We start from the raw sequence: 57030 nt of genomic DNA on the forward strand, positions 1-57030 counted from the left end.
CGATCCGGTGGGCACCGCGGTGATGCACCGCTCGGTGGTCCGCGGTACCCCACTGGACGCCTTCGTGGTCCGCAAGGAGGCCAAGAAGCACGGCATGGGGCGTCGGGTCGAAGGACCGGATGTGGCCGGCCGCAAGGTCATCGCGGTGGAGGACACCTCGACGACCGGAGGTTCGGTGCTCACCGCGGTCGAGGCCCTGCAGGAGGCGGGCGCGCAGGTCGTCGCGGTGGTCGTGGTCATGGACCGCAACACCGGCGCCAAGGAACGCGTCGAGGCCCAGGGGATTCCCTACCTGTCGGCGCTGACGACCGCGGACCTCGGACTGGACTGAGTCCGGGGCGGGCCCAACAACACCAACGAAGGAACGGCTTTGCTTGAACTATCTGGTATCACGGTGAAATCCGGCCGGAAGACCTGGCTCGACGACGTCTCCCTGCAGGCGGCCCCCGGCCGCATCACCGGGGTTCTCGTGCGGCGCGGTTCGGGACGGACGGAACTGGCCCGCGCGATCATGGGCCTGCTCGACTTCGAGGGCACGATCAGCCTCGAGGGCACGGAACTGGGCTACGGCGATCGGCAGAACTTCGGTTATCTGCCCGGCGAGCGCGGCGGCTATCCGGATATGAAGGTGCTCGACCAGATCGTGTTCTTCGCCCGCCTGCACGGGATGACCCTGGGTGCGGCCGAACACAATGCGATCGCCCTGCTCTCGCGCCTCGAACTGTCCGACCGCGCCTACGCCCCGTTGCACCAGCTGACCGGGGCCGAGGCCGCACGCGTCGATGTGGCCGGCGCGCTGGCCGCCGATCCGGACGTGGTGGTGCTCGACGAGCCCTTCTCCGGGCTCGACGAGGAGAGCCTGGACCTGGTGTTCTCCCTGCTGCGCGATCATGCGGCCTCGGGCGTGCCCGTCATCTTCACCACGAGCGACGCCGCCGGCGCCGGCCGGGTCGCGGACGATCTGGTGGTGCTGTCGGCCGGCAAGGTGGTGGCCGCGGGCACGCTGGCCGAGCTGCAGGCCGAGCAGGCCGGGTACCGGGTGGAATTGAGCGCCGAGCGACAGGCGGAACGGGCCGTGACCCGTTTGGAGGGTGCGCGGGGGATCACCGAGGTCGCCGCGATCGGCGCCACGATCCAGTTCGCGGCGCAGACCGCAGAACAGGCGAGCGAGGCGGTCGCCGGGTTGCCGGGGCTACGCGCCTTCGGTCCCCACCGACCGGGAATGGACGAGATGTTCGGGGAGCTGATCTGAGTGAGTGAAAAAGACGATAAGGCGCCCGGCGCCGGAGCGAACGATCCCGAGGACCTGGGAGCTGCCGTGGGCGATGCGCCCCTGCAGACCTTCCCCGGCGAAGAGGTACCGGAGGAGCTGGCCGATCTGGTGCTCACCGGTGACGAACCCGCGACCGGTCTGGTCAGCGAGTTCCGCGAACTCAAACCGAGTCAGGCCGCCTGGCTGGTGGGCAACAGGGACACCCAGGCGGTGGCCAAGAGCCCACTGTTCATCGTCGCGGTGCTCGTCATCGCGCTGGGCGTGCTGGCGGCCCTGATCGTCGGCTTCAACCAGGCGAAGGCGTCATCCGGTGGTGGCGATGCGTCGGAGAAGACGCTGGCGATGATGGGCGTCAAGGGCCAGGAGCAGATGGCCGAGCAGCAGCTCGGCATGAAGGTGCTCGACGTCGAATCGGTCCAGGCCGCTCAGGACGCTGTGCGCGAGGGCAAGGCCGACGCCGCCTATATCCAGGACCAGACGACGGGGACCTCCTCGTTCATCGCCCTGGACCAGGAGCCCTCCGACATCATCGACAAGCTCTCGCCCAAGCCCAGTGTCACCCTGCTCAACGCCCCGGCCGTATCGCAGAAGCTGGCCACTCCGGTGCTGTGGGGCCTGGTGGCGCTGACGATCATCGCCTTCCTGAGCCTGGGCCAGGCGGTTTACCAGACTCTGCGGCTGGAGAAGCGCAGTCGGATCTCCGAGGTGATGGCCGCCGCAGTGCCCGTGCGCTCGATCGCGCGCGGCCGGGTCACCGGGGCACTCACCCCGGCCCTCATCTACATCCTGCTGGCCTATGTCATCCTGCTGTTGGGCATGTCGATCCTGGGTTATAGCCAGCCGGTGGTCAAGATGCTGCCGGGCCTTGGTTGGGGACTGACCGTCTACCTGGCCGCCGCCCTGGTGTTCCCCTCGCTGTATCTGTGGGCCGGCAGCCTGTCGGGCCGCCGCTCCACGAAGGTGTTCTACCTGGTCACGGGTGTACTGGTCGTGGTGGGTGCGTTCCTGCCGATGTTCTTCGCAGCGAACTCACTGGTTCTGAAGGTGCTGGGCTACATCCCGCTGACAGCGCCCGTGGCCATTCCCAAGCTGTACCTCAGCGGTCAGACCGACTGGTGGGTCGGCCTGGTGTCCCTGGTCATCGCGGTCGTGGTGGGGCTGGTGCTGCGCGCCATGGCCTCGGCGGCCTATGAGAAGAATCTGCTGGCAGGCACCGGCCGGTCCGGCAAGCTGGCCAGGGCCCGCAAGAGCAAGAAGCTCACGGCCACCGCCAAGGACCGCACGGGTGCGGCGGCCAAGGAGTCCGCGGCCGATGACGCAGCGGACGCCGCTGCCGAGGAGCCCGAGGCCAAGTGAGCGCGGACGCCGGGGCGACCCCGGTTCCGGGGCCCGGGGCCCCCGCCACGACGGCTCCGACCCCAGAGGTGCCCGGGGGCACGACACCGGAGGTCGGCCTCGGCCCCTGGGAGGGCCCCTGGCCCGACGACGAGCGCTACGATCCGGAACTGCTGCGCACGGGCGACCGCCGCAATGTGCTCGACGGCTACCGTTACTGGACGATGGACGCGATCATCGAGGACCTGGACACGCGGCGCCACGGCTTCCACGTGGCCGTCGAGAACTGGCAGCACGATCTGAACATCGGATCCGTGGTGCGCACCGCCAACGCCTTCAACGCGGCGGCTGTGCACATCGTGGGCAGGCGCCGTTGGAACCGGCGCGGGGCGATGGTGACCGATCGGTACCAACACGTGCACCACCATGGCAGCGTCGAGGAGTTCGCCGCCTGGTGTGAGGAGAACGGGCTGGCCCTGATCGGGATCGACAATTTCCCCGACTCCCAGCAGCTGGAGACCTATGAGCTGCCCGAGCGGTGCGTGCTGCTGTTCGGGCAGGAGGGTCCGGGGCTGACCCCCGAGGCCCATGCGGCATGCCGGGCCGTGCTGTCGATCGAGCAGTACGGGTCGACCCGGTCGATGAATGCGGCAGCGGCGGCCGCGATCGCGATGCACGCCTGGATCCGCAGGCACGAATTCGGCCAGCGGGTGAACTGACCCCGCAGCAACCCCATCGGGGGCCTCGCGAGTCGGGCGCCCTCGGGTAAGTGCCCGCGCCTTGCCGGTGGCTCCACAAAGGGGCCTGTGGCTCGATAAGTCGTGAGTTATCGAGCCACAGGTGCCAGTGTGGAGCCACTGCCGAAGGGGGTCAGTCGGCGACGTGGATGATCGTCTTGCCGAAGTTCTTGCCCTGCAGCATCCCAGCGAAGACTTCGGGGGTGTGCTCGAAGCCGTCCGTGATGTCCTCGTGGTACTTCACCCGGCCGCTTGCCACCCACTCGGTCATCTCGCGCAGGAAGTCCGCCTCCATCGATTCGACGAACTCACTCTGGATGAACCCGCGGAGGGTCAGACTGCGCGTGAGGACCGCGTTCATCAGCCGTTCCCCGGTGCCGGCCGGGGTGGGGTGGTCCACGCCGTTGTACTGTGCTGCCAGGCCGCACACGGGAACGCGCGCAAAGGTGTTCAAACGCGGCAGCACAGCATCCCACCAGACGGGGCCGGCGACGTTCTCGAAGTACACGTCGATGCCCTGGGGCGCGGCGGCCTTGAGCCGTCCCCGCAGATCGGGTTCCCGGTGGTCCAGGGCCGCATCGAAGCCGACCTGTTCCAACAGCGCGGTCTTCTTGGGCCCACCGGCGATGCCGATCGCCCTGGCGCCCTTGAGACGGGCGATCTGGCCCACCGTCAGGCCCACCGGGCCGGTGGCGGCGGCCACCGCCACGGTCTCACCGGGCTGCGGGCGGCCGATGGCCAGCAGGCCGGAGTAGGCGGTGAAACCGGGCATGCCCAGTACGCCCAGTGCCGTGGTCACAGGTGCCACGGAGGCATCGAGGACGCGCAGCGTGTCTGCGGGCTGTACGGAGAAGGTCTGCCAGCCGCCGTAGGCCAGCACGATGTCGCCGGCCCTGACCGCGGTGGATCGGGATTCGACGACCTCGGCGACGGTGGCGCCGACCATCGTCTGGCCGATCTCAACCGGTTTGGCATACGACCGGGCGTCGGACATGCGTCCGCGCATATACGGGTCCAGGCTCAGGTACAAGGTGCGCAGCAGGGCCTGGCCATCGCGGGGGACCGGGACCTCGGTCTCCTCCAAGTGGAGGTGTTCGCGGCCGGGCAGGCCCTGCGGGCGGGCCGCCAGGATGAAGCGTTGATTCTTGGTGCTCATGGTTCTCGATTCTCCTTTGCCGGGTGTGGTGGATGCGTCCGTGTGCCGATACGCCACTGGGGCCGAGGAATCAGCGTGATTCATCGGCCCCAGTGAGGTGTGCGGCCGGGGTACGGCGCAGCGGATGTTACAGATCGGCTGCTGCCGGCTCCACCAGGCCGCCCAGATCGGCCAGCTCCTGGTTGACCGTGCCCTGCTCGTCGAAGGTGCGCGGGATGACGGTCAGGCGCTTGGCGTAGTGTCCGATCGGGTACTCCATCGTCATGCCGATGCCGCCGTGTAGCTGGATCGACTCCTGCATGATGTGGCGCGAGGAGCTGTCGATGACGAGCTTGGCCGCCAGCACATCGCGGTGGCGTTCCTTGGAGGTGCCATCGGGGTCCTGGACGATCGCCAGCTTCGCGTACAGGGCCATCGACCTGGCGTCCTCGAGCAGGGCGTAGCACTCCGAGGCGCGGAACTGCAGCGACTGGAAGGTGCCGATCGCCACGCCGAACTGCTCGCGGGTCTTCAGATAGTCCGCGGTCATGGCCAATGCGGACTCCATCGCACCCACCGCTTCGGCGGCCAGTGCCGCATTGGCGGTGTCGATGACGTACTCCAGTGCGGCGCTCGGGTCGCCCGCGCCCAGCGGGGTGGCAGGGGCGTTCTCGAAGAGCACCGCTGCGCTGCCCAGGCCGTCGGCCTGGCGGCGCGGGTCCACGGTGACGCCCGCAGCAGCGGCATCGACGAGGAACAGGGACAGCACCCCGTCGTTGTTCGCCGAGACGATGAAGGTGTCGGCTGCGTCGCCGCCCCACACCGATACCTTCTCGCCGTTGAGCACACCGTCGGCGAAGGTGGTGGACGGGCTGGCCAGCTCGTAGCGGGCCAGCGGCTCATAGCCGGCGAACGCCAGCTTCTTCGCGCCCTCGGCCACGGCGGGGAGGATCTCCTCCTTCTGGGCGTCGGTGCCCAGCGCCTCGACCAGGCCGGCGCCCAGGATGACGGTGGGGACGTAGGGCTCGAGCACGAGCGCCTTGCCGAATTCCTCCATCACCACGGCGACCTCGCCGAAGCCCATGCCGGCTCCGCCGAATTCCTCGGGGATGGTCAGCGAGGTCAGGCCCAGTTCGGCGAACTGCTGCCAGATCTCCTCGCTGTAGCCCAGCTCGCCGGCCAGGATGGCCTCACGGGCGGACGCGTCGTACTTGTCCTTGAGCAGGCGGGCAACGGTCGCGCCCAGTTCCTGCTGGATGTCGGTGAGTTCAAGATCCATGAAATGTGTTCCTCCTCTTAACGTCGGGCCGTCACAGGCCCAGCAGGGCCTTCGAGATGATGCCGAGCTGTACCTCGGACGAGCCGCCGTAGATCGACACCTTGCGGTAGTTGAAGTACGTCTTGAGCGCATCGGCCGCGCCGTGGGGCAGGGTCGTGAACTTGGTGCGGACCTCGCGGGAGTCGACGAAGTCGAGTCCCTGCGGGCCGACGATGTCGGTGAGCAGTTCCGTGATGTCCTGCTGCAGGCGCGAACCGCGCAGCTTCAGAATCGAGGACCGGGGGTCGGGCTTGTCGGCACCGGCGACCTGGGTCGACAGGATGCGCAGCTGTGTGAACTCGAGGGCCTTGAGTTCGGCTTCGATTGTGGTGATGCGCGCGGAGAAGGCCGGGTCGTTCAGCAGGGAGCCCTTGGCGGTCTTGGTGGCGGCGGCATAGGCCTTGGCGCGGGCCAGCTTGACCTGGGACTCGCCCACCCGGGCGATGCCGGTGCGCTCATTGCCCAGCAGGAACTTGGCGTAGGTCCAGCCCTTGTTCTCCTCGCCCACCAGGTTCTCGACGGGTACCTCGACATTGTCGAAGAAGACCTCGTTGACCTCGTGGCCGCCGTCGATCAGCTGGATCGGGCGCACGGTCAGGCCCGGGGACTTCATGTCGATGAGCAGGAAGGAGATGCCGGCCTGCTTCTTGACGTTCGGGTCGGTGCGGACCAGGGTGAAGATCCAGTCGCCGTACTGGCCCAGCGTGGTCCAGGTCTTCTGGCCGTTGACGATGTACTTATCGCCCTGCTTGACAGCCGAGGTCTTCAGCGAGGCCAGGTCGGAACCCGCATTGGGCTCCGAGAAGCCCTGCGACCACCAGATGTCGATGTTCGCCGTCGCTGGCAGGAAACGGTCCTTGATCTCCTGCGAGCCGAAGGTGTCGATGACCGGGCCGACCATGGAGGCGTTGAAGGCCAGGGGCTGGGGCACGCAGGCCAGCTGCATCTCGTTGAGCCAGATGTGGCGCTGGACCGGGGTCCAGTCCTGACCGCCGGAGGCGACGGACCAGTTGGGCACGGCGTATCCGTGCTTGTTGAGGATCCGCTGCGTGGCGACCACATCGTCGTGGGTGCCCTCTTCGCTGCCGATGGCCTGGCGGTACCGGATGTCCTCTGGGATTTCGGTGCGATAGAACTCGCGCATGTGCTCTGCGAATTCGAGTTCTTCCTTGTTCAGGAGATTATCCATGGAACTTCCTCGATCGTTCGTTCAGTTTAGACATCTCCGAGTCTAAGCCGCTTATGCTCTCGAAGGCAACGGGAGCTTCAGGCCCCTAATTCGCACCGCAGGGGCAGATCGGCGCCGGCGCGCCCGACCGTGACCGAGGCCGCGGCCAGCGCCCGCTGCAGGGCCGGCAGGCAGTCGGCCGGATCGAGCCGGCGCCGCGTGCGCTCGGGGCCCCACGGACCCAGGGCGCCTGCATCGGCCAGGCCCGAGAGCAATCCCGCCATGAAGGAATCGCCCGCGCCGACCGTGTCGACGACCGCGGTGGGGGAGGCGGGCAGTTCGACGACCCGACCGCCGGTGCAGGCTAGGGCCCCGGCACCGCCACGGGTGATGACCACCAGGGCCGGGCCCAGCCCGGCCCAGTCGCGCATGACCCGTGTCAGTGGCACCCCGGGGTAGAGGAAGGCCAGGTCCTCATCGCTGGCCTTGACGACATCGGCCAGCGCGCAGATCTCCTCGGTCCGGGCCCTGGCCTCCTCCCGCGATCCCACCAGGGTGGGCCGGATGTTCGGATCGAAGCTGATGCTGGGGTGCGTGCCGTGGGCGGCGGCAATCCCGTCGGATCCTGTGCGCAGCCCGCGCAGGTAGTCCACCAGGGCGGTGGCGCCGGGCTCCAGGAAGGTCGCGATGGAACCCGTGTGGACGTGGCCGGTGGGCGCTGGGTGGGCGGCGGGGTCGAACTCCCAGGCCAGGTCGAAGCGGTACTGTGCGGATCCCGCCTCGTCCAGGGTGGCCAGCGCGGTGGGCGTGCGCGCCAGCCGATGGGATCCCGCGTCGATGTTCACTCCGGATGCCTCCAGCCTTTCGGCGATCCGGCGGGCGTGCCGATCGGGGCCGGTCCCCGCAACCGCGCCCAGCGCGGTGGCCAAGCGGACCCGGTGGCCCAGCCGGGCCAGGCCCAGGGCGACATTGGCCGGGGAACCGCCCACGTGTTCCACATCGTGGGAGCCGTCGGGATGGTGGGCCGGGCGGACGATGTCGATGACGGCCTCGCCGATGATGAGGAAGTCGGCGCCGGTCGAGTCGGTGTCTGTCATGGTCTTATTCTGGGCCCTCTCGACAACCCATGCGCACTCGTGGGGATCGGCGCGCAGACCGTGTGCCCGATTGCACAGGGAAGCAGGCTCGAAAACCACCGGAAACCCCTTCACAGACCGCCCCGGCGGGGTGGAGAATTGATTCATCGGTCCAATCGGACCACCTCCCGCAATGCTGCAGACCCTGCCACGAGTGCGCCCCGGCGCGTTCCCAGGGTCTATCCGTGTTGCCCGGAGTGCACAGTCATCCGCACAGTCATCACAGATCTCGGATCCCGACCGCCACCGGCCCAGAAGGAGCGCTTTGGCCATTTCCACTTCCACCGACCGCCGCCTGGTGCTGGCGCTGACCGCCCTGGCCCTGGGTGGCTTCGGCATCGGCACCACCGAATTCGCCACCATGGGCGTGCTGCCCCTGCTGGCCGACGATCTGGGCGCGAGCATCCCGCAGGCGGGCCGTGCCGTCACCGCATACGCCCTTGGCGTTGTGGTGGGCGCACCTCTACTGGCCTCGCTGACCACCCGGCTGCCGCGCAAACCGCTGTTGTTGGCGCTCATCGGCCTGTTCGCCGCGGGCAATGTGGTGGCACTGCTGGCGCCGAACATGGAGGTGCTGTTGGGTGCCCGCTTCCTTTCCGGGCTGCCCCACGGCGGCTACCTGGGCACTGCCGCGGTCGTCGCTGCCTCGCTGGTCGAACCGCAACGGCGCGGCCGGGCGATGGCCCGGGTGGGGATGGGCATGACCGTGGCGAACATCGTGGGCGTGCCGATCGCGGCCTGGCTGGGGGCGAACCTGGGCTGGCGGGCGGCCTACGGACTGGTCGTCGTGGTCGCAGTGTTCACCCTGGTGGCGCTCAAGGCCTGCCTGCCCGAACACATCGCCTACACCCCGGCAGGGGTGCGCCGCGAGTTCGCGACCCTGAAACGGCCCGCCGTCTGGCTGGCCCTGGTGGCCGGCTCGATCGGGAACATGGGACAGTTCGCCGTCTACACCTACGTCTCGCCCATTGTGACCGATGTCGCGGGCCTGCCGCCTGCCGTCCTGCCCTGGGTCCTGGCGCTCTACGGCGTCGGCATGACCTGTGGTGCCTTCGTGGCGGGCCCCCTGATCGACAAGTCGATCGACCGGGCGGCCTTCTGGGCGCTCGGTGGCCTGGCCCTCGTGCTGGTGTGTCTGGGACTGTTCATGGGCCACGCCGTCGTGGTGCTGCCCGGGCTGTTCCTGCTGGCCGCCGGCGGCAATCTGTTCGCCACCTCGCTGCAGGCCCGGCTGTTCCGCGACGCCTATGACGCCCCCAGCCTGTCGGCGGCGCTGAACCACTCGGCATTCAACATGTCCAACGCCCTGGGCGCCTTCCTGGGCGGGGTGCTGATCTCGGCGGGTCTGGGCTACCGCGCGCCGGCCCTGCTGGGCGTGGTCTTCATCTGCCTGGGCGTGGCCGTCCTGCTGGTGGCGCGCAAGCTGTCCGGGGCCTCGCCCTCGCGCCAGGTGCTCGATCTGGACGGGTCCGAGGTCGTGCGCGTGCGCAAGCGCGACCGGCTGCGGGCTGCGGGCTCCCGGATCGCGCACACCCCGGGGCGGGTCGCCCACGCCGGTTCGCGGGCGGTTCACGCGGCGGCCGATCGGCTCCGCTGAGCGGATCGCAGGGGCCGGTGGCGTGACATGGTGGGGCTCATTTGAAAAGATGGGGAGCAGTATCCGGCCCCACCGAACTAAGGAGAACCCATGCCCGTCGCAAGTCCCGACGAATACGCGGCAATGATCGATCGAGCCAAGGAGGGCGGTTTCGCCTACCCGGCCATCAACGTGACCTCCTCGCAGACGGTCACCGCAGCCCTGCGCGGTTTCGCCGAGGCGGAATCCGACGGCATCCTCCAGCTGTCCTTCGGCGGTGCGGAGTACGCCTCCGGCTCGACCATCAAGGACCGCATTACCGGTTCGGTCGCCCTGGCCGAGTATGCCGCGACCGTTGCCAAGAACTACCCCGTGAAGGTGGCGCTGCACACCGACCACTGCCAGAAGGACAAGGTCGACACCTGGGTCAAGCCGCTCATCGCGATCTCCCAGGAGCGGGTCGACCGCGGCCAGGACCCGCTGTTCCAGTCGCACATGTGGGACGGCTCGGCGATCGAGGTCCCGGAGAACCTCGACATCGCAGCCGACCTGCTGAAACTGACCCATGCAGCCCACCAGATCCTGGAGATCGAGGTGGGTGCCGTGGGCGGCGAAGAGGACGGCGTGACCGGTGAGATCAACGAGAAGCTCTACACCACCGCCGCCGACGGTCTGGCGACGATCGAGAAGCTGGGCCTGGGGGAGAAGGGCCGCTATCTGACCGCCCTGACCTTCGGCAATGTGCACGGGTCCTATAAGCCCGGCCACGTCAAGCTGCGCCCGGAGATCCTGAAAGACATCCAGGCCGAGCTGGGTGCGAAGTTCGGTGTGGACCGGCCCTTCGACCTGGTGTTCCACGGTGGTTCTGGCTCCTCGGCCGAGGAGATCGCGGCGGCCGTGTCCTACGGTGTGGTGAAGATGAACATCGACACCGACACCCAGTACGCCTTCACGCGTCCCGTGGCCGACTTCATCCTGAAGAACTACGACGGCGTGCTCAAGATCGACGGCGAGGTCGGGAACAAGAAGGCCTACGACCCGCGTGCCTGGGGCAAGGCGGGCGAGGCCGGTATGGCCGCGCGCATCACCCTGGCCGCCGGCCAACTGGGTTCGGCCGGCAACGCCATGAAGTGACCTACGGCCGGTGTCGCCGGGGTGGGGCGGCTTCCGTCCCACCCCGGTTGCGCCGGACTAGAGGCGCAGGATCGTCCGGAGCGCGTCGTGGATCTCATCCGCGGCGCGCTCCGCCTCGTTCCAGCCCAGCCGGTAGGGATCGGCCACATCGTCGGAGGAGTCGCCGTTGACCCCGGCCGCGAGGTCCGCCGGTGGATTCCAGGCCGTGGCCTGGCCTGCGGCGACCGCCCTGGCATAGGGCTTGAGCATCACGGTGCGCTCGGCCGCACCCGGCAGGGACTCGACGATGAAGCGCCGGTGTTCGCGGGTCAGCGCCACGATCAGATCGGCCGCGGCGGCATTGGCCGCGCTGAGCTGGGTGCCGCTGAAACCGGTGTCGTCACCGCCCAGGCGACGTAACTGGGCCGCCATATCCGCATCGATCGACGGGAAGATCGCATAGGTTCCGGTGGAGACGAAGCGGGTGTCGGGATCGAGCAGGGCGGCCAGGCGCTCGGCCACGGGGGAACGGCAGGTGTTGCCGGTGCACACGAACATCACGGTGGGTAACATGCCCCCACCCTAACGGTTCAGACCGGCCAACGGCTCAGCCCAGCCAGCCGCGCTCGACCAGGTCGTCGACCACCCTGGCGGCCGCGTGGCCGTCGTCGTGGACGATGAAGCGCTCCCGCCAGGCGGCGGCCCGTTCGGCGTAATCGCGCACCCAGCCGGCATCGGATCCCTGGGCGCTCAGCGCCTCGACCAGGCCGATGAGTGCTTCCCGGTCGGTCAGAACCGGTCCGGGGGCTGCGGCGTCGAAGTCGAAGGTGAAGCCGCGCTCCCCGTCGTACCTGTCCTTGTCAGGGGCGAAGAAGAGCATTGGCACGCCCGTGATCGCCGCATCGAACATGACCGAGGAGTAATCCGTGATGAGCAGATCGGCGGCCAGGAACAGATCTGCGACATCCGGGTGGGCGGAGGCGTCGATGACCTCGGCGACGGTGGCCGCCGGCGCCGGCCCGGCCGGTTCGAGCTCGGCCGATTCGGAATCGACCTCGCGCAGGGTGGAACGGGCGGTGGCACCGCCGGCGGCCCTGGTGTGCCCGCGCACCACGATCGTCCAGTCGGCGCCCAGGCGTTCGGCCAGCCACTGCGGATCCAGCAGCTCCACCGGCCGGGTCCCCTCGTAACGCCAGGTCGGCACGTAGACCAGGATGCGGGTCTCCGGATCCGCGCCGAGCACGCGGGCCGCAGCACTGCGCGCCTGCCAGGTGGGCCGGCCCGTTTCGTCCAGGGCGTGTACCAACCGGTCGTCGCGCGGATAACCGGTCTCCAGGATCGGACCGCGGTAGGCATAACAGCGGCGGAATTCGGCGGTCGAATGCGGGTTCTGGCTCAACAACAGGTCCCAGCGGCCCGACTCCCTGGCGGCTGCGAATTTCGAACGCAGGGTGGCGTCCGGCTTGGCGATCGCCAGTTTCTTCAACATCGTGCCGTGCCAGGTCTGCAGCACGTGCTGGCCGCGGCGGGCCCGGAAGCCGTAGCGCAGCCAGTCGTTGACCACCAGCAGGCGTGAGCGCCGACGGGCGGCGAACCATTCGGGGCTGCCCACCAGGACGGCCTGTGCCCCCTGGGGCACCTGTTCGTCCTCGTCGGTGACCGACCAGTACCGGGGCAGGGCCGGGAACCGGCGGGCCACCTCGGCGTCGATGGCCAGGGGATTGTCCGAGACCTGGCGGCCGTAGAAGCTCTCGAAGAACACGCCGCCGGATTCCACCAGCTGTGACTCCGGCAGCCGGTCATGGCGGATCTGGCGCAGCACCCGGGCCGCCGAGGCTCCCTTGGGGAAGCTGTGGAACCGATAGGACAGGTCCACGGCGGCGGCGTGGGCGAACCGGCCGGCGGTGGATCCGGAGCTGAGCGCCTGTTCCAGATAGTTCAGCGTGGTGCCCCAGGTGTGGAACACCGAGCCGTCGGGGCCCACCGTGTCCTCCAGGGGCTCGTAGAGCCCGCGGGTCGCGGCGTAGACCTCGAGGTCGGGGGCGAACCAGATGATCGGCCGGCCCAGCACCGAGTAGTCGATCGCGATCGAGGAGTAGTCGGTGATGAGCGCGTCGAAGGCGCCCAGATCGCCGGTCACCTCGGGCATCAGGTCCGAGCCCAACAGGTGGATGCGCCCGGAGGCGACCCGTTCATAGGGGCCGAAGCCCAGGCGGTGCGGCCGGATCGCCAGATGCCCGTCGATGCGCTCGAGCACCGCGCGCAGTTCGGCGACCTCGGCATCGGTGGGCACCGCCGGGTCCTCATCGCCGTTGCGCCAGGTGGGCGCGTAGATCACCAGCGGGCCCGAGGTCTCCGCCGGCAGGCCCAGCACCTTGAGGATCCGCGCGCGGGCAGCGGCTGCCTTGGCCGGACTCTCCGCCTGGGCGGCCAGTTCGTCCACGCGCGGATCGCCCAGCACGCGGACCCTCCCGGGATCCAGTCGGAAGGCCGAGCGCAGGCGCCTGGCGGTCTCCGGGGCGCCGGCGACGAACAGGGAGATCTGCTGATCGCCATAGGAGTACATCCGTGCCAGGATCTTCTGCGCGGGTCCCAGCAGGTGGGCCAGGCGCCCCGCGGCGCCCGGCAGACTGGTCACGGAGGGGGAGTCCAGGTGTAGCAGTTTCAGGGGCACGCCATGCCACAGTTGGACGACGTAGCCGCCGAAGACTCCGTAGCGGTTGGCGTCGCCGAAGCCGTGGGTGATGACGATCTGGCCGGCGCGCAGCGTGGCCCAGTACCCGGCGGCCGACTTCCGGCGCACGGGGGCGAAGCCCTCTGCCGCAGCGGCGCGGTCCTGGTCGGCATCGGCGGTCAGCCAGCTGATCTGCACGTGCGCGTCCTCGCGCTTGAGGCGCCGGGCGACGACCAGGGCGCCCTCGCCCACGCCGATGCCCGAGCCGAACACCCAACGGTCGCTCTTGCGCGGGACGAACTTCGAGAGCAGAAAGGAACCCGCGTATTTGGGGATGGCGAGCAGTTTGGAGACATTGCCGCCGGTGAACGTGAAGACAGGCTTCTTCATTCCAAGCAGTCTAGTCCACCGGCTAGGGTGGGCCGTATGGCAGCACGCGTCGATCCGGAATCGAACTCCGAGCAGAACGATTCGTCCCCGAACACGGTGGTGGTGGGCGCGGGTGCCGCCGGCACCGCACTGGCCCGCGCTTGGGCTGCGGCCGGCCCCCGGACGGGACATCTGACCCTCATCGACTCACGGGCGGACCCCGTGGAGCTCCCTCCCCTGTCGAAATCCCTGTTCGACCCCGAGGCGGAGCCCGCCCGACTGTGGCCCGCTGACCGGCCGGGGGGCTTGGCCGACGGAGCGCAGGACGGCGCGCCCCGCGTGCGCCGACGCACCGGCACGGTGACCCGGATCGACGAGTCCGTGCCCGAACCGGCCCTGCCAGGTGCGGCTCCGGACAGACCAGCGGCCGGCGCCATCCACCTGGACGACGGCACCACCGTGACCTATGACGTCCTGGTCCTGGCCACCGGGATGCGCCCGCGCCCGGTACCGGCGGCGCTGGATGGCGTGCGGGCACTGCGGATCTTCGACGCGGACTCCGCGCTCGCCGCCCGCGCCGCCCTGGGGCTGGGGCCGGGCCACGTGGCGCCCGTGCGCGATATCGGCGTCCTCGGCTCGGGCTATCTGGCTCTGGAAATGGCCAGGGCCGCCGCCGAGGCCGGTGCGCACCCCACTGTCCACCTGCGCGGGCAGCTGCCCGTGACGAGCCTGAGCACCCCCATGCGCCTGGCCCTGTGCGAGCTGCACAGTGCCGCCGGTGTCGCCTTCGCCGCACACGATCCGGCCCCCGCGGCCGGCGCCCACGCGCTGTGGCTGGTCGCCACCGGGGCCGTGCCCGCCCTGCCCCCTGGCCTGCCCGACGAATGGCAGCGCACGCCTCAGGGGCACCTGTTGGTCGACCGGCGGCTGCGCGTGGCCGGGGCCGGCGGCGAGGTCTATGCGATCGGTGATATCGCCCGGCTCATCGACGACGCCGAGCCCGCATACGGTTCGGAGTCGCTGGCCAACGGTCAGGGCGCCTGGCTGGGCACACGCCTGGCAGAACGTGCGCAGCCCGCGGGCACGGCGGCCGTCTGGTGCGAGCTCGGCTGGCATTGGAGCTTCCAGGGCCCACTGCGGCTCTTCACGGTGGGGGAGCCGGGCGGCACGGCGGAAACCGCCGCCGTGCCGATCGTCCTGGGCGACCTCGGCTCCGGTGACGGCCAGGTGCTGCTGTTCGGCGGTGCGGACCCGCACGCGCCTCTGACCGGGGTCGAGACCCTGGGAGCGCCGGCGGCGCACAATGCCGCCAAGAAGGCCCTGGCGCTCGCCGGCGATGAGCGGATCACCCGGGCCGAAGCAGCTGCCGACGGCTTCGAGTTGAAGAAGGCGCTCAAAGCGCGCAAGTCCGACCGAATGCGCAAGCCCGGTCTTTCCGAAGGAACCCACATTCGGCCCACAGACCACGTTGAGCAACGCCACAATCCAGGGGCTTAGGCCAAAACCGTGGGTCTGACTACACTAAGAGGGTTATCTTTGCCGAAGGAAGTGTGCAGCTGCCTATGACGACCAGTGCTGAACTGGCGGCCCAGTACGGGCTCTCGCGTGTCGGTGCGCGTCCGAACCTCTTCGCGTATTTGCGCGAGGTGTGGAAGCGCCGTGACTTCACACTCTCGCTCGCCAAGTACCGGATCAAGAGCGAGAACGAGCGCAACCGTTTGGGAATGGCGTGGGTACTGCTGCGCCCCATCCTCTCGGCCATCATGTACGGCTGCATCTTCGGATTGATCCTGGGCGGCTCGAGGCCCCCGAACTTCGTGCCCTATGTGGTCGTCGGAGTGTTCATGTTGGAGTTCTTCAACTCCTCGATGACCGGCGGCTCGAAGTCGATCATCAAGAACACCTCCCTGGTCCAGACCCTGCCCTTCCCCCGCATGGTGCTGGTGATCGCACAGGTGGCGCAGAACCTGCTGAACTTCATCCCGACCCTGCTGCTCATGGTCATCGTCGCGATGATCTTCGGGGCCAGGCCCAGCTGGTCCTGGTTCGCCATGATCGGGTTGATCGTCCTGTTCACGATGTTCAACATGGGCGTGGCGCTCATCTTCGCCCGCCTGACAGTGCACTTCCACGATCTGAGCCAGGTCACCCCCTTCATCTCCCGGATGATCTTCTACACCTCCGGCGTGTTCTTCGACCCGCAGCGGATCGTCGCGGGCCACCCCGTGTTGGAGGCGATCTACCCCTGGCATCCACTCAACGAGGTGCTGTCGATCGCCCGCGGCCTCCTGCTGCCGGCCGACCATCCCTACGACCCCTCGATGTGGTGGATGCTGGCCATCTGGTCCGTCGTCATGCTGGTCGTCGGCACCGTGTACTTCTGGAAGGCCGAGGAGCGATATGGGCGCGAATGACGATTGGGAAGAGGACTGGGAGTACATCCTGACGGGTGTCCGCCCGGCCGACCGCCCGGTTCCCGTGCCGGCGGGGGCCGAGGACGCGCAGAGTGAGCTGCCGCGGCCCCGTTCCGCACGGGTCGCCGCGATTCGGGCGGACGAGGCGTGGCAGGCGCAGGCCCTGGAGGCCGCGCGCGCCCGCAACCCGGAGCCGGCCGCTCAGCCCACGCCCGTTCCTGTACAGGTCAAGGAGCGCCCGTTCCGCGAACCGCGCCCCACCACCGGCAGCCTCGGTGTGATCACCGCACAGCCGGAGAAGGACCAACCGATCGTCATCTGCGACGATCTGCACATCGAGTTCAAGACCCTGGCCACCGGCAAACGGGTCGCGGGCAACGACCTGGCCGGCATGCTCAAGCGCAGTGGCGGCCGCTCGATGAAGACCGTGCACGCGCTCAAGGGCATCTCCTTCGTCGCGCACGCGAACGAATCGATCGGCGTCATCGGCTCCAACGGTTCGGGCAAGTCGACCCTGATGCGCACCCTGACCGGGCTGATCCCGCCCACCCGCGGTGCCGTCTACGCCAACAGCAGGCCCAACCTGCTGGGCGTCGGCGCGGCGCTGATCCGGGACCTGTCGGGCTCCCAGAACGTCATCCTGGGCGGCCTGGCGATGGGCATGAGCCGGGAGGACATCGAATCGAAGTACGACGACATCGTGAAGTTCGCCGGGCTGGAGAAGTTCATCGACCTGCCGATGCGCACCTATTCCTCCGGTATGACCGCGCGCCTGAAATTCGCGATTGCCACGGCCAGGGACTACGAGATCCTGATCGTCGACGAGGCCCTGTCCGTGGGTGACAAGCAGTTCCAGCAGCGCTCCGAGAAACGCATCCGCGATATCCGCGAGAATGCCGGAACCGTCTTCCTGGTGTCGCATTCGATGCGATCGATCCGCGATACCTGTAACCGCACCATCTGGATCGAGAAGGGCGATCTGCGCGCCGATGGGCCCACCGCAGACGTCGTGAAGGAATACGAGAAGCACAAGTGACACATTCCCCGGTCGGCGCGCTGGCGCCCCAGGCCCTGCCCGAACTGCCGGCCCATCCCGGCGTGTCCTTCATCATGCCGGTGCTCAACGAGGCCCAGACCATCGCGGCGGCGATCGCGACGATCCTGGCCCAGGACTACGACGACGAGATCGAGATCGTGGTGGCGCTGGGGCCCTCAACAGACGATACGACGGAGATCGTCACCGATATCGCGGCGACCGATCGACGGGTGAAGATCGTGCACAATCTCGCCGGTGACACCCCGACCAGTCTGAACCTGGCCGTCGCCCAGACCAGCATGCCCGTCATCATCCGGGTCGATGCGCACTCGGAACTGACCCCCGACTACGCCCGCCGCGGGGTCGAGGTGCTGCGGTCCACCGGCGCCGCCAACTGCGGCGGCCTGATGCTCGCCCGCGGCACCGGGGCGTTCCAGCGGGCGGTGGCCAGGGCGTATATGAGCCCGCTGGGTCTGGGCGGGCCGGCCTATCACGCCGGGGACGAGGCACAGGACGCGGAAAGCGCCTATCTGGGCATTTTCCGCCGCGAGGTCTTCGAGGTGTTGGGCGGCTTCGACGAGGAGCTGCGGCGCGGCCAGGACTGGGAACTCAATCTGCGCATCCGCGCCGCCGGCGGGCGGATCCGGTTCGCTCCCGAGCTGCAGGTCGTATACCGGCCACGCACCTCGTACAAGCGGATCGCCCAGCAGTTCTACGCCACCGGCATCTGGCGTGCGGAGATCACCCGGCGCTATCCGCGCAGGACGTCCCTACGCTATTTCGCCCCGCCCCTGCTGGTGCTGGGGGTCTCGGCCGCGCTGCTCGAAGCGCTGTTGCAGGTCTGCGGGATCACCGGCCACTGGCCGAAACCGCTGCGCCGGTTCACCTCCCTGGTGCACGTGCCCAGCCTGGCCTATGCCGGCCTGGTACTGCGCGCGGGCCTGCGGGCCGAGGACGCCGGAGCGTTGGAGCGGGCGTGGTTCATGCTCATCCTGCCGACCATGCACATCACCTGGGGCGCGGGATTCCTGCGCGGCCTGGTCACCGGGGCGACCGGAGTGACCGATCGCAGCCGTGGCACCCTGTTGACCGCCACTGAGACGGCCGGGGACGAAGCACGATGAGCGCGCGGAAGAAGAAATCCGCAGCGTCCGGGTCCGTTCGGCCCGGCAAGCAGGGGAAGCAGGCCCCGGACGCAGCGGCACTGGAGCGCGCGGCCAAGGACGCCAAGCGCCAGGCCCGGATCGATCGGCTGGAGACCGGGGAGCGCAAGAAGTTCAATGCCCCGCTGGTCGCCGGGGCCATCGTCGTGCTCGCGGTGATCGTGCTGGTGGCCTACAGTGTGCTCAAACCGGGCAAGGTCCTCACCGTGGACGCGCTGAACTCCCCGGCGGTGGCGGCGCTTGGCGCAGGCGATGCGCTCTACGCCCCGAATTCCAAGGAGGCGCTGACGGAGAACGCCCGCTTCGGATATCTGCCGGCACCCCAGGTGGCGCTGACCGCCGATAAGGACGTGGTGGTGGCCGATGCGGCGACGGCGCAGAAGCGGATGGGCCTGGCCCAGCCGGTCGCCCGGACCGGCACCAAGGACTTCCTGGCGGCGAAGATCGCACCATTCGACGGTGCGCAGAACGCCAAACAGGGCACTCCGCTGACCTGGCACCAGGCCCTGGACGAGTTGGGCAAGGCCACGGTCTTCAACGTGCAGATCGACTCCGTGGACGTGGTCGAACCGTTCCTGGCCGATGTCGATTCGGCCGGTCGCGCCGATGGACTCATCGTGCGCTCGAACAGCCTGCAGGTGCTGCGGGCCGTTTCCCAGGGGTCCAAGGGCGCGATCGCCACTCTCTACGAACAGCCCGCCGCCCATGCGCAGGCGGCGCCGGACGCTGCGGTGAAGAAGGCCGCCGAGCTGGCCGAGCTCGACGGGCGGGACGCGTCGGCCGCAGCGGGCGACGGTGCACAGACACCGGAGGATCTCAAGCGGGCCGGGGTGACGATGGTCGCGGTGCCCGCGGGAGCGGATGACCTGAAGTCCTGGACCGATGCGGGGTTGAAGGTCTGGGTCACGGGCGTGCCCGATAAGAACCGTTTGGACTCCCTGGCCGGCGCGGGCGTGTTCGGCGCGCTGGCGCACAATCCCTTCGCCATCCAGCCCTCGGCGGTCAAGACCGACTGAGCTCTGGGCGGCGGGACCGCACCGGTGCGGTCCCGCCGTTACCCGCCTTACCTGCCCAAGCCGTGGAAGGTGAAGCCGGCGGCCTCCCACTCATCCCGGTCGAGCGCATTGCGCCCATCGATCACCACGGGCGCCGGGGCCATGAGCCCGGCGGCGCGGGACGCGGCCAGGTGGCCGGGGCGGTAGTCCTGCCATTCGGTCAGCAGCAGCACGACCCGGGCCCCGGCCAGGGCCTCGTCGAGATCGTCGACGGCCCGCAGATCGGGAAACCGGCGCCGCACATTGGCAAGGGCCTGCGGATCGTGGACCGTCACGTCATAGCCGGCCGCCCGGAGGCGGCAGGCGATGTCCAGGGCGGGGGAGTCCCTGACATCGTCGCTATTGGGTTTGAAGGCCGCCCCCAGCACGGTCACGGCCGGTGCCGCTCCCGCAGCGCCGGGCAGGGCCTCGGCGACGAGGTCGATGACCCGCTGGCGGCGGCCCAGGTTGATCGCGTCGACCTGCTCGAGCAGCCCGACGGCGCCGGTTGCGCCCAATTCGGCGGACCGGGCGGAGAAGGCGCGGATGTCCTTGGGCAGGCAGCCCCCGCCGAAGCCGACGCCGGCGGCCAGGAAGGCCGGCCCGATCCGCGGGTCCAGGCCGATTGCCCGGGCAACCTGGGTGACGTCGGCACCGGAGGCCTCACAGACCTCGGCGATGGCGTTGATGAAACTGATCTTCGTGGCCAGCAGCGAATTCGCGCTGACCTTGACCAGTTCGGCGGTTTCGAAGTTGAACACCAGGCGGGGGATGTCCGAGGCCAACAGGGGCGCGTAGACCCGGTCGAGGATGGCCACCTGGGTGGGGTCCTCGGTGCCATCGGCGGTGCCGTAGATCAGCCGGTCCGGGTGCAGGGTGTCGGCCACCGCGTGGCCCTCGCGCAGGAACTCCGGGTTCCAGATCAGCTCGAGGTGCTCCAGGTTGCGCAGCTGCCGGGCCAGGGTGCGCGCGGTGCCCACCGGGACCGTCGACTTGCCCACCAATACGGCCGGCTGCTCCCGGTCCGCCAGCACGCCGGCCAGGGATGCCACGGCCGCCTGCAGGAAGCTCAGATCGGCGGCGTGGGAATCCGCCCGCTGCGGCGTGCCCAGGGCCAGGAAGTGCACCTCGGCCTCGGCCAGATCCGCGTAGTCGGTGGTGAAGCGCAGCCGTCCGGAGGCCAGCGAGCGGTCCAGCAGCTCCTGGAAGCCGGGTTCGAAGAACGGCGCGCGCCCGGCGTTGAGCGAGGCGACGCGCTCGGAATCGACGTCCAGGCCGATCACGGTGTGTCCCAGTTCGGCCATGCACACGGCATGGACGGCGCCCAGGTATCCGACACCGATCACGCTCAAAGTCGTCATGTTCTTCCATTCTCCTTGGGATTTCTACGGCTGCCGTCATGGTACCCGCGCCGGATGAGCCGCTTCTTAAACGGCGGGTGGCCCGGGGCGCGTGCCGGGTGTGCGAGGGTGCCGACTACGCTGGGAGCCAGATCCCAACGGACCACCCGAGGAATACCGAGGACACCATGAGCGAACACATCTCCCATCCGTCGCTGATCGGCGACCTGGACGCCAAGCAGCTGGGCCCCCAGCCCACCTACCTGCCCGACGACCACCCTGACGTCGAGGCCGCCAAGCGCCTGGAGGGCGGCGAGGAACCCATCGATGTGGCCCACGACCTGCCGGCCAGCTGCCTGGCCTGGGCCCTGCTGGCCGACGAGGCCTTCGAAGAGGGACGTCGGGTCGACTCCTACGCCTACGCCCGGGTGGGCTATCACCGCGGCCTGGACGCCCTGCGCGGCGCCGGCTGGCGGGGCACGGGCCCCATCCCGTTCAGCCATCCGGTCAACCAGGGCTTCCTGCGGGCGCTGTACGCGCTGGGCCGTGCGGCGGCCTCGATCGGGGAGGAAGAGGAGGCACAGCGGGTGCGGAAGTTCCTCACCGACTCCGACCCCAGCGCAGTGGCCCAGATCGAAGCGCTCTGAGCGCCGACCTCCGCTCGCACCCGCCCGTTCGGTAGAATGGGCAGGTACATCCGCGGCCGGATCTACACCGACCGCGGATTCCTAGTGTGTGAAAGTTGTGATGACTTATGCCGGCAATTGTGGTCGTCGGAGCCCAGTGGGGCGACGAGGGTAAGGGAAAGACTACCGACATCCTGGGTACCCGCGTGGATTACGTGGTCAAGCCCAACGGCGGGAACAACGCCGGGCACACCGTCGTCGTCGGCGGTGAGAAGTACGAACTCAAGCTTCTGCCCGCCGGCATCCTGTCCCCGAACGTCACCCCGGTCATCGGCAACGGCGTGGTCGTCAACCTCGAGGCCCTGTTCACGGAGATCGACGCGCTTCAGGCCCGCGGTGCCCGCACCGATCATCTGAAGATCTCCGCCAATGCCCATGTGGTCGCGCCCTTCCACCAGACGCTGGACAAGGTCACGGAGCGCTTCCTGGGCAAGCGGGCCATCGGCACCACCGGCCGCGGCATCGGCCCGGCCTACTCCGATAAGGCATCGCGCCTGGGCATTCGCATCCAGGACCTGTTCGACGAATCGATCCTGCGCCAGAAGGTCGAGGGATCGCTCAAACAGAAGAACGAACTGCTGGTCAAGATCTACAACCGCCGCGCCGTGGACGTCGACGAGACCGTGGATTACCTGCTGCAGTTCGCCGAGCGCCTGCGCCCCATGGTCGCCGACACCGAACTACTGCTCAACCAGGCCCTGGACGCCGGCAAGGTCGTCGTGATGGAGGGCGGCCAGGCGACCATGCTCGATGTGGACCACGGCACCTACCCCTTCGTCACCAGCTCGAACCCGACCGCCGGCGGAGCCTGCGTCGGCTCTGGCATCGGGCCCACCCGGATCACCCGGTCGGTGGGCATCATCAAGGCGTACACGACCCGCGTGGGCGCGGGCCCCTTCCCCACGGAACTGTTCGACGATATGGGCCTGTACCTGCAGAAGACGGGCGGGGAGTACGGCGTGAACACCGGCCGGCCGCGCCGCTGCGGCTGGTACGACGCGGTCGTGGCCCGCTACGCCGCGCGCGTCAACGGCTTCACCGACTATGTGCTGACCAAACTGGACGTGCTCTCCGGGATCGAGGAGATCCCGGTATGCGTGGGCTATGACGTCGACGGGGTGCGCCTGGACGAGATGCCCACGAGCCAGTCGGACTTCCACCACGCCACCCCGGTCTACGAGACCTTCCCCGGGTGGAAAGAGGACATCACCTCGGCGCGCAGCTTCGAGGACCTGCCGCGCAATGCCCAGGACTACGTGCTCGCACTGGAGCGCCTGTCCGGCTGCCGGATGTCGGTGATCGGCGTTGGCCCGGATCGCGAACAGTCGATCGTGCGCCACAGCCTGTTGGACTGAGCTGCTCGTTGAACTGAGAGGGTCGCCCGGCCCCGTATCATTCGGCCGACGTGTAAAGTCTTCGACGATTTCTTTACACGTCGGCCGAACGTGTCAAGGGGCTTTCCATGTCGTCCCTATCGGCGAATCCCGGCCGTGTCCGCCCCGTCCGATAGGGTGACACCATGACTGAAAACGTGACCCCGCCACAGGCGAAGCAGGTACCGCACACCCGCACCCACCACGGGGACACGTTCATCGATCAGTACGAATGGCTGCGCGATAAGGACGATCCGCAGGTGATCGCGCACCTGAAGGCGGAGAACGCCTATACCGCCGCGCGGACCGCCGGCCAGGAGGATCTGCGTCAGGCCATTTTCTCCGAGATCAAGGACCATACGCAGGAAACCGATATGTCGGTGCCGGTGCGCATCGGCGGCTACTGGTACTTCGCCCGTACCTATGAGGGCAAGGACTATCCGGTGCAGTGCCGTGCCACCGCCGTGCCGGCAACCGCCGACGACGCCTGGGAACCCCCGGTGGTCGGGACCGGCAAGCTGAGCGGCGAACACGTGGTGCTCGACCTCAATGCGTTGGCCGCAGGGGCGGAGTTCTTCTCCCTGGGCACCTTCTCCCTGTCCGCCCACGGCCGGATGTTGGCCTACTCGGTCGACACCACCGGGGACGAACGCTATCTGCTGCGCCTGCGCGATCTGCACACGGGCAAGGACCTGGCCGATCAGATCCCCGACACCGTGGGCCCCGTGTTCTTCGACCGCAGGGGCGAATACCTCTTCTATACGACCGTGGACGCCGCCTGGCGGCCGGATACCGTCTGGCGCCACCGGATCGGAACTCCGGCGGCCGAGGACGTGCAGGTGTTCCACCAGTCCGATGAGCGCTACTTCGTGGGGCTGGCGATCAGCCGTTCGAAGAAGTACATCTTCCTCGTCAGCGAATCCAAGGTGACCTCGGACTGGTCCTATCTGGACACCTCGGCGCCGTTGGAGGATCCGGTGCGGGTGCGGCCTATGGTCGACGGCGTCGAATACAATGTCGAACACGCCGTGATCGGCGGCGAGAGCCGCTTCCTCATCACGCACAATGAGAATCGCGCGGACTTCGAAATCGTCGACGTGCCGGTGCTCGAGCAAATCGGCGCGGACCCGGTGCGTCCCGTACTGGCGCCGGAGGTGCTCGAGGGCAAACGGATCGAGGGCGTCGACGCCTTCGCCGGGTTCCTGGCGATCTCCTACCGCGAGGGCGGATTCGCCCGGGTCGGTGTGATCGACCTGGGCGTGGGCCGGGAGATGGAAGAGGGCGAGAAGCCGATCGCGGCCCAGGTCCTGGGCAACGACACCTTCACCTACCCACAGCTGCGGGAGATCCCCACGGGCCAGGAGATCGGCACACTGGGTGTTGCCGGCAACCCCGAATGGGGGCAGGAACTGCTGCGCCTGGGCTATACCTCCTGGATCACTCCGCGCCAGGTGCTCGACTACGACGTGCTCACGGATCAGGCCACGGTGCGCAAGCAGCAGGCGGTGCGCGGGGCTGATCTGGCCAGTTACAGCCAGCGTCTGGAATGGGCTCCCGCGTCCGACGGCACGCTGATTCCCGTATCGATCGTCTGGCGCGCCGACCGGGTGGTGTCCTACCCCGCACCCACTGTGCTCTACGGATACGGATCCTATGAGGCCAGTATGGATCCGTACTTCTCGATCGCCCGGCTGTCCCTGCTGGACCGGGGGGTCGTCTATGCGGTGGCCCATATCCGCGGCGGTGGGGAGATGGGCCGGGCCTGGTACGACCAGGGCAAGACCCTGAGCAAGCGGAACACCTTCACCGACTTCGTCGCGGCGGCGGATCACCTGATCCACAAGGGACTGACCGTCCCACAACGGCTGGTCGCCACCGGTGGTTCGGCCGGCGGCCTTTTGATGGGGGCCGTGGCCAATATCGGTTATGACCGATTCGCCGGGATCAGCGCGCACGTGCCCTTCGTCGACCCCCTGACCTCGATCCTCATGCCCGAACTGCCGTTGACCGTCATCGAATGGGACGAATGGGGTGATCCACTCCACGATGCGGAGGTCTACGCCTATATGAAGTCCTATTCGCCCTATGAGAACGTGGGAGACCACCCGTACCCGCAGATCCTGGCGCTGACCAGTCTCAATGACACCAGAGTGCTTTACGTGGAGCCGGCGAAGTGGACGGCCCGGCTGCGCGAGGTCGGAGCGGATGTGTTGCTGAAAACCGAGATGGTGGCCGGTCACGGGGGCGTCTCCGGACGTTACGACGCCTGGCGCGAGATCGCCTTCGATTACGCTTGGCAGCTAAGCGTATTAGGAGTCTGACCATGCCCATCCGCACCGCACGCGTTCTGTTCTGCATTGCGCTGGCCCTGCCCGTCGTGTATTCGCTGGCCACGTCCGTGGTCTACTCACTGGCCGACCCCGGCCGGCTCACGGTCCTATCGCAGGCCTTGAGAGCCCTGAACCTCCTGGTGGTGTTCATCTGCCTGATCCTGGCGCTCGTAGCGGTGTGCACCGTGCCGGGCACGGTGACGGTGCGGCGCGTGATCGCAGGGGCCCTGGTGGTGTGCGCGGAGGGTCTGCGCCTCATCGTGCCGATGGTGGTGAGCGTGCTCATGGGCTCCGTCCTCACCGGTGGAGGGGCCGGCGCCGTGCGCGGATACAGCCTGATCCTCCTGCTCAGTTCCACTGTGGCGACCTGCCTGTTCCTGTGCGCCTGGCCGGTGGTCCGCAACCGGGGGATCGTGTCCTATGCCGTGGTGGTCTGCGGTTGTGTGGTGGCCGCGGTCGTCATGGGCGTGGTCCAGGCCCTGAGCAGTGGCATCACCGTCGGCCTGCGCGAATACACCTGGGCCCCCTGGCTGAACACCGCACTGTCGGTGGGCGCCACAGCCTGGTACATTGCGCTGCTCTACTTCGCCCGGCTGTTCGACCGGGGCGGGGCCCCGCCGCAGCCCGGGGCGTGGCCCCAGGCGGGTCCGCGATGATCCTCGATGTGGGCGCCGCGGTCTTCGCCCTGGTCACCGTAGCCCTGGGCCTGGGCGTCTACCTGCCGGTGCGCAGTGCCGCCGTCGGGCGCCTGAGGCGTGACGGGCGGGGCGGCTTGCGCACCCAGGCGACGTGTAAGTCCGATGAGGCCTGGCAGCACGGGCACACCGCCGCGATGATCTATGTGAAATCGATGCCGTGGATCATCGCGGCGGCCCTGGTGTTGGGCGTGCCCGGTTGGATCTGGCTGGGCGCCGGTGCTGGCCTCATGGTGTTCAGCGTCGCGGTGGCCTGCGAACTGTTCGTGCTGATGTTCGGGTTCGCCTTCGCAGTCATCGCAGCCCGCGACTGCCGTTGATTCGGGTTGTCTTAGAGAATCCTGTGTGCATAGACTGACGCAGTCGCAATTTCATCAGGATGAATGGACCAATGATGACCCAGGATTCGCATCTGACCCGCCGTCGGTTCGGCTATCTCGCCTATGGCGTGCTGGCAGTGGCCGCGGTGTCCACGGCAACGGGCTTCTCGATCAAGAAGGGTGCCGCCGCCGGCGACCTGTCGGCCAATCTGACCCTGATCGCACCCGCCGGAGCCGGCGGCGGCTGGGACGGCTTCGCCAGGGAGACCCAGCAGGCCATGCGCCTGTCGGGGGTGACGAACAATGCGCAGGTGCTCAACATCCCCGGCGCCGGCGGCACGATCGGCCTGGGCAAGTTCGCCACCATGGACGGGCGGGCCGATACGGTCCTGGCCACCGGTTCGGCCATGACAGGCGGCATCGCCTTGAACAAGTCGCCTGTGGGCTACAAGGATGCGACCCTGCTGGCCCGGGTGGCCGAGGACTACGACGTCCTCATCACCGCCAACGACTCCTCGTACCAGTCCATGGACCAGCTGGTCGGCGACTGGAAGTCGGGCAAGAAGTTCAAATGGACCGGCGGCTCGGCCGGCTCCATCGACCATCTGACCGTCGCCCAGATCGCCCGGGTCAACGACATCGACCCCGGCACCATCACCTACATCCCCAAATCCGGTGGCGGTGAAGCCATCGCGACCCTGCTCTCGCACACCACCGACTTCGCCTGCACCGGCTACAACGAGGTCTCCGACCAGGTCGAGGCCGGGCGCGTGCGGGCCCTCGGACTGGCCGCACCCAAGCGGATCGCCGGAATCGACATCCCCACCATGACCGAACAGGGCCACAAGGTCACGATGACCAACTGGCGCGGCTATCTGGGCGCCCCGGGCATCAGCGAGGACGAGAGGGCCCAGCTCATCGACATCCTCGATGCGACCAGGAAGTCCGAGGCCTGGCAGGACGCCCTCAAACGCAATCAGTGGACGGACGTCTGGCTGACCGGCCCGGAATTCGAATCCTTCATCGCAGCAGATCAGAAACAGACCGACGAGATCCTCAAGGAGCTGGGACTATGAGCACGTTCATCACAGCCCACCGGTGGGGCAAGGGCACCTGGTGGGAGGGCCGCTCCGGTCTGCTCGTCCCGCTCATCGTCGCGGCCTTCGCCACCTATCTGCTCATCGGCATCCTGACCATGGACGTGGCCGAGGACACCGACTGGCCCGGCCCCACCTTCTTCCCGATGCTCATCATGATCGCCTGCTACATCCTGGCCGTCCTGTTGGCCGTGGCGATCATCCGCCACCCCGAGACGGTCGACGACACCCCTGACGATGCGATGGCCGCAACCGACGACGCCTCGCCCGCGCTCGCCGCGGCCAGGGCGGAACGGGCCGAGGAGACCGCCCGCGCCTTCGCCGACCCGGGAAGTTCCGCGGTCGCCGCCTCCCGGCTGGAACCGGCGGGGGCCTCGGCGGATGAGCGCAGTGCCCAGTACGAGGCGGCCAGGAAGGACGTCAAGCACCGGACCCATTCGGACTTCGCAGCCCTGGCCTGGGCGGTGGCCGGATTCGCGATCTTCGCGGCGTTGATCGTGCCCGCCGGCTGGATCATCTCCGCCGCCGCCCTGTTCTGGTGCGTGGCCCGCTCGATGGGATCGCGCAGGCCATTGTTCGACCTGACCCTGGCGCTGACCTTCTCATCCCTGGTCTACCTGGCCTTCGACATCCTGCTGGGGCTCAATCTGCCCACCGGCATCCTGGGAGGTGGCATCTGATGGATGCGCTCATGCACTTGATGGACGGCTTCGGCCACGCCTTCACCCCGATGAACCTGCTGTGGGTGCTGGTCGGCTGTCTGCTGGGCACCGCGGTGGGCGTGCTGCCCGGCCTGGGCTCCTCGATGGCGGTGGCCCTGCTGCTGCCCCTGACCTTCGCCCTGGACCCCACCGGCGCATTCATCATGTTCGCCGGCGTGTACTTCGGCGGGCTGTTCGGCGATTCCACCATGGCGATCCTGATGAACACGCCCGGCCAGTCATCGGCCATCGCCTCGACCTTCGAGGGCCACAAGATGGCGCTGAGCGGGCGCGCCCCGCAGGCCCTGGCGACCTCGGCGATCGGTGCGTTCATCGGCGGGTTCATCTCCTGTGTCGTCGTGGTCTTCCTGGCACCGGTGCTCGCGGACCTGTCGGCCAGTTTCGGCCCGGCCGAGTACTTCGCCCTGGCGCTGTTCGCCTTCGCCGCAACCTCCTCGGTCGTCGCGGACTCCGTGCTCAAGGGCCTGGTGGCGCTGGTGCTGGGCATCGGGATCTCGGTCATCGGCATCGACTCCGTCTCCGGCACCGAACGCTTCACCTTCGGCGTGCAGAACCTGTTCGACGGGATCTCGCTGGTCACCGTGACCGTGGCAGTGCTGGCCCTGGGCGAGGTCTTCTTCATCGCCAGCCGGATCCGCCGCGATCCCAACCGCGCGGAGATCCGGGCCTCTGGCAGGCCCTTCCTGTCGAAGTCCGAGTTCCGCGAGGCGACCCCGGCCTGGCTGCGCGGCACCGCGATCGGCCTGCCCTTCGGCGTCATCCCGGTGGGCGGTGCCGATGTGCCGACCTTCATGGCCTACGGCCTGGAGCGCAAGCTGGATACGCGCCGGAAGGACCCGCAGTTCGGCAAGGGCGCGATTCGCGGTCTGGCCGCCCCCGAGGCCGCCGGCAATGCGACCACCGGCACCGCCATGGGCGCCCTGTTGGCCCTGGGCCTGCCGATCTCGTCGACGGCTGCGATCATGTTGGCGGCCTTCCGCCAGTACGGCCTGCAGCCCGGGCCCCTGCTGTTCGACCGGGCGCCCGACCTGGTGTGGGGCCTGCTGGCCAGCTTCTTCATCGCGATGATCGTGCTGCTGGTCATCAACCTGCCCTTCGCACCGCTGTGGGCCAAGCTGCTGCTCATCCCCAGGCCGTATCTGTACGCGGGGATCGCGGTGTTCTGCGGGCTGGGCATCTACGCGACCAGCGCCTCGGTGTTCGATCTGTGCATGCTGCTGGGCATCGGCATTCTGGGCTTCATCCTGCGCCGCTACGGGGTGCCGCTGGCGCCGCTGATGATCGGCATGGTGCTGGGGCCCCTGGCGGAGACGAATATGCGCGACGCCCTGCTGTCCTCCGATGGCAGCCTGGCAGTCTTCTTCCAGTCGCCCATCGCGGTCGTCCTCTACGTGATCCTGTTGGCCGCCCTGGTCTACACGGGCGTGGGCCGCTGGCGCGCGCGGAAGCGGTGAGGCCCGCGGTGGTGTGGCCGGTGTCTGCTTGATTGCTCACGTTCACAAGGTTTCTTCCCGTTTGCCCTGATATCGGGCGGGCAGGTCACTAAGCTTGTTAACCGATGTCTTCCACGACCGCCGGACCGCTTGAAGCGGAACCGCACACACCCAAAGTCAACTGGCCGGTCTTCGGGACCTCGGCCGCCATCATCGTCGCCATCGCCGTCTGGGCGATTGCGGCGCCCGGCAGTGCGCACACGGTGCTCACGACCATCGTCGACTGGGTCTCGCGGACCTTCGGCTGGTACTACATCGCCACCGCCACGATCGTCATCGGCTTCGTGCTGTTCATCGCGGCCTCGTCCTCGGGCCGGATCAAACTGGGCCCGGACCACGCCAAGCCCCAGTTCAACATGTTCACCTGGACGTCGATGCTGTTCGCCGCCGGCATCGGCATCGACCTCATGTTCTTCTCCGTGTCCGAACCAGCAGCACAGTTCCTCGACCCACCCCAGGGCCACGTCGACGACCCGCTGAACCCCGCCACGGCGCCGGGGGACCGGGCGCGGATGGCGATCGTGTGGACCCTGTTCCACTACGGCATCACCGGCTGGGCGATGTATGCGCTGATGGGGGCGGCCTTCGCCTACTTCGCCTACCGGCGCGGGATGCCGCTGAGCATGCGCTCCATCCTGTCCTGGGTGCTGGGACGCCACGCCGGGGGCGGGCTGGGCAACGGCATCGAGGTGCTCAGCGTGCTGGGCACGATCTTCGGCATCGCGACCAGCCTGGGCATCGGTGTGGTCCAGCTGAACTGGGGCCTGCACCTGATGTTCGGCATCGACCAGTCGATCCTCTGGCAGGCGGTGCTCATCGCGCTGTCCGTCCTGCTGGCGACGATCTCCACCGTCTCCGGCGTCAACAAGGGCATCCGCAGGCTGTCCGAACTCAATGTCATCCTGGCCGTGGTCCTCATGGTCTACGTCATCGCCACCGGGCAGGCGGGCTTCCTGTTCGACGCCCTGGTGACCGATGTGGGCGACTACGTGGCGAAGTTCCCCGAGCTCATGCTCAACGTCTTCCCCTTCACCGACAACAGCGCCTGGATGAGCCAGTGGACGCTGTTCTTCTGGGCCTGGTGGATCGCCTGGGCGCCCTTCGTGGGCCTGTTCCTGGCGCGCATCTCCCGCGGCCGGACCATCCGCCAGTTCGTCTTCGGCGTGCTGGTCGTGCCCTTCGTCTTCATCGCGGTGTTCATCTCCGTCTTCGGCAATTCGGCTCTGCGCCTGATCATGGACGGGGACCTTGACCTGGCGAACACCGCGGCCAATGCCCCCGAGCAGGCCTTCTACGCGCTGCTGGAACACTATCCCGGAGCGCCCTTCGTGATCGGCCTGGCGACCGTGGTGGGCCTGCTGTTCTACGTCACCTCTGCGGACTCCGGCGCCCTGGTCCTGGCGAACTTCTCCAGCCACCTGCACGACCCGAAATCCGATGGGGGCAAGCGCCTGCGCGTGTTCTGGTCGGTGCTCACCGGCGTGCTGACACTGGCGATGCTCATCGTCGACGGGGTGTCCACCCTGCAGGGGGCCACGCTCATCATCGGGCTGCCGTTCTCCATCGTGCTCTATCTGGTGATGATCGCCCTGTACCGGGCGCTGCGCCAGGAGGCCAGCCACGCCGCCGGCCGCCTGGTCTCGATGCCCGGCCAGCTCTCGGGGACCTCGGGCATGTCGTGGCGCGCCCGCCTGCGGCGCCTGACGAACTACCCCGGTGCCCAGGCGACCGCCCGGTTCATCGACACGACGGCCACCTCGGCGCTGGAGAAGGTCGCCGGCGAGTTGCGGGATTCCGGGGCCACCGCACAGGTCGAACGGGCCGAGGTCGCCCCCGGCGGCCTGCACCAGGTTCAGCTGGTCCGCGAGTTCCCCGATGGTGAGCCGTTCTCCTATCAGCTCTATCCGGTAGCCTGCGAGGTGCCGCGCTTCGCCCTACGCTCCGGGCGGGCACAGGCCGAGGAGTACTACCGGGTGGAGGTCTTCACGGCGGAGGGCTCGCGCGGCTACGACGTGCTGGGTTTCACGGAGGAACAGCTGATCGCCGATGTGCTGGCCAATTACGAGTCCCATGTGGAGTTCCTGCGTCTGGCCGACGACCAGCCGGACGATGAACCGGACCGCGAGATCATCACCGACTGGGAAGAAGACTTCTAGGCCCTTCACTCATGCGGCACTGTGCAGGAATGGTGGGTCCGCCCACGGCACGACTTTCTTGGCGGCGATCGGGAACTCGGTTTCGATCAATAGCGTGGCCTCGCGCACTTCGGCGCTGCATTCTTCACCGATCTGCAGCCACGGCACGGTGCCCTGGACGACAGCGATCTGGACGCGCTTGTTCGTCTCCCTGACCACGGCCCTGGTGCCCCAGCATTCGCTCGGTCCTGCCGTGAAGGACACGCGAATACGGTGCTCGTCCACGATGGCGTAGTGGTTCCACTCGATGACGAGCTCATCGCTCAAATCGTCATTGGGCACATCATCGCCGTCTGCTGTCAGCGGCTCCAGTGGGTAGGAATCCGGCGGGAGGCGATCGACGTCGATATCGTCGCGCGGTGCTGCACATCCGGCGAGGAGGGCGCCGACCACAAGGCAGGTCAGAACTGCGCGCCTCGCCCTATGAAGATTCACCATCCCACTATACCGGCCGGCGCCGAAGCCGTGTTGGGCGGTGGAACCTCGGAGTGGAACTCAAAAAGGGGAGCGGAGAATCAGCGGAGCCAGGGTTCGATGACGAGGACCGCGCAGATGAGCATGATGTCGAGCAGGGAGATCTTGAAAACGCGGGATGCCCAAGCGATCGCATCGGTCTTGGCCCTCTGGCCCAGTGCGCACACGACCAGCCAGTAGACGGCGAAGACCAGCAGGACGGCTGAACACCAGACGGAGATGTGAGCGCCGAAGACCATGAGGACATTGGCCGCCAGGTTGAGGATCGCGGTGGCCAGGATCAGGCGCTTGGTGGGGGTGACGCCGTACGCTACGGCCGCCACCGGCACCCCAGCTGCGGCGTAGTCGTCACGCCGACGGATCGAGATCGCGAAGAAGTGCACCAGCTGCCAGGCGACCAGCAGCAGGAACAGCGCCAGCGCCTCCCAACCCAGGCCCAGCCCACCTGCGGTCAGGCCCGCAACCGGCGGAATCGCGCCGGGTACGGTGCCGATCAGAGTCGAGTGCACGGTGTGGTGCTTGGACCAGGTGTAGACCAGGGCGTAGGTGACCCAGCCGATCACGCCCAGGACACAGGTGAGCGAATTGGTCATGGTGCCCAGAATCGTCACACCGGCGATGCCCAGTACATAGCTGTAGGCTGTCGCGGCGAAGGGGCTGATGAAGCCGGTGACCTGGCCGCGGCCGGCGGTCCGGGCCATTCGCGCGTCGATTTCCCGGTCGAAGTGGTTGTTGACCACGCACGCCGAACCGATGATGCAGGCGGTCCCCAGGATCAGCGCCAGGAAGACCACCGGATCGAAGTGCCGGGTCGCGAAGGTGTAGGCGGCCGCCGTGACCAGGGTGTTGCTCATCACGATGCCGGGCTTGACGGCATCGATGTAGAGCTTCAGGTGCCGGGCGAAGCCGATGCGCTTGCCCCGCTGGGAGGCGACCTGTGCTGTGGCCTGTGCTTTTCCCTGGGGGTCGGTGGAGACGGCGGCGGACATGATATTAGCTTACCGGACGAACCCCGGGGCCGAGGCCGCGCAGACCCTGCGCGGCCCCGTACCGTTTGTCACGTCTCGGGTTCACAGACGGCGGGAGGCGATGTCTGCTCCCGCAGCCAGGGACTCCAGCTTGGCGAAGGCGATCTGCGGGTGGACGCGTCCGCCCAGGCCGCAGTCGGTGGAGGCCACGACGTTCTCCGGCCCCACCAGCTTCGCGAGGCGCTCGATGCGCTGGGCGACCAGTTCCGGGTGTTCGACCACATTGGTCGAATGCGATACGACGCCGGGGATCAGGTACTTGCCATCGGACAGCTTCACATCGCGCCAGATCGTCCATTCGTGTTCGTGGCGGGCATTGGCCGCCTCGAAGGTCAGTCCGTTCGCGTTGATCGTGAGCACCTGGTCGACGAAGTCCGCGAACGGCAGGTCGGTCACGTGCGGGCCGTGCCAGGAGCCCCAACAGGTGTGGAAGCGGACCAGCGCCGGATCGATTCCGCGCAGTGCGTGGTTCAGGGCGTCGATGCGCACCTGGATGAAGGCGCGATAGTCCGACAGCGCGGGTTCGGGGTCGATCTGGTCCCAGGACTCGGCGATCGAGGGGTCGTCGACCTGGACGGTCAGGCCGGCGTCGGTGATCGCCTTGTACTCCTCATGGAGCACATCGGCCCAGGCCCACACGACCTCTTCATCGGTCTTGTAGTACGTGTTGCCGATCCGGGCGGCCGAACCAGGGGCAAGGGAGTTGATGAACCCGCGCGATTCGTCGATCCCGGCGGCGGCCAGGCCGGCCTTGAGGTTCGCGATGTCGGTGGCGACGGCCTCCTGCCCGATATAGGTCAGCGGGCCGGTGATGACGGGGAAGGGCAGGCCCGCGCGCGGGTGGATCGAGGCCTCTTCGTCGGCGTACGCCTGGGCGAACAGCTGCCGATCACGGCGTTCGGTGAAGGTGGCCAGGGCCAGTTTGCCCGGTGCCGCGGGGGCCGGTTCGGCCTCGCGCGCCCCGCCGGTGGCGAGCCCCAGTCCACCTGTGCGCTGGAATGAGTAATGCCACCAGGCACCGAAGTTGATCTGTTCGGCCATGGTGTGGCCGTATTCGCCGTCGTTGACGATGTCGATGCCCAGCGCCTTCTGCTTGGCGACGATCTCGTCGACGGATTCGGCCAGCAGGGCGTTGAATTCGGCGGGGGAGCCCGTGCCCTCGTTCTTGGCCCTGTTCGCGGCCAGCAGGGCGTCATTGCGGGGCAGGGAGCCGGCATGGCTCGTCAGGATTTCAGTCATGACTCCCAGCATGGCACAGGCCCGGGATTATGACAGCCGGCCGGCGTCACAATCCCGGTTACGCGAACCCGGCCGCCCCTCAGTGCACCGCCGCGGTTCGTCGCTGCCCGGCATGGGCCCGCAGATGTCCGATCAGGATGAGCAGACCGCCGGCGAGCAGCCAGGCTGTCAACACCCACCATTCGCGGGCGCGAGGGGCGTCGGGGAAGTACGAGAGGCTGCGCAACAGGCTGCCGCCCGCCCCGGGGACGAAGTACTGGCCGATCGCGCCGAAGTGCCAGGGCAGGAACTCCTGGGGTGCGCTGGTCCCGGAGATCGGATTGCCGATGAGCACGGTGATGACCACGCCCAGCAGGATGCCGGGTGTGCCGATGGTGGAGACGAGTCCGTTGATGAGCGCTGCGGTCGCGGCTACCGTCAGGCCGATCGCCAGGGCGTTGAGCCAGAATGGGCCCTGCAGGATGCCGAACCAGCTCTGCAGGATGGTCGTCAGCGCCAGGCCCCCGACCACTCCATAGGCCAGGACCGCGGCGGCGCGCCGCCTGCGGCCGGTGACCAGCAGGCTAATGAGCACGCCGCCGACCACTCCGCCCAGGGCCAGCGGCAGGCCGGTGATCGCCATCCCGGAGCCGGTGGGGTCGTCGGGGCTCAGCGGGGCGACGTCGGTGGTCGTGATGTGCGGGACGCGCTCGGCCGGGGTCCCCGCGGCCAGTGCCCGCTGGTCGAGCTGGAGCTGGACCTGGGTGGCCAGCGTGCGCAGTGCGGTGCCGGCCGCGGGGGATCCGCCGCCTGCGATGAGCACCTCGGGTTCGGTCCCGAGCACCACCGCGCCGTAGACCTCGCGCCGCTGGATCATGCCGACGGCCTCCTCCCGGCTCTGCGCCCCGTGCACCTCGAAGGTGTCGGCGGGCAGCTGGGCGCTCAACTGGGCCCGCTGCTCGGCGTCGCCGACGACGGCCACCGGCAGGTTCTTCGCCTGCGATGTCACCGTCGGCCAGCTGAAGGCCAGCAGGATGAGGGAGACGATGGCGGCGGCCAGAACGGCGATGCCGCAGGCGCGCAGCCAGTGCGCGGAGCGGCCCGTGGGCCGGGTGGGAGTTGACATGGGAGCCTCGGATCTGTGATGACGTGAATCCTAAAAAACGAATACTCGTTCATTATTGGGCCGGGTAAGCTGGCTGTCAAGAATGACCATTCGTTTTTATGGAAGTGAGTCGGAGGTCTCGATGCCCAAGGTCAGTCAGGAGCACAAGGACGCGATGCGCGCACGGATCCGCGACGCGGCCAAGCGGTGCATCGTGCGCAGCGGATTCGCCGGGGCCTCGATGGCCGATATCGTCAGGGAGGCCGGTCTGTCCGCCGGGGCCGTGTACGTCTACTACTCGGGCAAGGAAGAGCTGGCCATCGACATCGCGCACGAGGTCCTCGACAGCCGGTTCGCAGCCCTGGACCTGGCAACGGGCGCCGAGGTCCTGGACCCGCCGGCGCGCATCGTCCCCGATCTGGTGCGCGGACTGCTGGTCCGCGATGGCATGCCCTCGATCGTGGTGCAGATCTGGGCCGAGGGCGCCAGGTCCGAATCCTTCCGCGCCCTGGCCACGGGTGTGCTCGACCGGATCCGGACCCAGCTGGGCGCCTATCTGGTGCGCTGGTTCGTCCAGCACCGCGGTGCCTCCCAGCAGCGGGCGCGGGCCGACGCCGCGGCCCTGGTCCCCGGCATCGTCGCCATGCTCCAGGGCGTCATCGTGCAGTTCGTGCTGGCCGGCTCCGCTCCGGCCGAGGCGGCACTCGACTCCGTTGCTCAGCTGTTGCGGTTGACGACCGAATAGGCGGGCGGATGCGACGGGGGCCGGGGAGCGCTGTACGCTCCCCGGCCCCCGTGTTTGGAACCGTGTGGTTGGCCCCTGTGTCCGGATTCCTCCGGGTGTCAGCCGAAGTGCTTCGGCAGGGTCTCCTTGTTGATCCGCGAGAGTTCGGCGACCGGGATGGTGAAGTGGTCGGCCAGCTCCAACGTCGGGGCACCCGTTTCGCCGTTGTCGGTCATGCCGATCCGGGCGAAGGGGAAGTTGCGTGCGGTGCACATGTCCTTGAACCGGACCTCCTCGCTGCGGGCCACCGAGACGATGGCCCTGGCGGACGATTCGGAGAACAGTGCGGTGAACAGGTCCACGCCGTCGCGCCGGCAGACCTCGTCGAGCCAGAACCGGGCGCCGGTCCCGAAGCGCATGCAGGCCTCGGCCACGGCCACGGCGATGCCGCCCTCGGAGACGTCGTGCGCGGCATCGAGCATGCCGTCGCGCGAGGCGTTGATGAGGATGTCGGCGAGTTCGCGTTCGACCTCGGGCTTGAACTCCGGGGGTACGCCGCCCAGGTGGCCGTGGGCGACGTCGGCCCAGGCGGAACCGTCGAGCTCGTCGGCGGTGGTGCCCAGCAGGTAGATGGTCTGCCCTGGTTCGCGCCAGCCGGCCGGGGTGGCGCGGGTGACGTCGTCGAACACGCCCAGCACGCCCACCACCGGGGTCGGGTGGATGGCCACGCCGCCGGTCTGGTTGTACAGGGACACATTGCCGCCGGTCACCGGCACGCCCAGGTCCTTGCAGGCCGCGGCCAGGCCGGTCGTGGCCTGATCGAACTGCCACATGATCTCCGGGTCCTCCGGGGAACCGAAGTTCAGGCAGTCGGTGACGGCCATCGGGCGCGCGCCCGAGGTCGCGACGTTGCGGTAGGCCTCGGCCAGGGCCAGCTGGGCGCCGCGCGCCGGATCCAGATAGGCGTAGCGGCCATTGGCGTCCGTGGCGATCGCGATGCCGCGGTTGGTGGACTCGTCGACCCGGATCACGCCGGCGTCATCGGGTGCGGCCAAGGCGGTGTTGCCCTGGACGTAGCGGTCGTACTGGTCGGTCACCCATTCCGGATCGGCCAGATTGGGGCTGGCCAGCAGGTCCTTGAGCGTCTGTTCCAGGCCCGCGTCGTCGGCCGGGCGCTCCAGGCCCGCGGCACGGGTGGTGTCCGCGGCGGTCGATTCCGTCCAGGACGGCTGGGTGAACGGGCGGTGGTAGACCGGGCCGTCATGGGCCACCGAGCGCGGGGGCACGTCGACGATGACGTCGCCGTGCCAGGAGATGACGAGGCGCCCGTCGCCGGTGACCTCGCCGAGCACGGAGGTCTCGACCTCCCACTTGTCCACGATCTCCATGAAGGTGTCGAGCTTATCGGGGGTGACGACGGCCATCATGCGCTCCTGCGACTCGCTCATGAGGATCTCCTCGGGAGTCAGCGTGGGGTCGCGCAGCAGCACATCGTCCAGGGCGATGCGCATACCGCCCTCGCCGTTGGAGGCCAGTTCGCTGGTGGCACAGCTGATGCCGGCTGCGCCCAGGTCCTGGATGCCCTCGACGACGCCGGCGTGGAAGAGCTCCAGGCAGCATTCGATCAGGACCTTCTCCGCGAAGGGGTCGCCCACCTGGACGGCCGGGCGCTTCGAGGGCTTGGAGTCGTCGAAGGACTCGCTGGCCAGGATCGAGGCGCCGCCGATCCCGTCGCCGCCGGTCCGAGCGCCGAACAGCACGACCTTGTTGCCTACACCGGATGCGTTCGCCAGACGGATGTCCTCATGGCGCATCACGCCCACGGCCAGGGCGTTGACCAGGGGATTGCCCTGATAGCAGGCGTCGAAGACCAGTTCTCCGCCGATATTGGGCAGGCCCAGGCAGTTGCCGTAGCCGCCCACGCCGGCCACCACGCCGGAGACCACGCGGTTCGTGTCGGGGTGGTCGATGGCGCCGAAGCGCAGCTGGTCCATCACGGCCACCGGGCGCGCGCCCATCGAGATGATGTCGCGCACGATGCCGCCGACGCCCGTGGCGGCGCCCTGGTAGGGCTCGACATAGGAGGGGTGGTTGTGGGATTCGACCTTGAAGGTCACGGCCCAGCCGTCGCCGATGTCGACGACGCCGGCGTTCTCGCCGATGCCGACCAGCAGGTGTTCCTTCATCTCGTCGGTGACCTGGTCGCCGAACTTGCCCAGGTGGACCTTGGAGGACTTGTAGGAGCAGTGTTCCGACCACATGACCGAATACATCGCCAGTTCCGCGCTGGTGGGGCGCCGGCCCAGGATCTTCTTGATCTCTTCGTATTCGTTGGCCTTGAGTCCGAGTTCGGCGAACGGCTGTTCGACGTCCGGGTGGGCGGCTGCGAATTCGACTGTTTCCTTGACCTTCTTGGTCTGGGATTCCGGAGTCATCGCGGAGGCTTCGGGGGTGTTCGACATGTCAGGCGAGGGTCCTTTCGACGCGCATGGGCACTATTCTAGCGGCCCGTGCCGTGGAAAGAAGTTGACAGAAAGTCGCTCAACTTTGGAATACCGCGGGCACTCAAGTGGTTACACCTCATGTAGCCACCGAGGTGATACAAGCACCGGGGTGGCGGAAAGAATTTCACCTACTCCAAGGAGATGTTGGAAATGGCAAACACCGGTATCAATCCGTTCCGTCCGTTCTCTGTGATCGACGACGTGCTGCGCTCCCTGCCGGGCGTGGCCGTGGCCGACCGTACCCAGGGCTTCATTCCGGCGCTGGAAACCGAACGCAACGGCGCGGACCTGGTCATCAGGGTCGACCTGCCGGGGATGGACCCGGAGAAGGACATCGACATCGAACTACACGGGCGCACGCTGACCGTCTCCGGCGAACGCCGCGATGAGACCAGCGGCGACGGTGTCCGCGAGGTCCGCTACGGCTCCTTCAGCCGCACCGCGACCCTGCCGGCGAAGGTCGGCGAGGACGCGATCACGGCCGACTACGTCAACGGCGTGCTGACGGTCCGGGTGGCCGGGGCCTATGCGCAGGTCCAGCCGAAGAAGATCTCGATCTCCCACCACGCGGACGCCCCGGTCGACGCCCAGGTCGAATCCTCGGCCGAGGACGCGGACAAGGACGCCGCCGAGAAGTAACTCTCAGGGCCGCACGGTCAGGGTCTGATTGAGGGTTCCGAAGGGCCCGTCCTGATCGTGCAGGACCGAGCTGGTCAGACCCAGCCCGGTCGGCCCGAAGGACACGCGCGTATTGAAACCCAGCCAGGGGCTCTCCCGGCTGGGTTTCTGCGTGTCCGGGCCGGTTCCAGCGGCGGGTGCGAAGGGCTGCCGGAACAGTGAGGCGGTCAGCTCCACATTGGGGAATGCCACCTCGCGCGGATCGCGGCGCACCGTCATGCCGTTGGCGGTGTCGAACAGGCCCGCCGCCCTGGCCAGGGCCGAGGCCCGGGCATCGTCGACCAGATCCACGGGGGTGCGCAGCCAGAAGTGGGCGTGGCCCGGCTCCACCTGGGTGCGGCGCGCCTCGAAACTGGCGATATAGGCACCCGGCCAGACCGTGGTCGAATCGAACTCCGGGGTCTCGTCGACCGAGGGGATCGGGACGAAGGGAGAGCCGGCCAGGCCGGCGGTGTCAGCGGCCTGGACGAACCAGGCGCGCAGCAGCACGATCGTGCGCCCTCCGTAGCGCAGTTCGGCCTCGGCCAGTTCGATGCTGCGGCCCGGGCGCAGCACGCGCAGGTCGTAGGTGAACTCGTCGACGGGGACCACGCCGAAGATGTCCGCTGAGATCCGCCCCAGCTGCAGCCGGGGCGCGCCGGAGGCCTCCCGGCGGGCGGCGTGGTCGGTCTCCAGCAGGTGGACCAGCAGGCCCAGCACGGGGGAGATGTGCTGTTCGTCCGGGTTCCAGGCGCCGGCGACCAATTCCGTTGCACGATAGGCGTCATCGCCGGTGCGGGTGAAGTAGAAGCTCATGGACTCACAGTCTAGGGAGGTGGGCCCGCTCGTTAGAATCGAGTCCATGTCGATTCCGAAAATCGTGCTCTTCTACGTCTTCACCCCGCTGCCCGATCCCGAGGCGATCCGCCTGTGGCAGCACACCCTGGCGGATTCCCTGCACCTGAGGGGCCGGGTCATCGTGTCCGCCCAGGGCATCAACGCGACCCTGGGCGGGGACCTGCCGGATGTCAAGAAATATGTGCGCGCCATGCGGGAGTACACCCCGTTCAAGGCCGCCGATGTGAAGTGGTCCGATGGTGTGGGCGATGATTTCCCGCGGCTGTCGGTCAAGGTCAGGGACGAACTGGTGACCTTCGGCCACCCCGCGGAGGTGGTCGTCGACGAATCGGGTGTGGTCGGCGGCGGCGTCCACTTGAGTCCGGCCCAGGTCGACGAACTGGTCGCCGAACGAGGACTTGCCTCCCAGGGCGGCGAGGTCGTGTTCTTCGACGGGCGCAATGAGATGGAGGCGGCGATCGGCCGTTTCGCCGACGCCGTAGTGCCCGAAACCGAGGCCACTAGGGACTTCGTCGCCGAATTGGAATCGGGGAAGTACGACGAGCTCAAGGACAAGCCGGTCATCACCTACTGCACCGGTGGGATCCGCTGCGAGGTCTTGAGTGTGCTGATGAAGAACCGCGGCTTCCAGGAGGTCTACCAGATCGACGGCGGGATCGTCCGCTACGGCGAGGCCCGCGGCACCGACGGCCTGTGGGACGGTTCGTTCTACGTCTTCGACAAGCGCATGCACCAGGAGTTCGGGCCGAACGCGCGGTCACTGGGAACCTGCGTGGAATGCGGCAAGCCGACCGCCGACTACGTCAACTGCGTCGATCAGTCCTGCCGGCGGCAGTTCCTGCGCTGTCGGGCATGTACTGCCGCCGGCGCCCACCCGAGCTGCGGCCACTGCGCGCCCGCCGCATAGTGATGAGTGCGCAGATCTTCCAGCCGCAGAAGACCAACACGGTGAGGAAGAAGATCGGGACCATGACGATGAAGGCCCCGCGTAAATAGCTGCCTTCCGGGGTCTCAGTGCTGTACCCGGGCACCCACCACGGATTGCCGATCAGCACCCCGGCGGTGAGCAGCAGGGTCCCGACCAGGGCCGAGGCCTCGTGCAGCCGGGGGCTGAACACCCGCCAGATCCCGGCCACCAGCAGGGCGCACAGCGCGAAGACCACGAGGAAGACCAGCCCATACCAGGCAATGGAATAACTCCAGTCGAACACGAGTACTGCGCCGATCCCCTGAGACACGACAACGCCGGCTGCCGCGCATGCGAGCAGCCGGCTGTAGCCGTGCCAGAAGATGGGTACCGTGGATTACTCCTTGGCGGTGAGCTTGCCCGACTTCCAATCGGGCATGAAGTCCGGATTGTCCTTGGCCCACTTGGCCACGGCCTTCTCCGGGTTCTTCCCGTCGAATTCCTCGGGGGCGGCCATGACGCGTTCCAGGCCCTCCAGGTTCTTCGGCGTCAGCGCCAGGTTCTTCAGGATCTGGGCGGGCAGCGGGTGCTCATCGGTGAAGCCCGTGCGCGACATGGTGTAGAGCTTCTCGTTCTCGCCCAGCGCCTTCTTGGGATCCTCGAGGTCGCGCACCGGGAACTTGTCGTAGGCCCAGTGCGGGTGCCACAGGGTCACGGCCACGTGCTCGCCCGCGCTGGTGGACTTCTGCAGCTGGGTCAGCATCGCCGGGGTGGACGAGGCGATGAGCTTCATATTGTCCAGGCCGTAGTCGGGGATGACCTTGTCCTTGGTGGCATCCATCAGCCCGGAGCCGGCTTCGATGCCGTAGAGCTTGTTGCCGTACTGATCGCCCATCGACTTCAGGTCCTCGATGGTCTTCGCCGGCGAGTCCTTGTCGACTGCGATCGTGTTCTTCGCCTGGTCGTACCAGCAGCCCTGGGCCTCGAGCTTGTCGCCGTACTTCTCGATATAGGGCTTGTGCGTCACCGGCAGCATGGTCGATGACATCCAGTCGACATCGGCGTTGCTCGTGGCAACGTAGCCCGGCGCCAGGTCGAACTTCTTCACGGTGACGTTGTAGCCGTATTCGCCCAGCACGTGCTTGGCCAGATAGGCGGTGGCGATGGTCTCGTCCCAGCCGTTGAAGGCTGCGACCGTCAGGTCTGTCTTCTCCCCGTCGCCCGGCTTCTCGCTGCCCATGTCCTTGGCATCGGCGGCCGGGGTGCAGTCGCCCCAGTCCTTGCCGCCGGAGGAGTCGTCCCCGCCGGCCGCCGAGTCATCGGTGGAGTTACTGGCGCCGCAACCGCTCAACGCCAGGCCACAGGCCAGCGCCAGTGCCGTGAGTAGTGTGCCACGCCGTTTGGTCCGGGTGTGCATGTTCTCAACCTCGCTTGACAATATTCCTTGCTGATGTCGTCGAGCTCACGGTAGCGTACACGTGTCGTACAACACCAAGTTGTCTTGTCAAGCGAAGTTGTGCTATCAGCGGCCGAACAGCTTGCGGAAGAAGCCCTTCTTCTTCGGCTCGTCCGGCTGGGTTTGCTCCTGCGCCGGCTGCGGTTCCGCGGGCGCCTGCTCCTGTGCGGGTGCCACCGGCTCCGGCCGAGGTTCCGGCTGGGGCTGTGCCGGCTCCTGCACGGGTGTCTCCAGGGCCGCTGCGGGCTCCTCGACGACGGGCTCCGGCGCTTCGACCACCGTCGGCTCCTCGACGGCCGGGGCGTCTGCGGCCTGTTGCGCAGCCGCAACCGGGCCGAGGTCCCATTCCAGTGTCGCCGCGGGCGCCACGTCACCGGCCGCCGCCAGCTGGGCCGCGGCCTCGTCGGTCAGGGGCTGGGCGACCTGGCAGTTGGTCAACCGGTCCAGCTCATCGAAGGTGATATCGGCCGAACCGTCGGCCGCGAGCACCCGCACGGTGCCATCGGGCAGGGCGGCGCAGGCGAAGCCGCGCAGCCGCGCATAGGATTCCAGCGCGGCCCGGTGGTTCTTCACCTGGCCCTGCTGCAGGGCGCCCGCGATGGCGAAGACCAGGGGTCTGATCTGCGGGGCGTCCAGGGCCAGTTCGGCCCCGTCGACTAGCAGCCAGGCGGTGGTCTGCGGCCCGGTGGATGCGGGATAGTGGGCCCAGTGATCGGTCACGAGCTTCGCGGCCAGCGCCACCGCATGGGTCAGCTCCGTATCGGCGGAGAACTCCACATCGGACAGTTCCGGGACCTCGTGTGCCTCACCGTAGGCGCGCAGCGCACCGGTCAGGTCCACTACGGCATCCGGGAACTCGTTGACATTGTCCCAACCGGAGTGCCAGGTGGCCGGCGCTGTGGCCTGCGTGCCGATGAAATGAACGCGCAGGCGCAGCGGTTCGCCCTCGCCGCGGGCGAACTCCAGCACCGGGACCGCAGCGCCGAAGTCGACCTCCCAGTCGGCATCGCCGACCAGCTGGCCGAAGTGGGCCTGCACCTCGGTCGACAGGAACGCCGCTCGGTCGACCAGTTCCTGCAGGGCAGGGGAGAGGGGCAGGCTCTTCTTGGCCATCAGGCGTTGACCAGGGCGGCGATCACCGAGGTGAAGAAGCCCTGGCCGTCCAGGCCGGTACGCGGTCCGCGGGCGGTGTCGGGGCCGAAGCCGGATTCCACCGCGTGCTCCGGATGGGGCATCAGGCCGACCACATTGCCGCGCTCGTTCGTGATACCCGCGATGTCGTTGAGCGAACCATTGGGGTTGACGCCCTGGTAGCGGAAGACCACGCGGCCGGATTCCTCCAGCTCCTCGAGCACGTGCGCTTCGGCCTGGAAACCGCCCTCGCCGTTCTTCAGCGGGATGACGATGTCCTCGCCGGTGGTGAACTGATTGGACCAGGCGGTCTGCGTGTTCTCCACGCGCAGCACCTGGTCGCGGCAGATGAAGTGCTGGTGGTCGTTGCGCACCAGGGCACCGGGCAGCAGATGCGATTCGCACAGCACCTGGAAGCCATTGCAGATGCCCAGCACCGGCATTCCGCCATTGGCGGCGTCGATCACCTTGGACATCACAGGGGCGAAGCTGGCGATCGCCCCGCAGCGCAGGTAGTCCCCATAGCTGAAGCCGCCGGGCAGGACCACAGCGTCGACACCGTGCAGGTCGGCGTCCGCGTGCCACAGCGGCACAGCGGTGGCGCCGGAGAGGGTGACGGCGCGGGCCGCGTCCCGGTCGTCCAGGGTGCCGGGGAAGGTCACAACGCCCACCCGGATGTCCTGGGCGCCGGCCAGCGGGGCCTCCGAGGCTGCGGCACCGATCAGCGGGCCGCCGGCGGTCAGGGTGCTCCGGTCGCTCACTTGGCGGCCTCGGCGTTCGCAGAGGCGTCCTCATCCGCGGCGACGGACACGACGTTCTCGATCACGGAGTTCGACAGCAGGGTGTCGGCGGCCTCCTGCACTTTGGCGAGCAGTTCGTCCGTGGGCTCTCCGTCGAAGGTCAGCTCGAAGCGCTTACCCTGCCGGACCGAGAAACCCTCGAAGCCCAGGTGCCGGAGGCTGGTGCCGATGGCCTTGCCCTGCGGGTCAAGGATTTCGGGCTTGGGCATGACCTCGACGACGATACGTCCCATGATGCTCCCAGTGAGATAGGGGTGGATTGGTTGAAACAAGTTTAGCAAGCGTGCGGGGCCCTGCGACTCATGCAGGGCCCCGCAGGCCGGTTGCACCGGTCACGCCGGGAAGGTCGTGCCCGTCAGCCGTTCGAAGGCCTCGACGTAGCGCGCCCTGGTCCGCGCCACGATCTGTTCGGGCAGCGCCGGGGGCGGCAGCTCGGAATTGCGGTCCCAGCCGGAATCCGGGCCGGTCAGCCAGTCGCGCACGAACTGCTTGTCGAAGCTGGCCTGGACCTTGCCGGGGGCATAGTCCGCGGCGTCCCAGAATCGGGAGGAGTCCGGGGTCAGGACCTCGTCGCCCAGCACGATCTGACCGGAGGCGTCGCGGCCGAACTCGAACTTGGTGTCGGCCAGCACGATGCCGCGCTCGCGGGCGATCTCCTCGGCGCGGGTGTACAGGCGCAGGGTCAGATCGCGCAGGGCCTCGGCGTCCTCGGCTCCGACCAGGTCGACGGTCTTGTCGAAGGTGATGTTCTCATCGTGATCGCCCAGCTCGGCCTTGAAGGCGGGGGTGAAGATCGCCGGTGTCAGCCGGTCGGCCTCGCCCAGGCCCGCGGGCAGCGCATTGCCGCACACCATGCCCGAGGTCGTGTAGTCGGCCAGGCCCGAACCGGTCAGGTAGCCACGGGCCACGCATTCGACGGGGAACATGTGCAGGGGCTTGCAGATGATCGCCCGCCCGGTCACCGCCGCCGGCACATCGGTCGACAGGACGTGGTTGCCCACCACATCGGCCAGCTGGTCGAACCACCACAGGGAGAGGCCGGTGAGCACCTTGCCCTTGTCCGGAATGGGGGTGTCGAGGATGAAGTCGTAGGCCGATATCCGGTCGGTCGCGACCATCAGCATCTTATCGGCCGAGGCGAAGCCCGCCGCGGCCTCCGGGATGTAGATCTCGCGGACCTTGCCGGCATAGGCGTGTTTCCAGCCGGGCAGATCGTACGCTGGGGCCGCAGGTGTCGTCGTCATGGGGATTCCTTTCCGGCTCAGGCCCCGGTGGGCACGGTGATGCGCCCGTCGATCGCGGCTTGAGCGATATCGGTACGGTTCTGTTTGCCCGGCCAGTCGATCAGCGCGGCGGCCCGGTAGGCCAGATCGCGGGCGGCGGCCAGGGTGTCGCCGGAGGCCACGACGGACAGGACGCGCCCGCCGTCCGTGACGATCTCGCCAGTGGTGCCCAGTGCGGTGCCCGCGTGCAGGACGAGGACGCCGGGCAGGGCCGCGGCCTCGTCCAGTCCCGTGATCGGATCGCCCTTGCGCACGGTGCCGGGGTAGCCGGCGGCGGCCAGCACCAGGGTGACCGAGGCCTGCTCGGACCAGACCAGCGGGTCGATTTCGGCCAGCCGGCCCTGGGCGGCGGCCAGCAGGGTCTGACCCAACGGGGTCTGCAGCCGGTCCAGCACCGACTGCGTCTCCGGATCGCCGAAGCGCACATTGAACTCGACGACCTCGATGCCCTTCTTTGTCAGGGCCAGGCCGCAGTACAGCAGGCCGGTGAACGGGGTGCCGCGGCCGGCCATCTCGTCGACCACCGGCTGGGCCACCAGCCGGGTGATCTGCTCGGCCACATCCGCCGGCGCCCACGGCAGGGGCGAATAGGCGCCCATCCCGCCGGTGTTGGGGCCGGTGTCGCCGTCGCCGATCCGCTTGAAGTCCTGCGCGGGCGCCAGCGGCACCGCGGTGGTGCCGTCGCACAGCACGAACAGGGAGACCTCGGGCCCGGCCAGATAATCTTCGATGACCACCCGGTCGGAGGCCGAGAGGCAGTCGGTGGCGTGCGCCAGCGCTGTCTCGAAATCCTCGGTCACGACCACGCCCTTGCCGGCGGCTAGGCCGTCGGCCTTGACCACGTGTGGGGCGCCGAACTCTGTCAGGGCCGCTTTTGCCTGATCGACGGTGGTCGCTGCGACCGAGGCGGCGGTCGGCACGCCGGCGGCGGCCATCACCTCCTTGGCGAAGGCCTTCGAGCCCTCCAGCCGGGCGGCCGCGGCATCGGGGCCGAAGACGGGGAAGCCGGCGGCGCGCAGGGCGTCGGCCACCCCGGCGACCAGTGGGGCCTCTGGCCCGATGACCACCAGGTCGGCTCCGAGGTCTCCGGCCAGCGCGGTGACGGCCGCTGGATCGGTGGCCTCGACGTTCCGGATTTCGCACATTCCGGCGATGCCGGGGTTGCCCGGGGCGGCGATGATCGCATCGACTCCGGGATCGCGGGACAAGGCTGCAACGAGGGCGTGTTCGCGGGCGCCCGACCCGATGACAAGAACCTTCACGTCCTGCATTTTATCGTGGTTGCCGACACCCCTGTGGCGCTCGGTAGGCTAGGGGGTTGTGAATCAGATGAGCGAGGTCCATCGGCTGCACCGGCTGATGGCGGAAGATCCTGCGTGGCGCCTGCTGCGCAGCGACACCGTGTACTTCGCCGCGGCCCTGTTGCCCCAGCATCTGAGCGCCCAGGAACCCAGGCTGCGCACCGAGGTCCTGTTCGAACTGCTCGACGCGGATCTGGCCGCGATGCGCGAGGAGGGCTTCGAGGTCACCGGGGATGCCGCCGGCTACTGCAATCTGTGGCGCGGCAACGGAATCTTGGCCCGCCGGGTGATCCCCGACAGCCGCGAGGAGACCTATGAGCTGACCCCGGCGGCGCTGAGCGCCTTCGCCTTCATCGCAGGTCTCGAGGACACCCGCGTGTCGATCAACCAGTCGCGCCTGGCCACGATCCAGCAGCGGATCCGCCAGGTGGTCCGCGACACCGACCCGGACGTGATGAACCGGATGCGCGCCCTGCAGCGCGAACGCGCCCGCATCGACCAGCAGATCCAACGGGTGGGCCGCGGCGAGATGCCGCCGGTGGACGACCGGCACGCCGCCGACGATGTCCGCGATGTGCTCAGCCTGGTCGAGGCCCTGCCACGCGACTTCACCCGCGTGCGCACCCAGCTCGAGGAGATCAACCGGAACCTGCGCGAGAAGCTCATCGACTCCTCCGGGCAGCGCGGCACCGTGCTCGCCGATGTGTTCCGCGGGGTCGACCACCTGGCCGAATCGGACGCCGGGCGCAGCTTCGAGGGGTTCTACGGCCTGATCATGGACCCAGAGCTGGGGGCCGAATTCGAGGACAACATCGAGGTGCTGGCCCACCGGCCCTTCGCCCGCACCCTGCCGGCGTCGGACCTCCGGTTCCTCGAGGACCTGATGGGACTCATGCAGGACCGGTCCGCCGAGGTCGAATCCGTGATGACGAACCTGACGCGCTCGCTGCGCCGCTTCGTCCAAACCGATGAGTTCCGCACCGACCGGGTGCTCGGCCACGAGATCCGCGCGGCCAATGCCTCCGCCCTCGAACTGTTCCGCCACGTCCAGCCCTATCAGGACACCGGCTTCGACTTCGAACTCTCCGCCATCGACATCTCCTCCCTCGGCGCCTGGCAGCTCTACGATCCCGGCGATGCCCGGATCGACTCCCAGATCGTCGACGCCCCGGAGCCCGAGGCCGTGGACTGGGCCGAGTTGCTGCGCCGCTCGCGCGAGACCGACATCGACTACGAGGAACTGCGCCGCAGCGTCGCCGACGCCTTCGCCGCCGCCGACCCGGCGGGCCGGGCGGCCGGGATCAGCGTGGGCCAGGTGCTGGCACACCGGCCCGCCACCCAGGGCGTGGCCAGCATCATCGGCCTGCTGTCCCTGGCCGGGGATCCCGGCCCGGACACGGGGGAGGAAACCGTGAGCTGGCGGACCATCGCAGGGACCCGGCGGAGTGCGCGGATCCCGCTGACCCGCTTCACCCGGCCACCGGCCGGCAGCCGGGGCTTTCAGCCGAGGAAGGACATATGAGTAACGAGGACGTCGCCAGGGAGAACGCGGAGGACCGGGCAGCGGAGTCGCTGCCCGAGTCCCTGCAGAAGCTGTGGCCCGAGGACACCGGCACCCTGGCCCGCGATTCCCGCAAGGCCCTGGTGGCCCTGCTGCGCGGCCCACAGATCGAAGGGGTCAAGGCGCCCGAACTGTGGCGCGCCATCGACCGCGACGAGGCCGCCCTGCGCCAGGCGCTGGCGAATATGTTCCTGGAGATGGTGATCGACCGGCGCGGCCAGATCGCCTACGTCCGCAATGTCCGCGTCGACGGCGAGACCCTGCACTATACGGTGCGCTCGCGAGCGCTGACGCTCATCCAGTCGGTCATCCTGCTGCACCTGCGCCGGGTTTTCATGAGCGTGGGGGAGCCGCCTGTGATCGTGGGCGCCGACGAGGTCCGCGACGCCGTGCGACCCTACGGCAAGGCCTCGGGGCTGGACGATTCGACCTATGACAAACGCTTCAACGCGGGGTGGACGGAGATGCAGCGGGCGGGGATCGTGCACCGGGCCGCAGAGGAGGGCCGCTTCGAGGTGTCCCCGGTGATCCGGCTGTTGTTCGGCGTGGAGGAGGTGCGCCGGCTGCGCGCGGAGTACGAGCGCCTGCTCGACGAACACGGCGCGGATATCGCAGCGGGTGCGGACATCGAAGCCGGGGAGGCACAGGCATGAGCGAGGCCCTGCAGCTGTCCCTGCTGGACGCCGGCCAGGTCGACGCCCTGGTCCACGCCGGGGCGGAGGTCCCGGCGCCCCGGGATGCGGCGGAACGGGCGCTGGACCGGGAACTGGCCAAACAGCATCGGCTGGCCCGCATCGAGGTGCTCAACTGGGGCACCTTCGGCGGCGACCTGGTCCACGCCCTCGACGTGCCGCGCGGGGGCCTGGTCATCACCGGCCGCTCCGGCTCCGGCAAATCCAGCCTGCTCGACGCGGTGTCGACCGTGCTGGTCCCGCGCGGGCGCCTGCGCTTCAACGCCGCAGCCCAGGACACCGAGCGCCGCGGCAGCGACCGGTCACTCTATTCCTACATCCGTGGAGCCTATAAGCGCGGGGAGTCGGATGCGGAGATCGGCGCGGAGTACCTGCGTCCCGGCGCGACCCGCTCGGCCCTGCTGTTGCGCTTCGACACCGCCGACGGGCAACCGCCGGTGACCCTGGTCAAGTTGTTCCACCTGTCCGCCTCGGGCAGTTCGAACGGCGATATCAAGGAGGTCGGGATCCTGCTGCGCGAGGACGCGCACATCACCGACTTCGCCGAATACACCCGCACGGGCATCGACATCCGCGCGCTGCGCAAGGCCTACGGCAAGTCCGCGGTGTTGGAGAAGCACTCGGCCTTCGTCGCCCGCGTGCTGCGGCCCCTGGGCCTGCACCGCGACGAGGCGGTGGAACTGTGGCACCGCACCATGGCCGCGAAGAACTTCGCGAGCCTCGACGGGCTGTTCCGCGAATTCATGCTCGAACGCCCCAAGACCTTTGCCATCGCCGAGGCCGCGGTGGCCCAGTTCTCCGCGCTCTCGGAGGCCCACGGCTCCGTGGTCGAGGCCCGCAGACAATTGGAGGTCCTCGAGGCCCTGCAGACCCTGGCCCAGGACTGGGAGGCCGCGGGCGCCGAGCTGACCCGGCTCGAATCCCTGCGCGCGGCACTCGACCCGATCACCGAGGTGGTCAGGGCCGAGCTGGCCGCCGACCACCTGGCCGAGGTCACCCGGAAACTCAACGACCGGCGCGAGGAGCGCGTGGCGGCCGACCGTGACGAGACCCGTCTGCAGGAGGAGCGCGATACCGCGCACGCGCAGATGCAGGACCTGGGCGGCGCGCGGATCGAGGTGCTGACCGGCCGGATCGAGGCACTGCGCGCGCAGGCGGACACCGCGGGGCGCCAGTGGGCCCTGCTGGCCCGTCATGCGGCGGCCGCCGGGATCGAGTTCTTCCCGACCAGCGAAGGCGAATACGAGGAACTCAAAGCGGGGCTGCTCGACGATGCCGCCCTGGCGGCCGACCGCGATGCCCGGCGCGAGCGCGCGAACGAGGCCGCAGCGACCCGCCGTGATCTGCGCGAACAGCGCGCGGGCCTGCAGCGCGAGCTCGATGTGGCCAGGGCCAGTTCCTCGAACCTGGGCAGTCGGCTGATCGCCGCGCGTGAACTCATTGCGGAGCAGTCGGGCCTGGAGCCGGTGGACCTGCCGTTCGCCGCTGAGCTGATGGAGGTGCGCGCCCAGGAGCGGGAGTGGACCGGAGCGGTGGAACGCGTGCTGCGGCCCCTGGCGCTGACCCTGCTGACCGGCCCTGAACGGGCCTCGGCGGTGCGCCGGGCGATGGACGCCAACCATCTGGGCGCGCGCATCGAATTGCAGGTCGTTTCCGCCGGGCGGGCGGCACCCGGTGCCGTGGCCGATCCGGACTCCCTGGTCCACAAGATCGAGCTGAAAGCCGATGAGCGCTATCGCGGCTGGTTGGCCGCGACCCTGGCCGAACGCTACGACTTCAGCTGTGTGGCCGACGCCGATGCCCTTGATGCAGTGGACCGTGGCGTCACGGCGGCCGGCCAGGTGAAGTTCGGCGGGGACCGTTTCGTCAAGGACGATCGGTATCGGATCGACGATGCCGCGCGCTGGCTGCTGGGCTTCTCCGCCGATGACAAGGTCGTGCGCCTGGGTGCCGAACTGGCCAGGATCGACAAGGAGCTGGCGGCCGCCGAGGCCCGCTACACCGACCTCGTGGCGCTCGAGGGCGAGGTGGTCAAGCGCCTGAACTTCGCCGACGAAATCCGCCAGACGGACTGGGAGCACATCGACGCGGCCGGGATCGAGGAGACCATGGCCGGGCTGCAGGATTCGCTGGCCACTCTGGGCCGGGAGAACCCCGAGTTGGCTCAGGCGCAGGCCAGGGAGACGGAACTGACGGCCAGGCTGGCGCAGGCCCGTGCCCTGGCCAGGGACCTCGAGGTCGGGGTCGAGACCCTGGTGCGGCGCCAGGGCGAACTCAAACGGACCCTGCAGCGGGCCAGGGACAGGGCCCAGGTGGCCGGTGAGCTGCCCGCCGAGGTGGCGCAGGAGGCCCGCGGTCTGCTGTTCGCACAGAAGCGCCGGCTGGAGGTCGACGAGCTCGACGCGCGCGCCAAACAGGTCGCCGATGAGCTCTTCGCCCGCTCCGCCACGGCCCAGCAGGCCAAGGGGTCGGCCGAGACGGGATTCGCCCAGGGCGCGACCTCCTTCCAGAAACAGTGGCCGGCGGCCCTGCCGGAGGCCGGTGCCGAAGTCGCGGACCGTGCCGTGTTCGCCGCCCTGCGCGCCCAGCTGGTGACCGACAATCTGCCGGTGTTCGAAGCCAGGTTCAAGGAGATGCTGGCGGAGCAGTCGATGAAGCAGATCGGCCAACTGCGCAATCAGATCACCCGGGCGCCGGGCGAGATCCGCAAGCGCATCGAACCGGTCAACGAATCGCTGGCGGGCAGTCAGTTCGACACCGACCGGTATCTGCGGATCGAGCCGCGCGAGGTCCGCTCGACCGAGGTCAAGACCTTCATCGGGGACCTGGGGAAGATCGCCGGGGGCTACGGCGAACAACTCGACGGCCCGGCGGCCGAGGAGAAATTCGCGTTGATGGAGCGGGTGATCGCGCGCCTGGGGGATGCCGAGAACCGCAGATGGCGCGATGCCGTGCTCGACACCCGCCGTCACGTCACCTTCGTGGCGATCGAATCCGACGGCGCGGGCAACCGGACCGATATCTACGAGTCCTCGGCCGGCCTGTCCGGTGGGCAGCGGCAGAAGCTCGTCATCTTCTGCCTGGCGGCGGCTCTGCGCTATCAACTGGCCGATCAGTCATCGGGCATCCCGACGTTCGGCACCGTGGTGCTCGACGAGGCCTTCGACAAGACCGATGCGAGCTTCACCCGGATCGCGATCGAGGTGTTCCTCGACTTCGGCTTCCACCTGCTGCTGGCCACCCCGGAGAAGCTCCTGCCCACCCTCGAGCTCTACGTCGAGGGTCTGGCCCAGGTGACCTCGAGCGACCGTAGCTCCTCGCGGGTGGTACCGGTCATGTGGCGGGCCGAACCCACGGAGGCCGCCGAGTCCGAGGAACCGGTGGACCCGGCGTGAAGTCCACCGCCGAGGCCACGGGCGAACTGCGCAGGAGGGTCGAGCGCCGCCTGCGCGACTGGGCGCTCGGCGGGGAGTTCACGGCACTGCGCACCTCGAGTGCGGCGCCGACGGAGGACACGGCCTGGGCCGATATCCCCGCCTTCGAACGGTGGCTGGCCGACTGGCGGCTGTTCGCGGCCTCGCATCAGGGGATCGACGGCCTCACCGTCGACTGGGCCACCCGCCGCTGGGCCGGGGCGACCCGGCAGCAGCTGCCCGTGCGGCTGCGCCTGGACACGCGCACCGCCGCCCTGCGCCTGACGGGGCTGACCGAGCGCTTCTCCCTGATGCGCGCCCGGGCGCGCCTGCTGGCCGGGATCGGCGGTGGACTGGTCGAATCCACACCGGCACCCGAGGTCGCGGCCGCCCTGCGCCCGCTGCTGGGCCGTCTGGCCGAACTGCCGGCGGTTGAGGTGGACCGGCTGGCCGCCGTGCTCACCTGGTTCGTCGAACACCCGGAGGAGGATGTGGAGGCGGCGGACGGGCACCTGCGGCCGCCCTCGGTGCGCGAACTGCCGATCGAGCGGGTCGACACCAAATGGATCGAGACCCACCGCGGCCTCATCGCCCCGCTGCTGCCGGTACTCGCCGCAGGCCGGGCCAGGCGGCTGCGGCACAAACAGCCCCTGGTACGGGTGCGGATCCTCGACCCCACAGCCCTGACCGGTCCCTGGCCCGCCGGGATCGACGACGTCTCCCTGCCGGTGGACCAGGCCGCGCGCCTGGCAGTGGCGCCCGGCACCACCGTGCTGGTGGTGGAGAACGAGGAGAGCTTCCTGTCATTGCCGGCGGTCGGCTCCGCCGGCAACGGCGCGGACGTTCCGATGGGCCTGGCGATCTTCGGCGATGGCAGGGCCGCCGCAGTCCTGTCCGGCCTGGACTGGCTGGACGACTGCCGGATCCTGTACTGGGGCGATGTGGACACGCACGGCTTCGCGATCCTCGACATGGTCCGCGCGCGCTTTCCGCGGACCCGCTCGGTGCTCATGAACGCCACGGTTCGCGACCGGTTCGCCCACCTGGCCGGGCGGGAGCCGACCCTGTTCACCCGGACCGCTGACGAACTGACACACCTCACCCCCGCCGAGCGCGCCTGCTGTGCGAGCCTTGCCGGATTGGGGGACTACCGCCTGGAACAGGAGCGAATCCCCTGGTCCTATGTGTTGGCCACCCTGGGTAGGGTGGAGGCATGAATGAGACCTTCAAGGCCCAGTCCGCAGTGGAACTGGCGGTTGTGGAACGCTCCGGCTTCATCGAATCGCGCCATCTGGGTTCGGCCATCGTGGTCGACACCGCGGCGGCGGATACCGGTCAAACGCTGATCGAACTGGGCGCGGTCGACGAACCGGTGCTCACCCGTTCCTGCCTCAAGCCCTTCCAGGCGATCGCCTGCATGGAACTGGGCGTTCCCCTGTCCGGCCTGACGGCCGCCCTGGCCACGGCCAGCCACAATGCGGAGTTCGGCCAGGTCGAGGTCGTCGAGAAGATGCTGGCCAGTGTCAACCTGTCCGAGGCGGACCTGCAGTGCCCGTCGGTCGCCCCTGCCGACCGCGACGCCCGGATCGCCACCCGCGGATCCGGCCGGTTGACCTCGCCGCTGTACTACAACTGTTCGGGCAAGCACGCGGCCTTCCTGATGGCCCAGAAGCTCACGGGTGAACCCGTGAAGGACTATCTGGATCCCGAATCGCGGATCCAGCGGCATGTGCGCGCCGTAGTCGAACGCTACTGCGGCCAAGCACCCCTGTACACCGGGATCGACGGCTGCGGAGCCCCCGTGCACGCGCTCGATCTGCGCCATCTGGCGCTGGGCATCGGGCGGGTCGGCGCGCGCACCACACCGGAGGCCGCCACACTGATGGAGGGCGTGTTCGCCGAACCCTGGGCGATCGAAGGGCACGGGGCACCGAACTCCGTGGTGATCGAACGTTTGGGCGTGTTCGCCAAGATCGGGGCCGAGGGCGTGCTCGTCATGTCGACCCCAGCCGGGGTGGCGGTGGCCGTCAAGACCCTGGACGGGGCCTCGCGGGCCAATACGCTCATCGCCCTGGAACTCCTGGTGGCGGCCGGCGCGCTGAGCGCGGAATCGGCACTGGACGTGCTCGGCGATGTGGTGCCGGCCATCACCGGCGGCACGAAGTCCGACGGCACCGTGCGCACCGTTGGCGAGATCAAGACCGCCGAGCGGATCCGGCAGCTGCTGCACGAGCGGGCGGTGGGCGCCTGATGGCGATCAAACGCAAGATCGATCCGGTCGCCGGCCGCGGAGCCTATGAGACCTGGCTGGCGGCCAGGGACACACCAGGCGGGGCGGCGTCCGTGGACCGGCGCACCCTGGCCACAGCCGTGCGCTTCACCCTGGAGGAACTCTCCGAGCGCCATCCGGGCAATTCCGTCGAGGTCCGCGTCCCGCCCTTCTCCGTGGTCCAGGCGATCCCCGGTCCGCGGCACACCCGCGGCACCCCGCCGAACGTGGTGGAGACGGATCCCGCGACCTGGCTGGACCTGGCCTCGGGGCATGTGGACTTCGCCACGGCCCTGGACACCGCGGCGGTACAGGCCTCCGGGATCCGCTCGGACCTCGGGGACTACCTGCCCCTGTGGTCTAATGGGTCACATGACTGAGATGCCCGAAGCCGCGCAGACCTGTTCCTTCATCGCCGGGGAGTCCGTCCCCAGCCGACGCACCTATTCCAATATCGACCCGGCGACGGGCACGAGCCTGGGCGAGGTGGCCAGGGCCGGTGCCGAGGAGGTCGACCGGGCCGTCGCAGCGGCCGCCACCGCCCAGCGGCAGTGGCGGAAGTCCAGTCCGGAACAGCGCTCGCGGCTGCTGGTGGCGGCCGCCGGGCTGATTCGGGCCAAGCGCGATGCACTGGCCCGGCTGGAGAGCGAGGACACCGGCAAGCCGCTGTCCCAGGCCTACGCCGACGTCGACGTGTGCGCCCGCTACTTCGAGTTCTACGGCCACACCATCGAGTCCTACTATTCGACGGTCATCCCGATGGGCGAGGACTTCCACGCCTACACCCGGCGCGAACCCTATGGGGTGACCGGCCACATCGTCGCATGGAACTACCCCCTGCAGCTGGTGGGCAGGGCCGCTGCGACCAGCCTGGCCACCGGCAACTGCGCCGTGGCCAAGCCCGCCGACGAGACCCCGCGCTCGACGGTGGCGCTGGCCCGGATCCTGCTGGAGGCGGGCTTCCCCGCAGGGGCCTTCAACGTCGTCACGGGCCTGGGCGCCGAGGCCGGTGATGCCCTGGCCAACCACCCGGGAGTGGCACACCTGGGCTTCGTCGGCTCCACCGGCACCGGTTCGCTGATCGCCGCGGCAGCGGCCAAGCGCGTCATCCCCACCGTGCTGGAACTGGGCGGGAAGTCCGCGAACATCGTCTTCGCCGATGCCGATGTCGACGCCGCGATCCCCAGCCTGGTCCGCTCGATCGTGCAGAACGCCGGACAGACCTGCTCGGCCGGCGCCAGGCTGCTGGTCCACCGCGCCGTCCACGCCCAGGTGGTGGAGAAGATGGCGGCGGCGATGGAGGAGCTGACCCTGGGCCGCGGCCTGGACGATCCGGGCCTGGGGCCGCTGGTCTCGGCCAAGCAGCTGGCCCGCGTGCAGGGCTTCTTCGAGCGGCTGTCCGCCGGCACCATCGTGACCGGTGGCGCGCGTGTGGCGGTCCCCGGTGCGGACCTCGCCGATGGGGCGTTCTTCGCCCCCACCATCGTCGACGACGTCGATCCCGCCTCCGAGATCGCCAAGGACGAGGTCTTCGGCCCCGTCGTCGTGGCAACCGAGTTCGACTCCGATGCCACGGCCCTGGAGCTGGCCAACGGCACCGACTACGGACTGGTGTCCGCAGTGTGGACGAAGGACCTCTCGCGCGCCCATCGGATGGCCGCCGGGATCGAGGCCGGCCAGGTGTTCGTCAACACCTACGGCGCCGGCGGTGGGGTGGAGCTGCCCTTCGGCGGTTTCAAGAAGTCCGGTTACGGCCGGGAGAAGTCGATCGAGGCCTTCGACGAGTACACCCAGACCAAGACGGTCGTCGTGCATCTATGAGCCGCGGGGGCGGCGCCCACAGGTTCCGCTACAGGATCTGAGACGGCATGGACGGGACATGGCTGGCACTGGTGCTGGCGGGCTCGGTGGCGCACG

The 57030-nt window shown here is 68.5% G+C and carries 51 protein-coding genes (2 of these 51 only partly in view); 31 read left to right on the forward strand and 20 right to left on the reverse strand.

Translation table 11 applies throughout. The features are described from left to right. The 4 genes from pyrE to NQ034_RS06795 all read left to right on the forward strand — a co-directional run. On the forward strand, positions 1 to 331 hold the 3' portion of the coding sequence (pyrE, locus tag NQ034_RS06780) for an orotate phosphoribosyltransferase (RefSeq protein ID WP_257047835.1). 242 nt of this gene lie to the left of the window's left edge; only the last 331 of its 573 coding nucleotides appear in the window; the start codon falls outside the window, past its left edge; its stop codon occupies positions 329 to 331. A gap of 39 nt (positions 332 to 370) precedes the next feature. Next, on the forward strand, positions 371 to 1252 hold the full coding sequence (locus NQ034_RS06785) for an ABC transporter ATP-binding protein (protein ID WP_257047836.1): 882 nt from the start codon (positions 371 to 373) through the stop codon (positions 1250 to 1252). Then, positions 1253 to 2629, forward strand: a complete 1377-nt coding sequence (locus NQ034_RS06790) for an ABC transporter permease (protein WP_257047837.1) — start codon at positions 1253 to 1255, stop codon at positions 2627 to 2629. Positions 2630 to 2697: 68 nt separating this feature from the next. Next, positions 2698 to 3327 carry a TrmH family RNA methyltransferase gene (locus NQ034_RS06795; RefSeq protein WP_257047912.1) on the forward strand — a complete coding sequence of 210 codons (630 nt, stop codon included), beginning with the start codon at positions 2698 to 2700 and terminating at the stop codon, positions 3325 to 3327. 151 nt (positions 3328 to 3478) lie between these two features. Here NQ034_RS06795 and curA read toward each other — a convergent pair whose 3' ends face one another. The 4 genes from curA to NQ034_RS06815 form a co-directional block, all read right to left on the reverse strand. Beyond that, the gene (gene curA, locus NQ034_RS06800) at positions 3479 to 4501 is read right to left on the reverse strand and encodes an NADPH-dependent curcumin/dihydrocurcumin reductase (protein ID WP_257047838.1); all 1023 of its coding nucleotides are present in this window, start codon (positions 4499 to 4501) and stop codon (positions 3479 to 3481) included. Between the two features lie 127 nt (positions 4502 to 4628). Next, positions 4629 to 5759 (reverse strand): acyl-CoA dehydrogenase family protein, encoded by a 1131-nt coding sequence (locus NQ034_RS06805; RefSeq protein WP_257047839.1) that lies wholly within the window; start codon positions 5757 to 5759, stop codon positions 4629 to 4631. Between the two features lie 31 nt (positions 5760 to 5790). Continuing rightward, complete coding sequence (locus tag NQ034_RS06810) at positions 5791 to 6987, reverse strand: acyl-CoA dehydrogenase family protein (protein ID WP_257047842.1); 1197 nt, start codon at positions 6985 to 6987, stop codon at positions 5791 to 5793. Between the two features lie 77 nt (positions 6988 to 7064). Beyond that, entirely contained in the window at positions 7065 to 8063 is a 999-nt protein-coding gene (locus NQ034_RS06815) for a carbohydrate kinase family protein (RefSeq protein ID WP_257047843.1), read from the reverse strand. Positions 8064 to 8367: 304 nt separating this feature from the next. Between NQ034_RS06815 and NQ034_RS06820 the strand changes: the two genes are divergently transcribed. Then, the gene (locus NQ034_RS06820) at positions 8368 to 9699 is read left to right on the forward strand and encodes an MFS transporter (RefSeq protein ID WP_257047848.1); all 1332 of its coding nucleotides are present in this window, start codon (positions 8368 to 8370) and stop codon (positions 9697 to 9699) included. A 90-nt stretch (positions 9700 to 9789) separates the two neighbouring features. Continuing rightward, a complete protein-coding gene (gene fbaA / locus NQ034_RS06825; RefSeq protein ID WP_257047849.1) occupies positions 9790 to 10812 on the forward strand; it encodes a class II fructose-bisphosphate aldolase in 1023 nt (340 codons plus the stop codon). A 57-nt stretch (positions 10813 to 10869) separates the two neighbouring features. On the opposite strand, the gene NQ034_RS06830 is transcribed toward fbaA, so the two are convergent. Then, positions 10870 to 11364 carry an arsenate reductase/protein-tyrosine-phosphatase family protein gene (locus NQ034_RS06830; protein WP_257047850.1) on the reverse strand — a complete coding sequence of 165 codons (495 nt, stop codon included), beginning with the start codon at positions 11362 to 11364 and terminating at the stop codon, positions 10870 to 10872. Positions 11365 to 11398: 34 nt separating this feature from the next. Continuing rightward, positions 11399 to 13855 carry a CDP-glycerol glycerophosphotransferase family protein gene (locus NQ034_RS06835; protein WP_257047851.1) on the reverse strand — a complete coding sequence of 819 codons (2457 nt, stop codon included), beginning with the start codon at positions 13853 to 13855 and terminating at the stop codon, positions 11399 to 11401. Positions 13856 to 13891: 36 nt separating this feature from the next. On the opposite strand from NQ034_RS06835, the gene NQ034_RS06840 reads away from it, so the two are divergent. The 5 genes from NQ034_RS06840 to NQ034_RS06860 all read left to right on the forward strand — a co-directional run bounded on the left by NQ034_RS06840 (position 13892) and on the right by NQ034_RS06860 (position 19463). Beyond that, positions 13892 to 15331 carry an FAD-dependent oxidoreductase gene (locus NQ034_RS06840; RefSeq protein ID WP_257047852.1) on the forward strand — a complete coding sequence of 480 codons (1440 nt, stop codon included), beginning with the start codon at positions 13892 to 13894 and terminating at the stop codon, positions 15329 to 15331. Positions 15332 to 15396: 65 nt separating this feature from the next. After that, the gene (locus tag NQ034_RS06845; RefSeq protein WP_257047853.1) at positions 15397 to 16248 is read left to right on the forward strand and encodes an ABC transporter permease; all 852 of its coding nucleotides are present in this window, start codon (positions 15397 to 15399) and stop codon (positions 16246 to 16248) included. After that, positions 16235 to 17284, forward strand: a complete 1050-nt coding sequence (locus NQ034_RS06850) for an ABC transporter ATP-binding protein (RefSeq protein ID WP_373456798.1) — start codon at positions 16235 to 16237, stop codon at positions 17282 to 17284. Before NQ034_RS06845 ends, NQ034_RS06850 begins: the two co-directional genes overlap by 14 nt. Then, positions 17281 to 18408 (forward strand): glycosyltransferase family 2 protein, encoded by a 1128-nt coding sequence (locus tag NQ034_RS06855; RefSeq protein WP_257047854.1) that lies wholly within the window; start codon positions 17281 to 17283, stop codon positions 18406 to 18408. Before NQ034_RS06850 ends, NQ034_RS06855 begins: the two co-directional genes overlap by 4 nt. After that, positions 18405 to 19463 (forward strand): hypothetical protein, encoded by a 1059-nt coding sequence (locus NQ034_RS06860; RefSeq protein ID WP_257047855.1) that lies wholly within the window; start codon positions 18405 to 18407, stop codon positions 19461 to 19463. Before NQ034_RS06855 ends, NQ034_RS06860 begins: the two co-directional genes overlap by 4 nt. A gap of 47 nt (positions 19464 to 19510) precedes the next feature. Here the strand turns inward: NQ034_RS06860 and NQ034_RS06865 are convergent, their stop codons facing one another. Then, complete coding sequence (locus NQ034_RS06865) at positions 19511 to 20842, reverse strand: UDP-glucose dehydrogenase family protein (protein WP_257047856.1); 1332 nt, start codon at positions 20840 to 20842, stop codon at positions 19511 to 19513. A gap of 167 nt (positions 20843 to 21009) precedes the next feature. Here NQ034_RS06865 and NQ034_RS06870 point away from each other — a divergent pair, with 167 nt between their 5' ends. From NQ034_RS06870 to betT, 9 genes are all read left to right on the forward strand, one after another. Continuing rightward, a complete protein-coding gene (locus NQ034_RS06870; RefSeq protein ID WP_257047857.1) occupies positions 21010 to 21468 on the forward strand; it encodes a DUF3151 domain-containing protein in 459 nt (152 codons plus the stop codon). A gap of 107 nt (positions 21469 to 21575) precedes the next feature. Then, positions 21576 to 22862, forward strand: coding sequence for an adenylosuccinate synthase (locus NQ034_RS06875; RefSeq protein ID WP_257047858.1), 1287 nt, complete (start codon positions 21576 to 21578; stop codon positions 22860 to 22862). Positions 22863 to 23026: 164 nt separating this feature from the next. Further along, complete coding sequence (locus NQ034_RS06880) at positions 23027 to 25201, forward strand: S9 family peptidase (protein WP_257047859.1); 2175 nt, start codon at positions 23027 to 23029, stop codon at positions 25199 to 25201. A 2-nt stretch (positions 25202 to 25203) separates the two neighbouring features. Then, positions 25204 to 25866: a hypothetical protein gene (locus tag NQ034_RS06885; RefSeq protein ID WP_257047861.1), complete on the forward strand. Its 663-nt coding sequence runs from the start codon at positions 25204 to 25206 to the stop codon at positions 25864 to 25866. Next, positions 25863 to 26225 (forward strand): hypothetical protein, encoded by a 363-nt coding sequence (locus NQ034_RS06890; RefSeq protein WP_257047863.1) that lies wholly within the window; start codon positions 25863 to 25865, stop codon positions 26223 to 26225. Before NQ034_RS06885 ends, NQ034_RS06890 begins: the two co-directional genes overlap by 4 nt. A 71-nt stretch (positions 26226 to 26296) precedes the next feature. Then, positions 26297 to 27301, forward strand: coding sequence for a Bug family tripartite tricarboxylate transporter substrate binding protein (locus NQ034_RS06895; protein WP_257047865.1), 1005 nt, complete (start codon positions 26297 to 26299; stop codon positions 27299 to 27301). Next, positions 27298 to 28002, forward strand: coding sequence for a tripartite tricarboxylate transporter TctB family protein (locus NQ034_RS06900; RefSeq protein ID WP_257047866.1), 705 nt, complete (start codon positions 27298 to 27300; stop codon positions 28000 to 28002). Before NQ034_RS06895 ends, NQ034_RS06900 begins: the two co-directional genes overlap by 4 nt. Then, a complete protein-coding gene (locus NQ034_RS06905) occupies positions 28002 to 29498 on the forward strand; it encodes a tripartite tricarboxylate transporter permease (RefSeq protein ID WP_257047867.1) in 1497 nt (498 codons plus the stop codon). The genes NQ034_RS06900 and NQ034_RS06905 overlap by 1 nt, the downstream gene beginning before the upstream one ends. Before the next feature lie 104 nt (positions 29499 to 29602). Beyond that, complete coding sequence (gene betT / locus NQ034_RS06910) at positions 29603 to 31693, forward strand: choline BCCT transporter BetT (RefSeq protein ID WP_257047868.1); 2091 nt, start codon at positions 29603 to 29605, stop codon at positions 31691 to 31693. 9 nt (positions 31694 to 31702) lie between these two features. On the opposite strand, the gene NQ034_RS06915 is transcribed toward betT, so the two are convergent. The 4 genes from NQ034_RS06915 to NQ034_RS06930 all read right to left on the reverse strand — a co-directional run bounded on the left by NQ034_RS06915 (position 31703) and on the right by NQ034_RS06930 (position 35578). Then, the gene (locus tag NQ034_RS06915; protein ID WP_257047869.1) at positions 31703 to 32125 is read right to left on the reverse strand and encodes a hypothetical protein; all 423 of its coding nucleotides are present in this window, start codon (positions 32123 to 32125) and stop codon (positions 31703 to 31705) included. Positions 32126 to 32247: 122 nt separating this feature from the next. After that, positions 32248 to 33195 (reverse strand): heme o synthase, encoded by a 948-nt coding sequence (gene cyoE, locus NQ034_RS06920; protein ID WP_257047870.1) that lies wholly within the window; start codon positions 33193 to 33195, stop codon positions 32248 to 32250. A gap of 81 nt (positions 33196 to 33276) precedes the next feature. After that, entirely contained in the window at positions 33277 to 34473 is a 1197-nt protein-coding gene (locus tag NQ034_RS06925) for a cobalamin-independent methionine synthase II family protein (RefSeq protein WP_257047871.1), read from the reverse strand. Positions 34474 to 34552: 79 nt separating this feature from the next. After that, the gene (locus NQ034_RS06930; protein ID WP_257047872.1) at positions 34553 to 35578 is read right to left on the reverse strand and encodes a YhgE/Pip domain-containing protein; all 1026 of its coding nucleotides are present in this window, start codon (positions 35576 to 35578) and stop codon (positions 34553 to 34555) included. Between the two features lie 121 nt (positions 35579 to 35699). Here NQ034_RS06930 and NQ034_RS06935 point away from each other — a divergent pair, with 121 nt between their 5' ends. Continuing rightward, positions 35700 to 36302 (forward strand): TetR/AcrR family transcriptional regulator, encoded by a 603-nt coding sequence (locus tag NQ034_RS06935; RefSeq protein ID WP_257047873.1) that lies wholly within the window; start codon positions 35700 to 35702, stop codon positions 36300 to 36302. Positions 36303 to 36400: 98 nt separating this feature from the next. Here the strand turns inward: NQ034_RS06935 and purL are convergent, their stop codons facing one another. Next, a complete protein-coding gene (purL, locus tag NQ034_RS06940) occupies positions 36401 to 38743 on the reverse strand; it encodes a phosphoribosylformylglycinamidine synthase subunit PurL (RefSeq protein ID WP_257047874.1) in 2343 nt (780 codons plus the stop codon). A 192-nt stretch (positions 38744 to 38935) separates the two neighbouring features. Between purL and NQ034_RS06945 the strand changes: the two genes are divergently transcribed. Further along, positions 38936 to 39424, forward strand: coding sequence for an Hsp20/alpha crystallin family protein (locus NQ034_RS06945; protein ID WP_257047875.1), 489 nt, complete (start codon positions 38936 to 38938; stop codon positions 39422 to 39424). A gap of 3 nt (positions 39425 to 39427) precedes the next feature. On the opposite strand, the gene NQ034_RS06950 is transcribed toward NQ034_RS06945, so the two are convergent. Further along, entirely contained in the window at positions 39428 to 40258 is an 831-nt protein-coding gene (locus NQ034_RS06950; RefSeq protein ID WP_257047876.1) for a thioesterase family protein, read from the reverse strand. Positions 40259 to 40304: 46 nt separating this feature from the next. On the opposite strand from NQ034_RS06950, the gene trhO reads away from it, so the two are divergent. After that, entirely contained in the window at positions 40305 to 41207 is a 903-nt protein-coding gene (gene trhO, locus NQ034_RS06955; protein ID WP_257047877.1) for an oxygen-dependent tRNA uridine(34) hydroxylase TrhO, read from the forward strand. On the opposite strand, the gene NQ034_RS06960 is transcribed toward trhO, so the two are convergent. The 7 genes from NQ034_RS06960 to purD form a co-directional block, all read right to left on the reverse strand. Next, on the reverse strand, positions 41104 to 41538 hold the full coding sequence (locus NQ034_RS06960) for a hypothetical protein (protein WP_257047878.1): 435 nt from the start codon (positions 41536 to 41538) through the stop codon (positions 41104 to 41106). The genes trhO and NQ034_RS06960 overlap by 104 nt on opposite strands. 66 nt (positions 41539 to 41604) lie before the next feature. Beyond that, the gene (locus NQ034_RS06965; RefSeq protein ID WP_257047879.1) at positions 41605 to 42624 is read right to left on the reverse strand and encodes a glycine betaine ABC transporter substrate-binding protein; all 1020 of its coding nucleotides are present in this window, start codon (positions 42622 to 42624) and stop codon (positions 41605 to 41607) included. 105 nt (positions 42625 to 42729) lie between these two features. After that, positions 42730 to 43776 (reverse strand): DUF6882 domain-containing protein, encoded by a 1047-nt coding sequence (locus NQ034_RS06970; protein WP_257047881.1) that lies wholly within the window; start codon positions 43774 to 43776, stop codon positions 42730 to 42732. Beyond that, entirely contained in the window at positions 43776 to 44519 is a 744-nt protein-coding gene (purQ, locus tag NQ034_RS06975) for a phosphoribosylformylglycinamidine synthase subunit PurQ (RefSeq protein ID WP_306427882.1), read from the reverse strand. Before purQ ends, NQ034_RS06970 begins: the two co-directional genes overlap by 1 nt. 32 nt (positions 44520 to 44551) lie before the next feature. Beyond that, positions 44552 to 44827 carry a phosphoribosylformylglycinamidine synthase subunit PurS gene (purS, locus tag NQ034_RS06980; protein ID WP_257047882.1) on the reverse strand — a complete coding sequence of 92 codons (276 nt, stop codon included), beginning with the start codon at positions 44825 to 44827 and terminating at the stop codon, positions 44552 to 44554. A gap of 99 nt (positions 44828 to 44926) precedes the next feature. Next, positions 44927 to 45838, reverse strand: coding sequence for a phosphoribosylaminoimidazolesuccinocarboxamide synthase (locus NQ034_RS06985; RefSeq protein WP_257047883.1), 912 nt, complete (start codon positions 45836 to 45838; stop codon positions 44927 to 44929). A gap of 17 nt (positions 45839 to 45855) precedes the next feature. Continuing rightward, positions 45856 to 47139: a phosphoribosylamine--glycine ligase gene (gene purD / locus NQ034_RS06990; protein ID WP_257047885.1), complete on the reverse strand. Its 1284-nt coding sequence runs from the start codon at positions 47137 to 47139 to the stop codon at positions 45856 to 45858. 67 nt (positions 47140 to 47206) lie between these two features. Between purD and NQ034_RS06995 the strand changes: the two genes are divergently transcribed. The 8 genes in view from NQ034_RS06995 to NQ034_RS07030 are tightly spaced (at most 47 nt apart) and all read left to right on the forward strand, a layout consistent with a single transcriptional unit that may run on beyond the window. Next, positions 47207 to 48700, forward strand: a complete 1494-nt coding sequence (locus NQ034_RS06995) for a DUF3375 domain-containing protein (protein WP_257047916.1) — start codon at positions 47207 to 47209, stop codon at positions 48698 to 48700. Further along, on the forward strand, positions 48697 to 49392 hold the full coding sequence (locus tag NQ034_RS07000; RefSeq protein WP_257047886.1) for a DUF4194 domain-containing protein: 696 nt from the start codon (positions 48697 to 48699) through the stop codon (positions 49390 to 49392). The genes NQ034_RS06995 and NQ034_RS07000 overlap by 4 nt, the downstream gene beginning before the upstream one ends. Then, complete coding sequence (locus NQ034_RS07005; RefSeq protein ID WP_257047887.1) at positions 49389 to 52826, forward strand: ATP-binding protein; 3438 nt, start codon at positions 49389 to 49391, stop codon at positions 52824 to 52826. Before NQ034_RS07000 ends, NQ034_RS07005 begins: the two co-directional genes overlap by 4 nt. Next, positions 52823 to 54061 carry a Wadjet anti-phage system protein JetD domain-containing protein gene (locus NQ034_RS07010; protein ID WP_257047888.1) on the forward strand — a complete coding sequence of 413 codons (1239 nt, stop codon included), beginning with the start codon at positions 52823 to 52825 and terminating at the stop codon, positions 54059 to 54061. The genes NQ034_RS07005 and NQ034_RS07010 overlap by 4 nt, the downstream gene beginning before the upstream one ends. Further along, entirely contained in the window at positions 54058 to 55095 is a 1038-nt protein-coding gene (locus tag NQ034_RS07015; RefSeq protein ID WP_257047889.1) for an asparaginase, read from the forward strand. Before NQ034_RS07010 ends, NQ034_RS07015 begins: the two co-directional genes overlap by 4 nt. Further along, on the forward strand, positions 55095 to 55493 hold the full coding sequence (locus NQ034_RS07020) for a sterol carrier family protein (protein WP_257047890.1): 399 nt from the start codon (positions 55095 to 55097) through the stop codon (positions 55491 to 55493). The genes NQ034_RS07015 and NQ034_RS07020 overlap by 1 nt, the downstream gene beginning before the upstream one ends. Next, a complete protein-coding gene (locus NQ034_RS07025) occupies positions 55477 to 56934 on the forward strand; it encodes an aldehyde dehydrogenase family protein (RefSeq protein ID WP_373456799.1) in 1458 nt (485 codons plus the stop codon). Before NQ034_RS07020 ends, NQ034_RS07025 begins: the two co-directional genes overlap by 17 nt. A 47-nt stretch (positions 56935 to 56981) precedes the next feature. Continuing rightward, positions 56982 to 57030 carry the beginning of an EamA family transporter gene (locus NQ034_RS07030; protein WP_257047891.1) on the forward strand. Its footprint extends 839 nt past the window's final position, so the window shows 49 of its 888 coding nt (coding positions 1–49); it begins with the start codon at positions 56982 to 56984; its stop codon lies beyond the right edge, outside the window.

The organism is Brevibacterium moorei (assembly GCF_024580735.1).
Lineage (GTDB): Bacteria > Actinomycetota > Actinomycetes > Actinomycetales > Brevibacteriaceae > Brevibacterium > Brevibacterium moorei.

Excerpts from the sequence above, each read along its gene's own strand:
- purL (WP_257047874.1), bottom strand. The coding sequence starts at position 38,743 with ATGTCGAACACCCCCGAAGCCTCCGCGATGACTCCGGAATCCCAGACC.
- NQ034_RS06860 (WP_257047855.1), top strand. The coding sequence starts at position 18,405 with ATGAGCGCGCGGAAGAAGAAATCCGCAGCGTCCGGGTCCGTTCGGCCC.
- cyoE (WP_257047870.1), bottom strand. The coding sequence starts at position 33,195 with ATGTCCGCCGCCGTCTCCACCGACCCCCAGGGAAAAGCACAGGCCACA.
- NQ034_RS06935 (WP_257047873.1), top strand. The coding sequence starts at position 35,700 with ATGCCCAAGGTCAGTCAGGAGCACAAGGACGCGATGCGCGCACGGATC.
- NQ034_RS06950 (WP_257047876.1), bottom strand. The coding sequence starts at position 40,258 with ATGAGCTTCTACTTCACCCGCACCGGCGATGACGCCTATCGTGCAACG.
- NQ034_RS06890 (WP_257047863.1), top strand. The coding sequence starts at position 25,863 with ATGATCCTCGATGTGGGCGCCGCGGTCTTCGCCCTGGTCACCGTAGCC.
- NQ034_RS06965 (WP_257047879.1), bottom strand. The coding sequence starts at position 42,624 with ATGCACACCCGGACCAAACGGCGTGGCACACTACTCACGGCACTGGCG.
- NQ034_RS06895 (WP_257047865.1), top strand. The coding sequence starts at position 26,297 with ATGATGACCCAGGATTCGCATCTGACCCGCCGTCGGTTCGGCTATCTC.
- betT (WP_257047868.1), top strand. The coding sequence starts at position 29,603 with ATGTCTTCCACGACCGCCGGACCGCTTGAAGCGGAACCGCACACACCC.
- NQ034_RS07000 (WP_257047886.1), top strand. The coding sequence starts at position 48,697 with ATGAGTAACGAGGACGTCGCCAGGGAGAACGCGGAGGACCGGGCAGCG.
- NQ034_RS06835 (WP_257047851.1), bottom strand. The coding sequence starts at position 13,855 with ATGAAGAAGCCTGTCTTCACGTTCACCGGCGGCAATGTCTCCAAACTG.
- NQ034_RS06905 (WP_257047867.1), top strand. The coding sequence starts at position 28,002 with ATGGATGCGCTCATGCACTTGATGGACGGCTTCGGCCACGCCTTCACC.
- NQ034_RS06880 (WP_257047859.1), top strand. The coding sequence starts at position 23,027 with ATGACTGAAAACGTGACCCCGCCACAGGCGAAGCAGGTACCGCACACC.
- NQ034_RS06925 (WP_257047871.1), bottom strand. The coding sequence starts at position 34,473 with ATGACTGAAATCCTGACGAGCCATGCCGGCTCCCTGCCCCGCAATGAC.
- NQ034_RS06865 (WP_257047856.1), bottom strand. The coding sequence starts at position 20,842 with ATGACGACTTTGAGCGTGATCGGTGTCGGATACCTGGGCGCCGTCCAT.
- NQ034_RS06970 (WP_257047881.1), bottom strand. The coding sequence starts at position 43,776 with ATGGCCAAGAAGAGCCTGCCCCTCTCCCCTGCCCTGCAGGAACTGGTC.
- NQ034_RS06870 (WP_257047857.1), top strand. The coding sequence starts at position 21,010 with ATGAGCGAACACATCTCCCATCCGTCGCTGATCGGCGACCTGGACGCC.
- fbaA (WP_257047849.1), top strand. The coding sequence starts at position 9,790 with ATGCCCGTCGCAAGTCCCGACGAATACGCGGCAATGATCGATCGAGCC.
- NQ034_RS06900 (WP_257047866.1), top strand. The coding sequence starts at position 27,298 with ATGAGCACGTTCATCACAGCCCACCGGTGGGGCAAGGGCACCTGGTGG.
- NQ034_RS07025 (WP_373456799.1), top strand. The coding sequence starts at position 55,477 with ATGGGTCACATGACTGAGATGCCCGAAGCCGCGCAGACCTGTTCCTTC.
- NQ034_RS06885 (WP_257047861.1), top strand. The coding sequence starts at position 25,204 with ATGCCCATCCGCACCGCACGCGTTCTGTTCTGCATTGCGCTGGCCCTG.
- NQ034_RS06875 (WP_257047858.1), top strand. The coding sequence starts at position 21,576 with ATGCCGGCAATTGTGGTCGTCGGAGCCCAGTGGGGCGACGAGGGTAAG.
- NQ034_RS06810 (WP_257047842.1), bottom strand. The coding sequence starts at position 6,987 with ATGGATAATCTCCTGAACAAGGAAGAACTCGAATTCGCAGAGCACATG.
- NQ034_RS06930 (WP_257047872.1), bottom strand. The coding sequence starts at position 35,578 with ATGTCAACTCCCACCCGGCCCACGGGCCGCTCCGCGCACTGGCTGCGC.
- NQ034_RS06840 (WP_257047852.1), top strand. The coding sequence starts at position 13,892 with ATGGCAGCACGCGTCGATCCGGAATCGAACTCCGAGCAGAACGATTCG.
- NQ034_RS07005 (WP_257047887.1), top strand. The coding sequence starts at position 49,389 with ATGAGCGAGGCCCTGCAGCTGTCCCTGCTGGACGCCGGCCAGGTCGAC.
- NQ034_RS06805 (WP_257047839.1), bottom strand. The coding sequence starts at position 5,759 with ATGGATCTTGAACTCACCGACATCCAGCAGGAACTGGGCGCGACCGTT.
- purS (WP_257047882.1), bottom strand. The coding sequence starts at position 44,827 with ATGGGACGTATCGTCGTCGAGGTCATGCCCAAGCCCGAAATCCTTGAC.
- NQ034_RS06845 (WP_257047853.1), top strand. The coding sequence starts at position 15,397 with ATGACGACCAGTGCTGAACTGGCGGCCCAGTACGGGCTCTCGCGTGTC.
- NQ034_RS06995 (WP_257047916.1), top strand. The coding sequence starts at position 47,207 with ATGAGCGAGGTCCATCGGCTGCACCGGCTGATGGCGGAAGATCCTGCG.
- trhO (WP_257047877.1), top strand. The coding sequence starts at position 40,305 with ATGTCGATTCCGAAAATCGTGCTCTTCTACGTCTTCACCCCGCTGCCC.
- NQ034_RS06815 (WP_257047843.1), bottom strand. The coding sequence starts at position 8,063 with ATGACAGACACCGACTCGACCGGCGCCGACTTCCTCATCATCGGCGAG.
- NQ034_RS06830 (WP_257047850.1), bottom strand. The coding sequence starts at position 11,364 with ATGTTACCCACCGTGATGTTCGTGTGCACCGGCAACACCTGCCGTTCC.
- NQ034_RS06985 (WP_257047883.1), bottom strand. The coding sequence starts at position 45,838 with ATGACGACGACACCTGCGGCCCCAGCGTACGATCTGCCCGGCTGGAAA.
- curA (WP_257047838.1), bottom strand. The coding sequence starts at position 4,501 with ATGAGCACCAAGAATCAACGCTTCATCCTGGCGGCCCGCCCGCAGGGC.
- NQ034_RS06945 (WP_257047875.1), top strand. The coding sequence starts at position 38,936 with ATGGCAAACACCGGTATCAATCCGTTCCGTCCGTTCTCTGTGATCGAC.
- NQ034_RS07015 (WP_257047889.1), top strand. The coding sequence starts at position 54,058 with ATGAATGAGACCTTCAAGGCCCAGTCCGCAGTGGAACTGGCGGTTGTG.
- NQ034_RS06850 (WP_373456798.1), top strand. The coding sequence starts at position 16,235 with ATGGGCGCGAATGACGATTGGGAAGAGGACTGGGAGTACATCCTGACG.
- NQ034_RS07020 (WP_257047890.1), top strand. The coding sequence starts at position 55,095 with ATGGCGATCAAACGCAAGATCGATCCGGTCGCCGGCCGCGGAGCCTAT.